Here is a 45,170-nt window from a genome sequence, read left to right as displayed (position 1 = left end):
TCTCAATCGTTCAGGTTTATCATTGGCTGAATTACTTATGTCCCAGCCTCTTGTTTTTTTTATGAACGTAAGCTTGCTTTAAATTGTTCTTCAACAACTTTTAATACATTAGCATGAGCTGCTGATACTTCTTCATCCGTAAGCGTGCGCTCTGGATCTAGATAGCGTAAAGAGAAAGCGACAGACTTTTTGCCTTCTTCCATTCTTTCACCATCATATAAGTCAAACACCGCAACTTCTTTCAATAGTTCTCCACCAGCTTCATAAATCGCTGTTTGAAGTTCTCCTGCTAATACTTCTTTATCCACAACAAGAGCAATATCTCTTGTGATTGATGGGAAGCGAGGAATTGCAGAATAGCGAACTTCTTCTACTTTCGCCGCAAAGATTGCTTTTAAGTTTAGCTCAAATACGTACGTTTCGCGAAGACCATATTGTTTTTGCGTCACTGGATGAAGCTGACCAACATACCCAGCTTCTTGACCATTTAATACAACTGCCGCTGTACGTCCAGGGTGCATGCCTTCTTGATTTGTAGGCTTATATTCAATGTGATTATCAAGACCTAATGCTGATAATAATCCTTCTACAACGCCTTTAGCCACATAGAAATCAGCTGCTTTCTTTTCACCTTGCCAGCTGTGAGAATGCCATAAGCCTGTGATTGCTCCCGCTACTCGCTCTTCTTCTATTGGTAGCTGACCTTCTTCAGTTCCCAAAAACACTGAACCTGTTTCATATAGCGCAATTGAGTCTGTTTGACGAGCGTTATTGTGTTTAACAGCTTCAAGTAAGTGTGGTACTAAGCTTTGACGAAGAACGCTGCGGTCTTCACTCATTGGCATCGCTAAACGAACTGTTGATGCAGTATTTAATGCAAACTGTGTTGCTTTCTCTGCACTTGTTAATGAGTATGTTGTTGTTTGAGCTAATCCAGCGCCTTCTAAGAAACGGCGTACTTTACGACGCTTTAGCTGATAATCAGATAAACGGCCTGGCGTTGCTACAGTCACAGGAAGAGTTGTTGGTAAGTGGTCGTACCCATACATACGAGCTACTTCTTCCACAATATCTTCTTCAATTGTAATATCACCGCGACGCGTTGGAACGGTTACGATAATGGCATCGCCTTCCACTTTGCTTTCGAACTGAAGACGATTCATGATTTCTTGAACTTCAGCCATTTCTAGCTCTGTACCAAGAACATAATTGATGCGCTCAAGCGTTACAGATACAACAGCTGGTTCAATTGTCATTTCATCAAATTCAACTGTTCCTGAAACAATTTCTCCACCCGCATAAGCAGCCATTAGTTCAGCAGCACGATCAGCTGCTATACGTGTGCGGCTTGGGTCGATTCCTTTTTCAAAACGTGCACTTGCTTCACTACGAAGACCGTGCTCTTTCGATGTTTGGCGCACAGATAACCCGCGGAAGTAAGCAGATTCAATTAACACATTTACTGTGTCATCTTGGACTTCAGAATTCGCTCCTCCCATTACACCGGCTAAAGCGATTGGGTCTTTACCATTTGTAATGACAAGCTGGTTCTCTTTTAGTACACGTTTTTGATCATCGAGAGTTACAATTTCTTCGCCTTCTTGTGCATGACGAACAACAACTTCTTTGGAGCCAAGACGATCATAATCAAACGCATGAAGTGGTTGACCGTATTCAAGTAAAATGTAGTTTGTAATATCAACTACGTTATTGTGTGGTCGAATCCCAGCTGCCATCAAGCGCGTTTGCATCCATAGCGGTGACGGCGCAATTTTAACATTTTTCACCATACGTGCTACGTATAAAGGGTTATCTTCTTTTGCTTCTACTGCAACTGAAATGTAATCCGATGCTTTTTCTTCCGTCTCTTGAAACTCAACCTCTGGGTATTTTACTTCACGATTTAAGATTGCTGCTACTTCATGAGCTACCCCTAGCATGCTTAAACAGTCTGAACGATTTGGCGTTAAGCCAAGTTCTAATACTTCATCATGCAAATTCAATGCTTCTAAAGCATCTGCTCCAACTTCAGCATCGCTTGGGAATACAAAGATTCCTTCTTGGTAATCTTTTGCGACAAGCTTGCTTTCAATTCCAAGCTCTTGAAGAGAACAAATCATGCCGTTTGATTCTTCACCGCGAAGCTTAGCACGCTTAATTTTAAAATTGCCTGGTAATACAGCGCCTACTTTAGCTACCGCTACCTTTTGACCTTGTGCTACGTTTGGAGCACCACAAACGATTTGAACCGTTTCATCCCCAAGGTCAACCTGACAACGACTTAACTTATCTGCGTTTGGATGCTGTTCACATTCTACTACGTGACCGATGACAACACCGCTTACGCCTTTATTTAAATTTTCTACACCTTCAACTTCAATTCCACTTTTTGTGACTTTATCAGCAAGTTCTTCAGCTTTTACTCCTGATAAATCTACATATTCTTGCAACCAACGATATGATACAAACATGTTAGTCCCTCCTTTATACTTGTTTGAATTGATTTAAGAAACGAGCATCATTTGTATAGAAATGACGAATATCATCAACGCCGTGCTTTAACATAGCGATACGCTCTACGCCTATTCCAAATGCAAAGCCGCGATATTTTTTAGAGTCATAGCCGGCCATTTCAAGTACATTTGGATGTACCATACCAGCGCCTAAAATTTCAATCCAGCCTGTTTGCTTACAAACATTACAGCCTTTTCCTCCACATTTAGCACATGATACGTCCACTTCAACAGATGGTTCAGTAAACGGGAAAAAGCTTGGACGTAGACGAATTTCACGCTCTGCACCGAACATTTTTTTCACAAATACCTCAAGCGTTCCTTTTAAATCACTCATACGAATATTTTCATCTACAACTAAACCTTCAATTTGCATAAATTGATGTGAATGCGTAGCGTCATCATCATCACGACGATATACTTTACCAGGACAAATGATTTTGATTGGACCTTTCCCTTCATTTCCATTCATTACGCGGGCTTGTACTGTTGATGTATGAGTACGTAATAACGTTTCTTCAGTAATATAGAACGTATCCTGCATATCACGTGCTGGGTGACCCTTTGGTAAATTTAACGCTTCGAAGTTGTAGTAATCTTGCTCCACTTCAGGTCCTTCAGCTACTTCATAGCCCATGCCTAAAAACAAATCTTCAACCTCTTCAATTACGCTTGTTAGCGGATGATGTGTACCGACTTTAACTGGTCGACCAGGAAGTGTCACATCGATTGTTTCTGAAGCTAGTTTACGGTTGATTTCTTCTGCTTCTAGCGCCGCTTGCTTTTCTTCAATCTTTGAAGCGATTGCTTCGCGCACTTCATTTGCAAGTGCTCCCATTACAGGACGCTCTTCAGCAGATAATTTCCCCATTCCGCGAAGTACTTCTGTAATTGGTCCTTTTTTTCCTAAATAAGCTACACGTACATCATTCAATGCTTTTAAATCTTTTGAGTCATCAATTTTAACAATCGCTTCTTGTTGCAGCTCTTGTAAACGCTCTTTCATTGAATAATCCTCCTTTTGTTTTAAAAAATTGCAAATAAAAAAAACCTCTCCCAAAAAGGGACGAGGTTTAATCGCGTTACCACCCTTGTTAACCATGCATCTGCACAGTTCACTTCATTAACGTTAACGGAATATCCGGAACACCTTTACATCAAAAATGATGGTCCAAGTGTCAACTCAAGAGGTGAATTCACTTATTGCGCTTATAAAAATGCTTTCAGTCACGGCATTTTCTCCCTGAATAACGCTACATAAGCTACTGCTCTCTATCACTGCTTTTCGCATATTTAGCTATTGTATTATTATAGTGAAAACGGCTAGCCGTTGCAACTACATTCCACGTAAATAGTACATTAAAATTGCTGATGCAATTGCTACATTTAACGATTCACTCTTTCCAAATATCGGTATATATAGGTTATGGTCCGTTTCATTCAGCACCGCTGAGCTTACACCTTGCCCTTCGTTACCAACAATCAGAGCAAAAGCTTCTGGCTTTTCAACTTCCGTGTACACAGAAGCATTTTGTAATGATGTACCATACACGCTAACTCCACATTCCTTTAGTTCTTTAATCGCACTAATTAAGTCTTTCTTAATAACAGGCAAGTTAAAGATTGCACCTTGAGTCGAACGGATGACTTTACTGTTATAAACATCTACACAACCTGCTCCAATAATGACTGCATCGATTCCAGCAGCTTCTGCTGTACGAATAATGGTTCCTACGTTACCTGGATCTTGGACGGCATCTAACAGCACTAATCGACGCGCTGTCTGTAAGACGGATGATGATTGGTTTTGGTAACAAACGGCTGCAATTCCCTGAGGGGTTTCTGTATCAGCAATTGCTTTAATAACAGCAGGCGTCACCACAATCATCTCAACCGTATCAACATTCCAATGCGATGGAATATCAACATTATCAGCAAGAATGAGATACTTAATCATTTCTCTTTGGTTTAAAGCTTCTTCGACAAGATGAAAGCCTTCCACCAAAAATAAACCTTGATTATCGCGCTCTTTTTTTGTATGTAATTTTTTCCATAGTTTAACCTGTGGGTTCTTCACGGAATCAATTCGCTTCACCAAACATAACTCCTCTATTTATCAATTTCAGTTACGATACATAAATTGAATGTGACATACACAAACTATTTTTGATTTTACTATCTATAGTTGAGGTGATCACGATGAATCTTAATTTACGAAATGCTATTATATCAAATGTTTCAGGTAATTCTCAAGAAGAACTTGAAGCAACGATTATGGATGCTATCAAAAGCGGTGAAGAAAAAATGCTTCCAGGTCTAGGTGTACTTTTCGAAGTACTATGGGAAAACTCGCCTAAAAGTGAAAAAGAAGAAATTTTAACAACACTTGAAAATAGCTTAAAGTAAGTACAAAAGGTGCATTCAAATTGAGTGCACCTTTTGTTTTATTCAAACGTAATTTTATTAACCGTTTCACGATCAAGTTTTTTAATAACTTCTGTAATTAACTTCACCGCATTTTCATAATCATCGCGATGTAACATTGCGGCATGTGAATGAATATAGCGAGTTGCAATTGTAATAGATAGTGCAGGTACGCCGTTAGCTGAAATATGAATAGCTCCTGAATCAGTACCACCGCCTGATAACGCATCAAACTGATATGGGATGTTCATTTCATCTGCTACATCTGTTACAAAGTCACGTAGACCCTTGTGAGAAACCATTGATGCATCATATAAAATGATTTGTGGACCGTCACCCATTTTTGATGCTGCTTCTTTTTCAGACACTCCTGGCGTATCACCAGCAATACCTACATCTACGCCAAATGCAATATCAGGTTGAATAAGATTGGCTGACGTTTTTGCACCGCGTAAACCAACTTCTTCTTGCGCTGTTCCAACGCCGTATACAACGTTTGGATGCTCTTGACCCTTTAAATTCTTGAGCACATCAATAGCAATAGCACAGCCGATACGGTTATCCCATGCTTTAGCTAAAAGCATTTTTTCGTTATTCATAACGGTAAATTCAAAGTACGGAACAATTTGATCGCCAGGCTTTACGCCCCATTCCATTGCTTCTTCACGACTAGATGCACCGATATCAATAAACATATCCTTAATCTCAACCGTCTTCTTACGTACTTCAGCAGGTAAAATATGAGGAGGTTTAGAGCCGATAACTCCTGTAATATCGCCTTTGCGCGTTACAATTGTAACACGTTGCGCTAGCATAACTTGCGACCACCAGCCACCTACAGTTTGAAAACGAATGAAGCCTTTATCATCAATTTGAGTGACCATAAAGCCAACTTCATCTAAATGACCTGCAACCATAATTTTAGGGCCTTTTTCATCACCAACTTTTTTGGCAATAAGGCTTCCAAGTCCGTCTGTTGAAATGCTATCAGCATAAGATTCAATATATTTTTTCATCACTTCTCTTGGTTCGCGTTCGTTTCCAGGAATACCTTTTGCATCAGTTAAGTCTTTTAACATTTGTAATGTTTCATCTAACTTTTTCATTTATCCATACCCCTTTCATATGTATATCTTTTATTATATAAGAAAGTATTTTCAGAGGAAATGTTTTCTTCTTAATACCCTTCGTCTTGACGCTTAAAGTTCACTTCATTTTTCATAATATAAGCCGTTTTCACTTCCTCAGCTGCGAAGCCAAGAATTTCTCCAAGACCCATGTATGAAGAGAATGATTCTATGTACTGTTCTTGATCTACGCTTCCTTTTAATTGTGTGAGCAAAGAGAACACATGTAAAAATTGTTCTGTTGCAGTTTCTTTGTCCGCTTTAACCGGAAGTTCTTCAATTGAATCAAATCCCCATTCAATTCCTAAAGATAATAAGAAGTGAACACCGTCTACGAACTCTTCTAAAATAACCTTTTTATCTGCCGACGGTTTTAGGCTCCAAAATTTGAAACAACGCGTTTCATTAGCCAGCTCGCCTAATTCTACTAATAAAGCAAGAAGTTTGCGGGAAACCAAGTCTTCGTTTTGAAGCTTATGATTTGTTTCAATATGTTGATCTAGCTGGCGCTGCATGTTAAATAAAGACTGTAACTTCATATCTAATCTCTCCTAAAATAAAATAAATATTAATATAAAATTAAAAATAAATGAAACCTTTTTGCCCTTTATACGTACTGTTAGGAAACAACCCTCGGCAAGGAGGCGATATCGCTTTGATTGTGCTCTTAATGCGACTATTAGTAATTGCTTTATTAGTCTATTTCGTTCTTTTTATTATACGATATGTTCGAAATCCAAAACGAAAATTAATGCAAGCCAAAGAGCAAAATGAATTTTACGTGGTGGATGAAGCAGAAAATGTTCGTAAAAATTTGGAGTTAACGTATAAAGGTGTTTTGTTTGAAGGCGAAAAATATATAAATGAACAAATTTTTTCTATTACTATGTTATTAAAAAATCCTGACCAGCTCAATGATTTAACTCATGAGGATATCAGATTGGTGTCTGCTAAGGTATCAACTTTATACCCAAAAGCCATTATTAGCTGGAAAAGTCCCGTACGAGAGTTTTTAAAGAACGAGCCACAAAAGCAATAGCTTTTGGGCTTTTTTATTGAGAAAGCTTTTGATAAACAGTGTGCTTACTTCTTGTTGAAGAAGGCCTCTCTGCTTAGTGTGATTTCCATTCCAGATTGTTCCCTTTCCTCAGGGCGAGCGGCCGACCCTCCTTGTATACTGTGAGGTCTCACCTGACTCGCTAGTCCTGCTGGAGTATCACATCTTTCATTTCAATCACGGGGCTTTTGGATAGGGAAGCCTTTTGATGAAATTACTCTCTTGAAGGAATTTTAAAAACGCTCTCCACTTTGCATATTCAGTTCCATTAACCTCTACGTTTGAAACGTTTTCTTCTAACTCATAGATAAGGAGCCTACTACTACATCTATCTAAAACAATAACCTTAAAAATAAAAGCAAGATATTTGTTCATGGCTTCTCCCATTTCATTTTTCAAATTATTCATCTACATATAGATTAGCAATAATGCCAAATGAACAACCACCAAAGCAGGCAGACCGAAACGAAAGCTTGCGTGCTTTGTTTTGTGACGATAAAGATTCATGCCAATGGTTGCACCTAGAGCTCCTCCGATAATGGCAATCGTCCAAAGTGTTTGCTCTTTGATTCTCCATTCATTTCGCTGAGCTCTTTTTTTGTCTGCATTCATTACATATAAGCCTATAAGGTTGATAAGTATCGCGTATATCATTAAAAACAAAGATAATCCCTCCAATAAACAAAAAAGCCTTGCTACCTAGTGGTAACAAGACTTTTTAGCAGAAATTACTTCTCTAAGCCTTTTTTAGCAGCTGCTGCTAATTCAGCAAATGCTTTTTCGTCAGCTACAGCTAATTCAGCAAGCATTTTACGGTTAACTTCAATACCTGCTAATTTTAATCCGTGCATTAAACGGCTGTAAGAAAGACCATTCATACGAGCTGCTGCATTGATACGTGTAATCCATAATTTACGGAAATCACGTTTTTTCTGACGACGGTCACGATAAGCATACATGTATGATTTCATTACTTGCTGATTAGCAACTTTGTATAATCTATGCTTTGAACCGAAGAAACCTTTGGCTAATTTTAAAACTTTTTTACGACGTTTGCGTGTTACTGTACCGCCTTTTACGCGTGGCATAATTGTTACCTCCTGTTATGTTTCTATCTCAACCCAAATTACTTAATGTTATCTAATAAGTGACGAATACGTTTGAAGTCACCTTTGCTTACTAAAGAACCTTTACGTAATTTACGTTTTTGTTTAGTAGATTTGTTAGCGAATAAGTGACTAGTGTAAGCACGAGCACGCTTTAACTTACCGCTTCCAGTTTTTTTGAAACGCTTTGCAGCGCCACGATGTGTTTTCATTTTTGGCATGGGGTGTTCCTCCTCGTTCTATTACTTTTCGTTTTTAGGTGCAAGCACTAGGAACATGCTGCGTCCTTCCATTTTTGGAGCTGATTCAACTGAACTAACATCAGCGCAAGCCTCTGAAAAACGATCAAGTACTTTTTGTCCAATTCCTTTATGAGTAATAGCACGACCCTTAAAACGAATTGACGCTTTTACTTTATCACCTTTTTCAAGGAACTTACGTGCGTTACGAAGTTTTGTGTTAAAATCATGCTCATCGATTGTTGGGCTTAAACGAACTTCCTTTAAGTTAACAACCTTTTGGTTTTTACGAGCTTCTCTTTCTTTACGCTGTTGCTCGTAGCGGAACTTACCGTAGTCCATAATACGACATACAGGTGGTTTCGCGTTTGCAGCAACCATTACTAAGTCAAGATTTGCTCGTGCAGCAATATCAAGTGCTTCATTTTTTGATTTAATTCCTAATTGCTCACCGTTTTGATCAATTAGACGAACTTCGCGAGCTCGAATGCCCTCGTTTACCATCATGTCCTTGCTAATAAGTAGCCACCTCCAAGGTTTAATGAATGAATACGCTTGTGTAGATATTGGTATACACACAAAAAAGCGTGAGTACACAATGCACCCACACTACTATCGTTAAAAGTAAATACGATGTCAACCTGCTAACTGCTCTATACGCGTCAATCAGGTGAGAAGCGGGTGCTTCTTCTTCTGCACAAACAAGTATTCAATTACTTAAGCTATTATAGTATCAACAAAGACAAAAGTCAATGATTTCGTTCTTTATTTAACAACAAAAATCATTTTACCAAAGGAAAAACATTTATGCAACATTTTTTTTACTTTTTTTAAAAAGGAAAGCAGAGAAGTTGCCCTCTCCGCTTTTTCATTAGCGAGTAATTTCTACTTTTAATCCTGCTAAGAACTGTTCAAAATCAACAGTTTCTGAATTTTGCTCACCGTATTTACGAACATTAACCGCTTTTTCTTCTACTTCTTTATCTCCCACTACTAGCATGTAAGGAATTTTTTGCATTTGAGCTTCACGAATTTTATAGCCAATTTTCTCTTCACGTGAATCTAGTTCCACACGTACGCCAGCTAACTGAAGTTTCTCTTGAACTTCTTTTGCATAGTCTAGGTGAACAGTTGGCGATACTGGAATCACTTGAACTTGAACAGGTGCTAACCATGTTGGGAATGCCCCTTTGTATTCTTCAATTAAGAAAGCAACAAAGCGCTCCATTGTTGATACGACACCTCGGTGAATAACAACCGGACGATGCTGTTTTCCATCTTCACCGATATATGTTAGATCAAAACGCTCTGGCAATAAGAAGTCCAGCTGCACTGTTGAAAGAGTTTCTTCCTTTCCAAGAGCCGTTTTAACTTGAACGTCTAGCTTCGGACCGTAGAATGCTGCTTCACCCTCTGCTTCGTAATAGTCTAAGCCAAGCTCATCCATCGCGTCTTTTAACATGGTTTGTGCTTTTTCCCACATTGCATCATCATCAAAGTATTTCTCTGTATCTTCTGGATCACGATACGATAAGCGGAACGAGTAATTTTCAAAGCCAAAGTCTTTGTATACAGCTTCTACTAAGCGAACCACACGAATTAATTCGTCTTTAATTTGGTCTGGACGAACAAAGATATGTGCATCATTTAGCGTCATACCGCGAACACGCTGAAGACCTGCAAGTGCACCTGACATTTCATAGCGGTGCATCGTACCTAGCTCTGCAATACGAATTGGTAATTCACGATAGCTGTGGATATCATTTTTATATACCATCATATGGTGTGGACAGTTCATTGGACGAAGAACTAAATCTTCATTATCCATTTCCATTGCTGGGAACATACCGTCTTGATAGTGATCCCAGTGACCTGATGTTTTATATAGCTCTACGCTACCTAGGACTGGTGTATACACATGTTGATAACCTAGCGCAACCTCTTTATCCACAATGTAGCGCTCAATAACGCGACGAATTGTTGCACCTTTTGGTAACCATAATGGAAGACCTTGTCCAACTTTTTGTGAGTTTGTGAATAAGTTAAGCTCTTTACCAATTTTACGGTGATCACGCTCTTTCGCTTCTTCTAATAAACGTAAGTGCTCATCTAAATCTGCTTTTTTGAAGAATGCCGTGCCATAAATGCGCTGCAACATTTGATTGTTGCTATCTCCACGCCAGTAAGCACCTGCAATATTTAACAGTTTAAACTCTTTAATTTTTCCTGTTGATGGAACGTGGACACCTCGGCAAAGATCAAAGAATTCTCCTTGGTGATAAATCGTTACAGTCTCACCTGCTGGAATAGCATCGATAAGCTCTAACTTTAATTCATCTCCAACTTCTTTATAAAGCTCAATTGCTTCTTCACGAGACACTTCGCGACGCTCAATATCAATATTGGCGTTTACAATCTTCTTCATTTCTTTTTCAATTTCAATTAGATCGTCAGGTGTAATGGAATGCTCCATATCAATGTCATAATAAAATCCATTCTCAATAACTGGTCCTACACCAAGCTGGACCTTTTGATCTTTAAAAACACGCTTAATTGCTTGAGCCATTAAGTGCGCCGTGCTGTGACGCATAATCTCAAGTGCTTCACCTGAATCTTGTGTGATGATTTCAAGCTGACCGTCTGCATGGATTGGTGTACGCAAATCTAAAAGCTCACCGTTTACTTTACCCGCAATTGATTTTTTCTTTAGCCCTGGGCTAATTGATGATGCAATTTGTTCTGTCGTTGTACCTTTAGGATACTCTTTTACTGCTCCATCTGGAAATGTCATTGAAATAACTTCTGACATGTGATTCAACTCCTTATTTATCTCAATATAATCTTGCATAAACTGGTTATTTACGCAAATAAAAAAACTCATCCCTTAATAAGGGACGAGTTGTGTATACACGTGGTACCACCCTTGTTTCTGTCTTTTTGCTTAACAAGGCACAATGAAAGACAGCTCGAGGTTTGATAACGGAAATTCCGTCAGTAATTACTAAAGTAAAATACTTGTTTACTACTGAAGTTTAGAGGTGGTAAGGATATAAATCGTGTTAAGAATCTTTCAGCCACGGATTCTCTCTCTAATAAACCGTAAATATAAACTCATGTCCTCATCATTACTTATCGCTGATTAAAATTTTTACAATATGAGCCTATTATATTCATTTTTAAAATAGAAATCAACCTCTCAAGTCAGATTCTCTTTTTTTAAAAATGCCGCTTCTTGTTTTGTGCATATGACCACTCGTTCTTGAAAAAGATTTTGAATAGTATAAATGAAATCATGTGTATTCTCACGATCACTATAAATATAAATATGCTGCGGAGATAGTGTAATGAGAGGCGCTATAACGGATGGGTCTATGTATAACGACTCATTCTTTTTCATAAATTCTTCAGCCAGATGTTGACGCTGATTCACTGTTAGCAATCCAAAGTTTTCATCATAGAGTTGAAATTCGTTCTCTTGTGAATGCACAACATGTACAGCTTCGCAACTTGCTTCCTCCGTTAAAATAACTTGTCGCAGCTGTTCAACAAACATTTGATATTCATATTCTAGTTTATATTCATCAATAGCGATTTCTAAATAGTACTGTAAGCGAGAGCGATAGTTCTTTAATCGAAACTGGAGAAAAGACTCAAATGTAAACGTAACGTTGTTAACCAGAAAATCTTGAAGCGCTTCTCTAATTAATAAATCTTTAGGCATCGGAAAGTCACGTTTAGGTACGTCAACTTTCTCACCTTCTACAATATGATAGACCATGTCTATCATAAGCTGTAGCTCTTGTTCATCCGTATAGAAAAATTTCTGTTTCAAAATCTCACTTAAAATCGTCTCTTCTTTCTGCTCTAATATAAAGTCTGTCAATACTGGGATTAGCATATCGTGTACAATTTCGTCTCGATTATATGTCACGTCAATTACTAGAAGCTGACTGTTCACAAGTTTAAAGCATTGCGGAGCATATGATAAAGCGCTTCGTTTCGCGCATAGCGACCTGTAAATACCAATTGCTTCTTTCTCATACTTAAAGAAAATTCTCACTAATGTTAGCCCCCTTTTGGACACGCTTTATTTATATATATGGGGCAACATGAAAAAAAATGAGCAAGTCCTTACATGAAATGTAAAAGAACTGCTCATTTATTACGTTTATTTTCACCTTCTACCTTTACAGGAGTGGCTAACGTCTTAATTCGTTCCATAATGCGGGCAGCTTTCAGCTCTTCTTCCTCGCCTTTTTGCGTATACGTTAAATGGTGCTTCATCTGCTGAAAATTTAGGTTTGACGTAAAGAAAGTAGGTAAATTTTCTAACATTCGAAATTGAAGAATGGTACCCAATACATCGTCGCGCATCCAGCTTGTTACGGATTCTGCTCCCAAATCATCTAACATTAGGACGGGCACTTTTTTTACGTATTCAATCTTCTCGTTAAAGGTTTTATCTTGAAAAGATCCTTTAAGCTCACGTAAGAATTCAGGAACATATACAATCGTTGATTTTACTTTCTTTTCAGCTAAAGCATTAGCAATGGCACCTAAAAAGTATGTTTTTCCAACACCGAACGATCCATGTAGATAAAGAGCTTTCATCTTCTTATTAGGTTCATACTCCCTGACAAAATCTCGTACTAACTTGATTGCTTCAAGCCTTCCTTGCTCAATTTCAATATCTGACATGGAAGCACCTAAAATATCTTTCGGTACATAAAGACACTGGATAAATGATTCTTGCTCTTTGCGTTCATCTTCAGTTACTTTTCGAGGGCAGCGCTCATAGGTCACATCAATGTTTTTACCATCAATTACAAGCTTTGGCTGATAACCTTTAATCATATTAACGCAGCTTTGCAGGGATGGACAGTCTTGACACTCTTTGCTTTGTCCTTTAAATTCATGCATCTTAATGAGACCTCGTTCTACAATACCTTCATCCAATTGATCTCGATTCTTCCTTAAGAAATCTTGGACATTACGATCAGAAAGCACTTCTGATTTTAACGTTTCAAATCGTTCCTTGAAACCTTGATTATTTGCTAGTTTGTTTAGCGAATCATTGATTGACTTCACCCCATCACCTCTCCTTTCCATTCATTAATCTTCACGATTTTTCTTTAAATCTAAATCAAGCTGTTTTAACTCTTCTTCAAGTTTCCGCTTTTCTTCTTCAAAGTCTAAATCTTCTTTTTGACTTTGAGGTTTCTTTTTCTCTTCAGACTCTTCTTTCAACCAATCTGGCACCATCTCTTTACGAACCGTTCTTTGTTTCTTCGTCGCCGTTTGCTTAGATTCAGCCCAGTTTTGGTATTCTTTATGCTCATTTTTCGCAATGACCATCGCTTCTTCCACTGTTTTTACCTTTTTACGAGCCCAGTGTCCTGCAATTTTATCCACATATGCTTTTGATAACTTCATATCCGTTCTTAGCATGACATAATAAATGAGTACATTAGCAACACCTGGAGAAAGGTTTTGATGAAACATAACGTCTTCAACCATTTGTAAATCTGCTTTAGAAGGCGTTGCTCCACCGGACAAGTCCGTCAGTAGCTGTCTTGGAGACGTCACTTCTAACTGCTTAATTAACTTCTCTTCTTGAGAAGTTGGCTCTCTATGTTCCATAGTTCGCAATAACGGCGGCTGAATTTGTTCACTTAAGTTAGGTAGCGCTTCTCCATTTTCAAACTGATAATGGTTTCTAGCAGCTTTTCGAAGCAGCTCAATATCTACTTGATCATTTTCGTTCAACGCGTCCAAGACCACATTCTTCATTTGCAGAGCATCAATTTGATATAAAAATGCTAGCTTTTCAATTGCTAACCTCACCTTGGCTGTAATTGCTTTTTTCGAAATCATAGACTCAGTTAACCCTGTCAAAAATAAATCAAAGTCAAAGCCAGCATCCTTAATTGTTATACTAGCTCTTTGTGAATTATCCACATAGTCCAGATCTCCACTTGGTTTGAAGACATCTTGGTTCTCTCGTTGTAAACTTGACGTGAGCTCTGTCGTTTGTACTGACTTATACACATCATTAAATGAACGAGTAACGTCTTTAAACTCACTGTGGTCCACAGCTGGATCCATAAAATATCGTCTAATTTTTTGAAATACATTTTTACCTAATCGATTGTATAAGTAGACGTTTAAAACACCATCATCAAAAAACTGCTGTGGTGTTAATGGTGGAATTAACTCATAAATATAAACTCTTCCCCCGTCCTCTTCTTTCATATAGGTTTTTAATAAGCCAATACCTTCAAGCTTTAATCGCTCCTGATAAATGGATTTCAAGTTCATTTGCATAACGGCCATTAGGTGATGATGCGTTACTTCTGTTCCCCATAAGCGTCCTTGTTCTAGTTCACTCCATAACGTCATATATAAGCCATAGCACACGGTTCCAATTAACGGTTGATATAGAGTTGTTAACACTTTTCGATCATATTCTTGAATAACGCCGCTCGTTCTCACAACATAACGGTCAACTGGAATGATTTCTTTCCAATGTTGCTCATTCATCATCATTACCTACCCAATTCTAAAATAGCAAAAAAGAGCTAAAAAATCTCTTTAATAGCTCTTTTATAATTTTTCCTTCTTAATTAACTCCTTTAGTTCATCAATAAATACATTAATGTCTTTAAATTGACGATAAACAGAAGCAAAGCGTACATACGATACTTCATCGATAGCAGCTAGTCTTTCCATTACCATTTCCCCAACAACGTCTGACTGCACTTCCGATGCACCTTGACTGCGCAGTTCAGATTCAATATCATGTACAGTATCTTCTAATTGTTTTAAGCTAACTTGCCTTTTCTCACATGCCTTTATTAAACCGCGTAAAATTTTCTCTTTGCTAAACTCTTCACGCGCCCCATCTTTTTTCACTACAATTAAAGGTGGCTCTTCTACTTTTTCAAATGTTGTATAACGATAGTGACAACTTTCGCATTCACGCCGTCTGCGAATTGAACGACCTTCTTCAACAGGCCGTGAGTCTAACACTCTCGTTCCATTATACTGACAGGAAGGACATTTCATCTTCTCAACTCCAATAAATAACCTTTTATATTTGTATAAACTAAGCAGCTTGTACGAACTAACCACTTATGTACGTTAGAAATTCAAAATAAAAATTCACTTTCTTTTCATATTATAGAAAACAAAGCTTGAATACAAGTGAAGGAGAATGAATTCTGAAATTTTATTTCCTAAAACATTTGTTTTCCAATAGATAAAGGCGCTACACAGCTTTATTTGTTTAATACACTTTATTTCCCTTACTTAATAGCAATCAGATGTTGGTCAAAATATTTATAAAAAAAGATGATTAATTCTTTACTATAACCAAAATCGAATGGCATTACTTTTGATTCCGTTGTAACCGAAAAATCGATAGCGGTTTCAAAAGGTCGTAATGAAATAATCGTAATAACAACAAACGCCTTTCTCCCCTTTGACACGTTTAAGCTAATCTCTCCACGCTCTTCATAAGCGGCTAAAATTTCTACTCCATTCATATTCTTCAATAAATTTTGCACCTGAGTAAATGTTTGAGAGGCTGTTGATTTGTAGTAATGTGTTTGTAACTTTGGATTTTCGTGGTGGTCCCTAGTTTCAGAATGATTCGAAAAAACTGACTTTACTTTTTGAATAATCCCCATGTTGTGTAGACTCCTTTTTATCAAAATAATCGCTATAGCTACTAAAGATACCCTAGCTGCTTTCTTTATTATAATGGATAAACGGTATTTTTGTATCTAAAAAGGACTGTCTATAAATGGCGAGTCCAATTTATAGAGCAGTCCCTAATTGTTCTTAGCTTTGTTTTATACTATTAAAGTACACTTGCTTTCGTTTGCTTTACTTGTACAGGACCCATTCCACGCGGTACTTCAATTGTCTCACGTGTTTGAGCATTTAGTTCATCTGCAATATAGTCAGCAGCAATTGTTGGATCTAAGTCTCCACATGTGTATACATCGATGCTTGCATACCCATGCTCTGGAAAGCTGTGGATAGTTAAATGTGATTCTGAAATAATAACAACCCCACTTACGCCCTGAGGTGCAAATTTATGAAACGCAACCTCACGAACTTCCGCTCCAGTTTTTAGTGCTGCATCTACAAACGTTTTTTCAATATAATCCATATCATTCAACTTATCGAAATCACAACCCCATAATTCTGAGATAACGTGACGACCCATTGTTTCCATAATGATATTTCCCCCTTTAACAATTTTTAATCGTTAAATATGAAATTCTTTCGCCATATAGCATGTTAACTACCACGGGGGAAAGTTAGTCCAGAGAGGTCCTAACCCTTTAAGTAGATACATAACCGAAAGGTACACAAGAAGTTCACGAAACATAGTATACTTTGTTTAGACTCATTTTGCAACACGTGATTTTATTTAAATTTGCAATCCGTAGCTAGACTCGATTTATTCTCTGCCCCACCACTTTTTAAGACCCCTCATTTATTAGTTCCCTATCTCAGTTAGAACAAACAATGAATTCAAATACAATAAGCGAGGCATGATTGCCTCGCTTATTTATCCAACCTTTAGCTTTGAATTTTGAATCATCTCTGCTGTAATATATTTTACTAAATCGACTACTCTTTGTGAGTATCCCCATTCGTTATCGTACCACGCTAATACTTTAATTTTATGTTCATCCATGACCATGGTTGATAAGCCGTCAATGATTGCTGAATTGGGGTTTGTATTGAAATCAATTGATACTAACGGTTCTGTTGTAAATGCCAGTATTCCTTGTAGTGGACCTTCTGCGGATTGAATAAACGCTTTATTCACCGCTTCTTTTGTTACCGCTTTCCTAACATCAACAACGAGGTCTACAAGCGATACATTTGGCGTTGGAACTCGCAGCGCCATACCATGTAATTTCCCACTGAGATGAGGAAGCACAAGTGATAATGCTTTGGCAGCCCCAGTTGTTGTAGGAATAATGGACTGACCGCATGCGCGCGCGCGTCGTAAATCTTTATGTGGGTTATCAATATTTTTTTGGTCGTTCGTATATGCGTGAACCGTTGTCATTAAACCGTTCTCAATAGTAAAAGCCTCGTCTAATACCTTGACAACAGGCGCTAGGCAGTTTGTCGTACAAGATGCATTTGAGATAATGTGATGCTTATGCACATCCAGCACCTTTTCATTTACTCCCATTACAATTGTGACATCTTCATCTTTACCAGGTGCCGTTAAGACAACTTTTTGAGCACCAGCCTCAATATGTAACTGCGCTTTTTCTCTAGAATTAAATTTTCCAGTTGCTTCAATTACTAAATCAATTTGTAATTGTTTCCATGGTAATAAGAGTGGGTCTCGCGAGTCAAGTAGCTGAATTCTTTTACCATTTACAATCAACGCATCTGTTTCACAGATAACTTCTCCAGCAAATGGACCATGAATGGAGTCATATTTGATTAAATGCGCTAAAGTTTCTGCAGGATAGCTTGCATTAATTGCAACAATATCTAATTTTTCCTCTTCAATCGCTGTTCGAAAAACCATTCTTCCAATTCTCCCAAAACCATTAATTGCAATTCGTGCTTTCATGGTTATTCCCCCTAACAAATATGTTATACTAATTAACTTTTTATACAAAATAGTATAACATAAATAATTTTAAAATGAAGAATTATTGCACATTATTTTGTTGTCTTATTCTACATATATTAAAAAAAGCTGGAAAGAATGACTTCTCTCCAACTCAATTTGTTAATTTTGATACAAGTTTTATAACTTGCTCTTTTGTTTCATCTATACTTCCATTGTTATCAATAATAAAATCTGCCATCTTTGCCTTTTCAGTTAAAGGCAGTTGAGACTTAATTCTCGCTAATGCATCTTCTTTAGAGAGGTTATTTCTTTTTTGTAGTCTCTCAAGCTGCACAAGTTCATTTACATGGACAACAATAACTTGGTCTACTAGATACGTTAATTTGCTTTCAAACAAAAGTGGAATATCCAACACAACTAGCTGATATTGCTCAGCAATCAATTGTTCTTTTTGCTTTAACATTTCACTTCGAACTTCCGGGTGTACAATTGAATTAAGCTTTTGACGCTCCTGTTCGTTATGAAAGATAATCTGACCAAGAGCAGCACGATTAATTTCTAGATCTTCTTGTAAAATCTCTTTTCCAAATGCCTCAACAATCTTACTATAAGCGACTCTACCGTTCTGAACGACTTCTTTTGCAATCTGATCAGCATCGATTACCGGTATATTCATTTCACGGAATATCGCTGAGACCGTACTTTTTCCACTAGCGATTCCACCCGTTAAACCAACAACAATCGTCATAATGTTCTCCCTTTTACTTCTTATAATCTCAATATTCCCATTAAAATCAATACAACACCTGGTACAAATGAAAACATCCTCATCCAAGCTAGTTTAGAAAACCATTTTCCAATTTGAATTCCTAATGTAAGGAAAATAAAGCTCATTGCCGCTACTGCGATGGCCAATATGACTGGCGAATAACCTAATAAAGCTGCTGCTATTCCAGCTCCAAATGCATCCAATGATAACGCGATACCTAAAATTAACGCTTCAACTCCCGTAATAGAGCCTGATTTATCTAAATCTGCTGTCGTCGGCTTTTTCAAAATATTAATGACCAAGCCAATGGATTTTATTTCTACTTTAAAAATGATTTTTTCTTCCAGCTTTGCTGTTTCCTCTTCTTCAGGACGAAAAAATTGATACAAAATCCACATGCCCAACAATACAAAAATAATGCCACCAATGGTGTCAAGCGCAGCCGGAGAAAATAAATGCGTAATCATTTTGCCGACAAACATCGCAAGCGTTAATGTAAACGCGGAACAACAAGCAATAATTAAAATTGATTTAAACGGAATTTTAAGTTTTCGCAATCCGTATGTTAATCCTACGCTGAAGCTATCTAGGCTTACTGCAAAAGCTACTAGTATTAAAGAAAGTGAAATCATCTTAAAGAGCTCCTTCCATTTCATCTATCTAAAGTATATGAAAGGAGCCCATCCATTGTTATTATTCTTCAAGCTTCTGGCAACTTGGACAAATATGCGTACCTCTTCCCGCTACTACATATTTCTTAATCGGAGTGCCACATACAACACAAGGTTCGTCTTTTTTACCATAAACATAAAGCTGAAGCTGAAACATCCCCATCTCTCCTTGAGTATTTACGTAGGATCGAATGGTACTTCCACCTTTTTCAACCGCTTCCTGTAGAGTTGCTACGATTTCTTTATGCAAACGGTCCAACTCCTCATCGGTGAGCTGGCTTGCTACACGCTCAGGATGTATACGAGCTCGGAAAAGCGCTTCATCCACATAGATATTCCCAAGCCCAACGACCACTTGTTGGTCTAATAAAACCGCCTTAATTTTTCGACTCGTTCGACCGATTCGGTTTTTTAGAACTTCCGCTGTAAACAGTTCTTCAAAAGGCTCCGGACCCAGTGTACTTAGAGGTGGTGAGAGCTCTTCTTCTCCTGGTTGAAATAAATGCATGGTCCCAAATTTTCGTACATCTTTATACCTTAACTGCGTACCATCCTTAAACAGAAAAATAACATGTGTATGCTTATCAATTGGTTCATCCTTCTCAGCAAGAGCATACTTACCTTCCATTCGGAGGTGAGAAACTAATACGTAGTTATCTAAAATGATTTTTAGAAATTTCCCTCGACGGTGTACATCTTGAATCGTCTGTCCCTTTAGTGCATCACAAAACTGTTCAACTTCAACTGGTCGCTTAATGATATTTGGCCATGTTACTTTTACTTCATCAATTGTTTTTCCTTTTACTAAATGAATGAGCGTGCGGCGAACCGTTTCAACTTCTGGTAATTCGGGCACCTTATCCACCTCTCTTTGCTAATTCATTGTTGTTTACTTAGCGTCAAACCAAGTAGCACCATACGAGTAATCTACTTTTAAAGGTACATCTAATTTTAGTGCACTTTCCATCACCTCTGGAACAATACGCTCAAGAATTTCAATTTCATGTTTTGGCGCTTCAAAGATAAGCTCATCATGTACTTGAAGAAGAAGCTTTGTTTCTAATTTCTCTTCTTTTAATCGCTTTGCCATTTCAATCATTGCTTTTTTGATAATATCAGCAGCTGTTCCTTGAATAGGTGTGTTCATAGCCGTTCTCTCAGCAAAGCTTCTCAGATTAAAGTTGCGACTTGTAATCTCTGGCAGATAGCGACGACGATGCAATAAAGTTGTTACGTATCCCGCTTCTTTTGCTTGGCGTACAATATCCGCCATATATTCTTGAACACCAGGAAAGCTTTCCAGGTAGCGCTCAATGAACTTTGCCGCTTCTTTTCGCGTAATCCCGAGGTTCTGTGATAACCCATAGTCACTAATACCATACACGATTCCGAAGTTAACCGCTTTTGCTTGACGCCTCATATTAGACGTCACGTCCTCTTTTGCTACATGGAACACGTCCATAGCCGTTTTTGTATGGATATCGAGATCTTCTGTAAATGCCTCAATTAGTTTTTCATCAGCTGCAATATGCGCTAAAACGCGTAGCTCGATTTGAGAATAGTCAGCAGCAAAGATTACCCAACCTTTCTTTGACGGGACAAAAGCTGAACGTATTTTTTTCCCTTCTTCTAAGCGTATTGGAATATTTTGCAGGTTCGGATCAACTGAGCTTAAGCGCCCTGTTTGCGTTAGAGTTTGATTAAAACGCGTATGAACTTTCTGATCGGAATGGATGACTTTCTTTAGCCCTTCCACATATGTGGACTGGAGCTTGCCAAGCTGACGGTATTCTAAAATTTCTTGGATAATGTCATGCTTATCAGCTAACTGCTCCAACACGTCTGCGGAAGTAGAATAGCCTGTTTTTGTCTTTTTGATAACAGGGAGCTCAAGCTTTTCAAACAAAATAACGCCTAACTGCTTCGTTGAATTAATGTTAAATTCTTCTCCAGCATAACTATAAATAGTAGCTTCTAATTCCTTCAGACGTTCATGAATGGTTTTCCCTAATTCATCTAAGCGGTTATGGTCAATTTTCACTCCTTGATATTCCATATCAGCTAATACAAATGACAGGGGCATTTCGAGCTGTTCATATAAGTCATACTGCTCATTTTCTTTTAGCTCGGCTAGCAGCTTTTCTTTTAAAAATTGAAGAGCCGCTGCTTTTCTAGCAACATGTTCTGCTAATTCTCCTACTTCAGGTACTGATTTTTTTGCCCCTTTTCCGTATACCACTTCATCAGAGCTCACTTGCGTATATCCTTTTAGCTTAGCAATTGTAGCTAGATCATCGTTGGCTTCAGCAGGATTTAAGATGTAAGAAGCAATCATAATGTCCTGTTCAATTCCTTTAATCTCATAGCCTTCCCATCGCATTGAAACGACCATTCTTTTTCCATCAAATACAGTCTTTTTCATTGATTGATCCTGTAACCAGTTCACAAATTCAGAGGACCCTAAAGCTACTGATTTTCCAATGAAAAAATGGCCATTTTCATTGCTAATACCAAAACCTAGCAGCTGATCATGGTGATAGTTTTCTTCATATCCTTCCACAACAAGCGCAGCATCGTTTGTTAATATCTCGTTGTCTACACTGTTCACTATCTTGTATTCAAGCTCTTCAAAAGAGCTACTTTCCTCTGAATCGCCACCAAATTTATCTAAAAGAGAATTAAAGCCAAGTTCTTTAAATAGTGCTACAAGCTTTTCACTGTTTTCACCTTGATACGCAACAGCTTCCAAGCTCACTTCAATAGGTGCGTTTGTGTCGATTGTAGCAAGCTCTTTACTCATGAGTGCCTGCTCTTTGTTATCTGATAGCTTTTCTTTTAATTTTTTACCACTCACTTGATCGATTGATTCTAAGACGTTTTCAACTGTTCCAAACTCTTTTAATAATTTCAGAGCCGTCTTTTCTCCAACTCCAGGAACACCTGGAATATTATCAGAAGAGTCACCCATAAGTCCCTTCATATCAATAATTTGCATAGCTTTAATGCCATACTTCTCATCGATTAAAGCTGGCGTATAGGCATCAACATCTGTAATACCTTTTCGCGTGATACCTACTGTTATGTGTTCTGAAACAAGCTGAAGTAAATCTTTGTCACCTGAAATTACTTTCACCTCAAAGTTCTCTTTTTCAGCTTGCTTTGCTAATGTACCAATAATGTCATCGGCTTCGTAATTCTCTAGCTCATAGCGCTTTATTCCATAGGCATCTAGCAGGTCTCGAATAAATGGAAATTGCTCTGATAGCTCAGGAGGCGTTTTTTGCCTTCCACCTTTATACTCTGTAAATGTTTTATGACGAAAAGTTGTTTTACCAGCATCAAATGCTACAAGAAGATGTGTTGGTTTCTCTTCTTCTAAAATGCGCATTAACATCGTTGTAAATCCGTAAATTGCGTTTGTATGTATACCTTTATCGTTATTCAGTAAAGGCAGAGCAAAAAATGCACGATATGCGATACTATTGCCGTCTATTAATACTAATTTCTTGGACATGAATAATCCTCCATTTCAAAAAAAGAACGTTTATTCTATTTTATCAAAAGTTTCCTCTCAACAACAAAAACTAATCTATCTAATTACAGTTAGTTTTTTACCAGAAACTAGTTTCATGCATAATTCGAACTAAGAATGCGCCCTAATTATAAATGATATAAACAAAAAAGGCATTATCCTTTATAGAATAATACCTTTGTCTTATGTTATAAAAAAAATGGACGAAAGGAGTATGAAGACTCCTCTCGTCTTCCAAAATTGGCTCCTTGGATGAAGGGGTTTCCATAGAAAAGTATAACAAGCTTATATTAAGCTTCCTTAAATGCTTTGTAAAAGGAACGTAAACATTTGCTTAGTTTTCTAAGTATTTATTTAACGTGACAGAAAAAGTTGTCCCTTCATTCACTTTACTCTGTACGTCAATATGCCCTTTATGTGCTTCTACAAGATGTTTGACAATTGCTAGTCCAAGACCTGTACCACCGGAATTTCTACTTCTTGCTTTATCTACGCGATAAAAGCGTTCAAAAATTCGAGGAATTTCTTCTTGTGCGATGCCAATCCCTGTATCGGTGATATGAACAAGGACTTTGTCTAATTTTTCTTCAATTCGAATATGAACTTTACCGCTTGGCATCGTATAATTCAATGCGTTGCTAATTAAGTTCATAAAGATTTGGGTTAACCTCTGGATATCTGCTTCAATTAAACATTCTTCTTCAAGTGTCTCAATTTGAAGATCAATTCCTCGCTCTTTTGCTCGATTAGAAAGAACCATAACGATTTCATAAAGAAGCGTATTAATATTAATGGCTTGAACGTTTAGCTGAAAACCTTGCTGTTCCACTTTTGATAAATCTAACAAATCTTGTATTAACGTTTCCATCCGTTGACTTTCATTCATGATAATCGATAGAAACTGCTTTCTTAGCTCTGGTTCCTCCATAGCACCATCTAAAAGCGTTTCACTAAAGCCTTTAATTGATGTGATGGGTGTCTTTAACTCATGAGATACGTTAGCAACAAAGTCTCGGCGAACCTGCTCTAGTTTCTTAAGTTCTGTTATGTCATGAAAAACCAGAACAATCCCCTTCCATTCATCATTTAATCCGATAATTGGCGCTCCGTATACATCATAATGTCGACGTTCGATATTTCGAGAGAGTACAACATGTTTGCGAACCTTCACTTCTGTCATAAAAATCTCTTCTACTAGGGAAACGACTTCTTTATGTTCAAACACTTCATAATATAGGTGATATAAGAAATCATTCATCTTTATTTGAAATTGTTCTTTATAAGCTCGATTTACTAGGTTAATATAGCCGCGACTATCAATTAAAATCATCCCGCTACCCATATTTTCAATGAGCGTCCGCAGGCGATCTTGTTGCATCTCTTGGCTACGAATTAACTCTTGTAAATTACGGGCTAATGCATTAATGGATTGACTTAGCATTCCTGTTTCATCCATATAATCTTCATAAGTACGAGCTTTATAATTGCCTTTTGCTAGCTCCATGGCTACCTGAGTAGCCGATTCAATTGGTCTGGTATAGCGATTCATAATCTTTATTCCTAGTAATAAAATGACGATTAACGCAACGCCAAGACTTCCAATTAACAGCCCCCATATTTGTTGATTGACTTGATTTAATGACGCAAAAGAAGTACTTAAAACAACAAACCCTTCTTTCTGACCGTCAATGACAAGTGGCACACCATAATAGTAGAGGTCATGATTTTCTTCGATGCGGCTGAATGCTTCCTGATTCACGCTTTGCTTCTTTATTACCTCTTGGAGTATACGAGTGTTTTCCAAAGAGCCATTGTGACTACTTGCATTTGAATCTACAAGAATTGTACCGTCATTGTTAATAATAGTTGCTCGAACACTTAATGACTCACTAATCGAATCTACATTTTCTTGAAGAGTTGGATTTGTCAGGCCTTCTTTCCCAATAAAAAGTTCGACAAGCTCAGCTTCTTTTTCCATCCGTTCTTGAAAGGTTTGAAAATAGAAATTTTTGAAAAGCTGAGCTAATAATAAGCCTAAACAAACCAGTACCACAATAATTAACGTTAGCAGTGCAAAAAGTAAGCGCGAGCGGAACTTATTCATCTACCTTTGGTTCCTCTAATTTATATCCTAAACCACGAATGGTTTTAATATAAATTGGTTTTCTTGTATTGCTTTCAATCTTTTCACGCAAATGACTAATATGGACATCTACAATCCTTGTATCACCCGCAAAGTCATAATTCCAAACGGCACTTAATAACTGATCACGCGTCAGCACTCGCCCTTTATGTTTTGATAAATATAATAATAGTTCAAACTCTTTTGGCGTTAATTCTAGCTGCTCTTGCTGAAAATAAGCTTCGTAATGCTCGGGAAGAATTTTTAAATCTCCAATAAAGATTCTTTCTCCATCCTCTTCTTCCTGATTGGCTTGATTACTAAATTGAGAACGACGAAGTATGGCCTTTACCCGAGCAACAACTTCTCGTGGACTAAACGGTTTTGTCATATAGTCATCTGCTCCAAGTTCTAAACCTAACACTTTATCAAACTCATCATCCTTAGCCGTTAACATTAATATAGGCGTCATAACTTTCTGCTGTCTAAGCTTTTTGCACACTTCAATTCCATCCATTTTGGGAAGCATTAAGTCTAACACGATTAAATCTGGGTTTTCTTCCAGTGCTTTATTGTACCCTTCTTCTCCATCCATTGCCGTGCTGACCTCAAAACCAGCTTGCTGCAGGTTATACTGTAATAATGTTGAGATTGACTGTTCATCGTCTACTACTAATAATCTCTTATTCATGTTCGTAACATAAGCCTCCATCAATTCATTTTAAACGCCACTTCACCCAATATTTTGTCTATATGTATGTCATTATCATACACTGATTCCTTAAAGTTCTCAAAGGCATTTCATAATATTATGCCAATAAACAAGCCCCCTAATTAAAAAGGAGGCCCGTTTGTCACTGCATTAAAAGTTCTCAAACTCATGTGTTTCGGCAATCGATAGTTCTTGAGGAGGACATACAATAAATTGAGCTTGTACAACGCTCTCTTCATTCTCATCTGTTGCCTGTACATCAATTGTAATTGTCTTTTCGTCCATATTTTTATTAACTACTTCAAATAAAAACTCGACTGTACTGTAATGGTAAATACGCTTAGGAAATGCAACGGTTTGCTTTAGAATATGACTTCCTGGACCCGGCAAATATTTGGAGATAGCCGCTGTCATCATTCCATTGATCATAATTGCTGGAACAATCGGCTTTTTAAACGCCGTTTGCGCAGCATAATCATGCTGAATATAAAGGGGATTGGCGTCATTTGTTAAGCCTAGATATAGAAGAATATCCTTGTCCTCTATGCGTTCAGTAAGTGAAAGCTTTTCGCCAACTTGGATTTGTTTTATGGTTCTTCCAATCTTTTGTTTTTTCCCTAGCACCATTGCTACTTCATCCTTTCTCTTTGTAGCTTTCATGAACGATCGCTAATCATGCGAACAGCTCTTGTCTAAAGCAGTGAAACTTCTACAACAAAAAAATTCGAGGTTTCCCTCGAATTTTCCTGTTTTTCTTTTATAAATGATGCTTTTTACCACACCGTTTACCAAGTGCTTGTCTATTTTTAAACAAGAACGCTCATCACATTTTTAACTGAATCAGCAGATTGATCTAAAGCTGCTTTTTCTTGTTCAGTTAGTTCTAATTCAATCACTTGCTCAATACCATTGGCACCTAGAACTGTTGGTACACCAAGGTAAATACCACTGTAGCCATATTCACCTTCTAAGTACGCAATTGCAGGTAAGATACGACGCTGATCTTTTAGGATAGCTTCTGTCATTTCTAAGAGAGATGCAGCAGGTGCATAATAAGCACTACCATTTCCTAAAAGGTTTACAATCTCGCCGCCACCTTTACGCGTACGCTCCACAATAGCATTTAAGCGATCTTGTGGAATTAACGTTTGAAGCGGAATTCCACCTGCGTATGAGTAGCGCACAAGAGGAACCATATCGTCACCGTGTCCTCCTAGTACAAAGCCAGTAACGTCCTTAACTGATACATTCAGTTCCTGTGCTACAAATGTACGGAAACGAGCCGAATCTAGTACACCAGACTGACCAATTACACGATTTTTTGGAAATCCTGATTCTTTAAATACTGTATACGTCATCGCATCAACTGGATTGGTTAACACGATAATATAACAATTTGGTGAGTATTTAACAATTTCTTGCGTTACAGATTTCATTACCTTTTGGTTTGTCGTAACTAAATCGTCACGGCTCATACCAGGTTTACGTGCAATACCAGCCGTAATAATGACGACATCAGAGTCAGCTGTATCTTCATAGTTAGCTGTTCCTGTAATATTAGCGTCAAAACCTTGTACTGGGCTTGCTTCTAACATATCCAACGCTTTACCTTTAGCTGGGTTTTCTGCCTGTGGAATATCCACCAATACAACGTCAGCTAATTCTTTTTGTCCGATCAAAAACGCAGTTGTTGCACCTGTAAAGCCAGCACCAATAACTGAGACTTTTTTTCGTTTGTTTGACATGTTAATTCCCCCAAATCGTTCTCGTTTACTATTATACTGTTACTTGATTTCCTAAGTTTTTAATTAACTCATCTGCAAACTCAGAGCATTTTACTTCTTTCGCTCCATCCATTAAGCGAGCAAAATCATATGTTACTACTTGAGAAGCGATTGTTTTTTCCATTGATTCCATTACAAGCGCAGCTGCTTCAGTCCAGCCTAAATGTTCTAGCATTAACACACCTGATAATAATACAGATGAAGGGTTTACTTTGTCTAGACCTGCATATTTAGGAGCAGTACCATGTGTTGCTTCAAAGATTGCATGTCCAGTTTCATAGTTAATGTTAGCACCCGGTGCAATACCAATTCCACCTACTTGCGCAGCTAAAGCATCAGAAATATAGTCACCATTTAAGTTCATTGTTGCAACTACGTCAAACTCACGAGGACGAGTTAAGATTTGCTGTAAGAAGATATCTGCAATTGAATCTTTTACGATAATTTTTCCAGCAGCTTCTGCTTCTGCTTGTGCTTTATTTGCAGCATCTTTTCCTTCTTTTTCAACGATGCGGTCATATTGAGCCCAAGTAAATACTTTATCGCCGAATTCTTTTTCAGCTAATTCATAACCCCAGTTTTTGAAGGCACCTTCAGTAAACTTCATGATGTTTCCTTTATGAACAAGCGTTACAGACTTACGACCGTGTTCGATTGCATAGTTAATTGCTCCGCGAACTAAGCGCTCTGTACCCTCAGATGATACTGGCTTAATTCCAATACCTGATGTTTCAGGGAAACGGATTTTATTAACACCCATTTCAGTTTGTAAGAAGTTGATTAACTTTTGAACTTCTTCAGAACCTTTTGCATACTCGATACCAGCATAGATATCCTCTGTATTTTCACGGAAGATAACCATGTCCGTATCTTCTGGACGTTTAATTGGTGATGGAACACCTTCGAAATAACGTACTGGACGTAAGCAAGTAAACAAATCTAACTCTTGACGTAAAGCAACGTTTAGTGAACGGATTCCTCCACCTACTGGCGTTGTTAATGGTCCCTTAATCGCGATTATGTACTCACGAATAACATCTAATGTTTCAGCTGGTAGCCACTCGCCAGTTTCGTTGAATGCTTTTTCCCCTGCTAATACTTCTTTCCAAACAATCTCTTTTTCGCCATCATATGCTTTTTCAACAGCTGCTTCTAATACACGAGATGCTGCTGCCCAAATATCCGGACCAATTCCGTCTCCTTCGATATATGGAATTACTGGATTGTTAGGTACATTTAATACTCCGTTTGTTACCGTAATTTTTTGTCCGTTTGTCATAAAAATAACCCCCTTGAAGTTTTAAAGCTTAATAGCTTAATAGATTAATAGCTTATTATAAAGTGCTCAACTTACGCTGAGCACTTTCTTACATAAAAGTTAATCTCTTTGCTCAATCGGAATATACGCTTGCTTTCCTTCGCCGATATAATCGGCACGTGGACGAATTAATCGATTGTTTGAATACTGTTCTAAAATATGTGCTACCCAACCTGATACGCGGCTTACAGCAAAGATTGGTGTAAACAAATCATGATCAATTCCTAGACTGTGATAGACAGAAGCGGAATAGAAGTCTACGTTTGGTGGAAGCCTCTTCTCACTTGTAACAATCTCTTCAATCTTTACAGACATTTCATAAAGAGTAGAGTCTCCAGCTTGTTTTGTAAGCTTCTCAGACATCTCTCTCAAATGTTTAGCACGTGGATCCCCTTGCTGATACACTCGGTGACCAAAGCCCATAATCTTCTCTTTATTTGCTAACTTACTACGAATATACGGCTCTGCATTTTCTACCGTTTCAATATCAGATAGCATTTTCATAACGGCTTCATTTGCACCACCATGAAGAGGTCCTTTTAAGGCTCCGATTGCTGCTGTAATACCAGAATAAATATCTGAGAGAGTTGCCACACAGACGCGAGCGGTAAATGTAGATGCATTTAGCTCATGGTCAGCGTGTAAGACAAGTGCTTTATTAAATGCTTCAACTTCGATGTCAGTCGGTTCATTCCCCGTTAACATGTACAAGAAGTTGGCTGCAACGCTATAGTTTTCATTTGGTTCAATTGGATCCATCCCTTTGCGAATGCGTGAAAAGGCTGTTACAATTGTCGGTAATTTGGCTTGTAGGCGAACTGCCTTACGATAATTAGCTTCTTCATCCATTAGGTCTGCTTCTGGATCGTACAAGCCAATTAGTGATACAGCTGTTCTTAAAGCTGCCATTGGATGAACGTCTTTAATTGGATATGTTTTGAAATGATTTAATACTTCATGAGGTAATTTAGCATTCTCTGCTAGTAACCTAGAAAAAATAGATAATTCTTCTTTATTTGGTAATTTTCCATGCCAAAGCAAATAAACTACTTCTTCAAATGTAGCATAGTCTGCTAAATCATCAATATTGTAACCACGATAAGTTAGCGTGTCGTCAATAATGGAGCTTACCGCTGAAGTTGTCGCAACAACTCCCTCTAAACCTCGAGTCGCAGTCATATTCCCATCTCCTTTACAGAAAAGATTTCCCCATACACCCTATTGTACATACAAAAATAAATTATATTGAGCGTTGGCTCAATTCCACATCACATAAGACATTTCTATAGAAGCACAGCATTCCTCATAGGGTTTTCTTAAGACCCCGACAAAAAAGAAAATGCTTACATTTTCGTATTGCTAAATAACATAAAGAAATTATGCTATCTAGCATGCTTTTTAGTTGTTTGATCGTATACGTTATATCATACAATTGTATGTAATGAGATGCGGCTTCAAACTATATTATAAACAATTATCTGACTTTTGTGAATGAAAAGAGTAAATAAATTTTAAAAAAATTGTTATTATAAAAAAATTTCCACTAAAATAACTCTGTAATTTTAATAAATAAATAGGCAATTCCTGCACCAATCAGAGGACCTACAGCAACCCCTTGAAATAGCGTCACAGCTAGGATTGTACCAAATACAAGAGCCGTTGTAATATGGGGATCTTCCGACAATAAAGTCAGTCCATATTTAGCAATAATTGCCACTAAAATTCCTGCAGCTAATGCTACCCAAGCATATGACGACTTAATAGCTTCTCCCAATTGTTTAAAACCAATATCACCTGTTGCAATCGGCACTAATACCGCAACTGTAATAACGGTCACACCTAGATTAATTCCTTTAGACTGTAGATAGGGAAATACCTTACTGTCTAGACCTATTAATTTAATAACTAATAGAAAACCTACAGCGATAATTAACGACTGATTTTTTGCAATCAATCCTATAACCAATAAAATAGCTAAAAACATAACTGGTTGTGAAAACATTCGTTCATCCTTCCTTTCATTACTTTCATGCTTATTTTGATCTTATTTTCTAGTGAAAAACCCACTTTTTTCTTTTCACTCTTTCATAAAAGTTGTAAAATACTAACAAAACTATTTTTAAAGGAGGTTGTTAACTGCTTGCCTAAAATCTATTGGGTTCGTTTTTTACGAATCGTCATCTTATTGACTGGTTTAAGCGCCACACTTATAGTCATTTATTACCTTTCAACGCTGCTTTATCCATTCATCATTGCCTTTACTATTGCACTCTTCATGAATCCAATCGTAAACTTTTTTGAACGTACGTTAAAGTGTAAACGCTACATTGCTGTTCTTATTTCCATCATGCTTATTTTTTCCATTCTAGCAGGCTCGATTACGCTATTAGTGACTGAAATAATAGCCGGTACAACCTATCTAGCAAAAGTCGTTCCAACTAATTTTGAAGCCGTCATCGTATACATCGAAAACTTTATTGCCAGCAAACTGATTCCTCTTTATAACCAAATTGCTTCAATGTTTAACAGCTTAAACCATAACCAACAGGAAACTATTTTAACAAATATTCAAAACGTTGGCAGTAGTATTACAACAACTGTCGGAGACTTTTTACAGCGACTTTTACAAGCGATCCCAACTTTTCTCGGATGGCTCCCTAACATCGCAACTGTTGTTATTTTTTCCTTACTTGCTACCTTCTTTATCAGCAAGGACTGGAATCGTTTCCTTGCATTTAGCAAAAGCTTTTTACCACCAAAGGTGAAACAGAGTAGTGAAGCTGTAATCGGAGAGCTAAAAAAAGCACTTTTTGGATTTATTCAAGCTCAACTTACGCTTATTTCCATCACAACGATTATTGTTCTTACTGGTCTACTCATTTTACGAGTTGATTATTCAATTACTATCGCTTTACTTATCGGCTTTGTAGACTTATTACCTTATTTAGGAACCGGACTCATCTTCGTGCCTTGGATTATTTATACATTTACAACTGGAAATATCTCCTTTGCCGTTGGTTTATCTGTTTTATACTTAGTGGTTATCGTACAGCGCCAAATTATGGAACCTAAAATCCTATCATCGAGTATTGGATTAGATCCTTTAGCTACTTTGATTGCTTTGTTTGTCGGCTTTAAATTAATTGGTTTTCTCGGATTAATTGTTGGGCCCATTTTATTGGTTATCATTCGTACGCTACACTCAGCTGGTGTATTTACAGATATTAAAAATTTTATTATTGCAAAATAAAAGTGTGCTTCATGAGAGAGTTTTTCCCATTAATAGCACACTCTTTTTTTAGTCGGTATCCTGATTTTCATTCTTAGCGAATAATCGTAAACCTTCCGCGATTTTGAAACAGTCGCTGGAATAACTTCATAACAGTTGGTTTGATAAACTTTCTTGTTGCAGGAATAAGTAGTAAAAAACCCGTTGTATCGGTAAAGAAGCCCGGTGTCAATAGTAAAAGACCGCCGATTAAGATACAGAGCCCATCAACAATTGCTCCACCGGGAACTTGGCCAGAATTCATTTGCTGTCGTGCTTTGTGTAAGGTCTTCATACCTTGCTTCTTTGCTAAATAAGCTCCTAATATTCCCGTTGCTAAAATCAAGAAAAATGTTGGTAAAATACCAATTTTCGAACTTACTGTAAGCAATAATGTGATTTCAATAGCAGGGATAATAATTAAAATTGGAACGAGAAATTTCACCGTCAACTCTCCTTAATATCTGACTATAGAAAAAGAGAAGGTAAAGACCTTCTCTTTTTCTTAATTATACCTTACAGAATGCTTGCATGGCCATTGTATACAACGCCACGAGCTGAATCTACTGTAATGTCTTGTCCATCTTTAAACGTAACTGTTGCGCCTTCTACGCCTACAATGACAGGAATGCTTAAGTTTAGCCCTACAACAGCTGCATGGCTTGTTAAGCCACCTTCTTCTGTAATTAATGCACTTGCTTTTTCAACTGCACTAATCATGTCGCGGTCTGTGCTATTTGTAACTAAAATTGCGCCTTCTGTCATTTTTTCGTTTGCTTCAGCTGCGCTTTTCGCAATAACTACTTGCCCAACCGCTGATTTACGACCGATGCCTTGACCCTTTGCTAATACATCACCTACAACTTGTACTTTCATTAGGTTTGTAGCACCAGATTCTCCAACAGGTACACCTGCTGTAATAATAACTAGATCTCCTTGAGATACAATGCCCGTTTTTACTGCGTCGTTTACAGCATGCTCTAACATGTCATCAATATTTGTGCAACGCTCACCTACAACTGGTGTTACTCCCCATACTAACGCTAAACGACGAGCTACTGAATCATTTGCTGCTACCGCTACGATTGGAGATTGTGGACGGTATTTTGAAACGATTTTTGCCGTATATCCGCTTTCAGTTGGAGCAACAATTGCACTTGCATTTAAGTTAAGTGCCGTATGTCCTACAGATTGACCGATTGAATCTGTAATAGATGTACCTACTCGCTTGCTGCGTTGTTGTAAGATTTCACGATAGTTTAGAGCTTGTTCTGCACGTGATGCAATCGAATGCATTGTTTGAACAGCTTCGATTGGATAAGAACCAGCAGCAGTCTCACCGGATAACATAATTGCATCTGTACCATCAAAGATTGCGTTCGCTACGTCACTTGCCTCTGCGCGAGTTGGGCGTGGGTTACGTTGCATAGAATCCAGCATTTGTGTTGCTGTGATAACAGGTTTACCAAGCTCGTTACATTTTCTGATTAAATCTTTTTGTACTAACGGTACTTCTTCAGCAGGAATTTCTACTCCTAAGTCACCACGAGCAACCATTAAGCCATCAGACACTTCAAGAATTTCATCGATATTATCGACACCTTCTTGGTTTTCAATTTTTGAAATGATTTGAATGTGTGGAGCATTGTTCTTTTCTAATAGTTCACGAATTTCTAATACGTCAGACGCACGGCGAACGAAAGATGCAGCGATGAAATCAATACCCTGCTCGATTCCAAACACGATGTCGTTTGCATCTTTTTCTGTAATACCTGGTAAGTTTACACTTACGTTTGGTACGTTAACACCTTTTTTATTTTTCAAAGTACCTGGGTTTAGTACTTTTGTTTTGATTTCACCAGCAGCTTTATTAACTTCTAATACTTCCAGTCCAATTAAGCCATCGTCTAACAGGATTTTAGAACCTGGGTGTACATCTTCTACTAGACCAGGGTATGTAATTGAGAACTTTTCAGTTGTTCCTACTACTTCTTGCATAGAAACGATGATTTCAGAACCTTCTTCTAAATCAATTGCACCGTTCTCCATTGTATTTGTACGAATTTCCGGACCTTTTGTATCAAGTAAAATTCCGATTGTTTTCCCTGTTTTTTTAGCAGCTTCACGAATGTTAACAATACGTGCACCATGCTCTTCGAAATCACCGTGTGAAAAGTTTAAACGACAAACATTTAAACCAGAGTTAAATAGTTCAACTAACTTTTCTACACTTTCACTTGCTGGACCAATAGTACCTACAATTTTTGTTTTACGCATTCTATCTTCCTCCTATATAGTGGTATAACCAAACTTTTCAAGTAATTGTACAAACCTAGCACTCAAAGTTACTGGACTAATCACCTTTTACTTTACATGTTAACAGCAATATGTAGCTTAGTCAGGCGATGATATGCTCTCTTTAAACCAAAGAAAGAACTATTATGTAAGCAGTAAATAGACTATCACAACACATGATGTATTGTACACTCATAGCATAATTTTACCCTTAACTAGTTGTTTTTTTACTACAATTCACTTGGTTTATCTAATGATTTTACTATTCCCGTCTATCTGACAAGCATGCCTATAAAAATTGGTTTTAGACATTACAATAAAAGAAGCGGGTTGCTTTTCCTACAACAATGTATTTTAAATCCATTAGAGGAAAATGCAGGCTTCTTCTTAAGAATCCTATAGGGTTTTGCTGTCTATAAAATACCATGAAGAACTATGAAACACAATAGAGAAGCGCTATTGTAGAAACGAGAAAATGCACCCCCTATCTAAGTAGAGGATGCTTCGTTGTTTATTTCACACCGATGGCATCGGTTTCAGCTGAAAACTGTCCGATTTTTTTGTATTTTTCATAGCGTTCTTCAACTAATTGCTCTTTTGTTAATTTTGTTAATTCTTGTAAAGAGCTACGAATCGCTACTTCCATATAAGCTGCTTGTTCATCAATATTACGATGAGCTCCACCTTTGACTTCTTCCACAACCTCATCCACAATGCCTAGTTCTTTTAAATCTGGTGCCGTAATTTTCATTGTTTCTGCTGCTTGCTTAGCAAGCGTTGCATCTTTCCACAGTAAGGCAGCAGCACCTTCTGGAGAGATAACAGAGTACGTGGAGTTTTCAAGCATATGAAGATGGTTCCCTACACCAAGTCCTAATGCTCCTCCACTTCCTCCTTCTCCAATAACAATACAAACGATAGGTACAGTTAAGCCAGCCATTTCAAAAAGGTTTTTTGCGATGGCTTCACTTTGTCCTCTTTCTTCCGCTGCTTTTCCTGGGTAAGCGCCTTTTGTATCAATAAAGCAAATAATTGGTCTGTTAAACTTTTCAGCCTGCTTCATTAAACGTAATGCTTTACGATATCCCTCAGGATGTGGCATTCCAAAATTGCGACGAATATTCTCTTTCGTATCTTTACCACGCTGATGACCAATAACCGTGACAGGTACACCTTGGAACTTAGCAATTCCTCCTACGATGGCTTCATCATCACCGTAATAACGGTCACCATGACACTCTAAAAAATTAGTAAACAACCTTGAAATATAATCAAGCGTAGTTGGTCGTTCAGGATGACGCGCAATCTGCACACGATTCCATGGGCTTAAGTGGTTATAAATATCTTTTTCTACTTTTTCCAAGCGCTTTTCTAGCTTTTCAATCTCTGTTGATAAATCAACATCGGTGTTTGTTGCAAATTCCTTTAACTCTGCAATTTTATTACGCAATTCCACGATTGGACGTTCGAATTCTAATTCACTTACCACTGTACGTCACCTCCTACATGAATGTCTAAAATATTCGTGAGCGTTTCTTTTAAATTGTGACGCGCCACAACCGCATCTAATTGACCGTGCTTTAATAAAAATTCTGCAGTTTGGAAATCCTCCGGTAGCTCTTCTCGAATAGTTTGCTCAATAATTCTTCGACCTGCAAAACCAATTAAAGCACCCGGCTCTGCTAGATTATAATCTCCTAACGAAGCAAAACTAGCGGATACGCCTCCCGTTGTAGGGTGCGTCATGATGGAAATAATGAGTCCACCTTTATCACTATACATTTTTAACGCTGAGCTTGTCTTAGCCATTTGCATTAAACTTAAGATACCTTCTTGCATCCTAGCTCCACCTGATGCTGTAAAAATAAGAAACGGTACGCCTAAATCCTTTGCTTTTTCGATAGCTCTTGTAATTTTTTCACCTACAACAGAGCCCATGCTTCCCATTCTAAAATGTGAATCCATAACGGCAACGACTACTTTTAAACCATCAATGTCTCCTTCACCCGTTACAATAGCTTCACTAAGGCCCGTTTTTTCACGGTCTTTCTCCAACTTTTCAACATAATCGGGAAATTCTAAAGGGTTTTGAGAGCGCATTGTACGATCATATTCAATAAACGTACCTTCATCAATTAAGCTACTAATTCTTTCTTTAGCAGTCATTTGGTGATGATGTCCGCAGTTTAAGCACACTTTTAGATTTTTATTAAGCTCTTTGGTGTACATAATTTTTTTACATTTTTTACACTTCGTCATAATTCCTTCCGGTACATCTTGTTTTAGGTGTTCTGATGGAACTGAAGCATACTTTTTCTTCTTTGTATTCTTTGCATTTTTTGTATTTTTAGTAAATAAATCTCTTAACAAAGTGTAACCTCCTTTTGATCCTTTTATCTAAAAGAACCTGTCTTCGTATCCTTTGCTTATCATGCAATAAGCATCAGTCTGAAACCAATAGAGCGTCTATCACCTATTATTTCAAAATAGGTTACACAATCGGTGCAAACAGACCATGAGACCATGAAGTATGAATCCACTCATAATTCCTTCATTTTGTGTACTAATTGATATTTACTTTACAAGAAAAGTTGTACATTTTGTGTAGAAACATGCAACGTGCTATTCGACATTTTGTGAAGCATCACAAGGATGATACCATCCTTTATGAATCGCAAAAACGTCATGCTCGTTTCCTTGTTTAATAGCATGAATTAATAACGCAATTTGGGCTTGATTTTGCGTCATTGTTGACTGTTGAAATGTATAGTAAAAGTTACTAACAATTAGCCAAATGCGATGTAACAATCGATTATGCTGAAGGCGAAATAACTGCTCAAATAGCTGTTTAATTGTTAAGGTTTGATGATCTAGCTGATCAACAAGGCTTTCATTATTCTGTAGTATAGATTCTAAGCATGCTCTTTCTAACATATATTTCGTTTCAATTAAGTCTTCTTTTGGTTTGCTATCATGCAAGAGAAACGTTGCTAAAATCTCGATAAGCTGATGATCGCCTACTTCTTTAATAAACGTGCCTTCCCCCCGCCGTGTTTCAATAAGGCCTAGCAACTCCAATGCTCGAAGCGCTTCACGCACAGAAGAGCGACCCGCATTTAGTCGCTCTGCCAACTCTCGCTCTGACGGAATTTTATCTCCTGTTTGCAGCTGATTAGACTGCATCAATTGCCGAATTTGCTTTAAGATTTCTACATAAACTTTTGACCGTTCATTCATCAACCTATTTTTTCACTCACCTTATCCACTTAGTATCCAAACAGAATTTTTCGCTGTATCACTTTATTCAATGATAGCCAAACGCTGCGTTTTTAATGCAATTTCATTTGGATCAACCTGTAACCTCGCAACACCTGTTTCCATCGCTGCTTTCGCCACAGCAGCTGCTACTGCTGGTGCAACTCTAGTATCGAATGGTGCGGGAATAACATAATCTTCATGTAAATCGTCTGATGAAATAAGGCTTGCAATTGCTTCTACCGCAGCAATTTTCATCTGTTCATTGATATGAGTAGCCCGTACATCTAGGGCACCACGGAATATACCAGGAAACGCCAGCACGTTATTCACTTGGTTAGGAAAATCCGATCTCCCTGTCCCAATTACCCTTACACCCGCACTCTTTGCTTCGTCGGGCATAATTTCAGGCATTGGATTAGCCATTGCAAAAACAATTGGATCCTCATTCATCTTTTGAATCATCTCTTTTGTCAGAGCCCCTTCGACAGATACACCAATAAAAACATCCGCTCCAGAAAGCGCATCTTCTAAGGTCCCAGTTACTTTTTGACGATTGGTATAAGCAGCTACCTCGTCTTTTACCTGATTCATCCCAAACGATCTACCTTCATAAACTGGACCTTTTGAGTCACACATAATAATGTCGCGCACGCCATAGCGATGCAATAATTTAATGATGGCAATCCCTGCGGCTCCAGCACCGTTGGCTACTACCTTCACTTCTGACATTTTTTTATTTGCTAGTTTTAATGCATTTACCAAGCCAGCTACCGTTACAATTGCAGTTCCGTGCTGATCATCATGAAAAATAGGAATATTGGTTTCTTTCTTTAAGCGTTCCTCAATTTCAAAACAATTTGGTGCCGCAATATCCTCTAGGTTTACTCCACCGAATGTTGGTTCTAATAGCTTTACTGTCTCTACGATTTGGTCAATATCTGTGGTCTTTAAACAGATAGGAAACGCATCTACTCCGGCAAAGCTTTTAAATAATACTGCTTTACCTTCCATTACAGGTAAAGCTGCTTCTGGACCGATATTTCCTAACCCTAAAACCGCAGTTCCATCAGATACCACTGCAACCATATTTCCTTTCATTGTATACTCATACACATTATTCACATCATCGTAAATTTCTTTACAAGGCTCAGCTACCCCCGGTGAATAAGCTAGGCTTAAATCCTGAGCATTTCGAACAGGGATTTTTGACTTAGATTCTAACTTCCCTTTATTAATACGGTGCATATGCAGTGCTTCTTCACGTAAAGACATGAGCTCACTCCTCATTCGATATAAGTATACATATAGCTATTAATTAGAAACGATGCAGTTAAGCAATAAGCGCTCATTTTCATTGCATCTGAGTAAATGTAAAATTAAGTAACAGTGGTCAGACCACTTTTTTTTTTAACTTCTTTACAATATAACATCATCTACAATCTGTAAAGACTATAGCGTTTTTACAGCCACATTTTCATCTCCAAGTAACGCTTTAAATTGTGTAATAACATCCCCCTCTAGTGAGATAAAGTAGTCGGACGTTAAGCGTAATAATCGCTTCTCTGACTCATAGTACACCAGAACTGGTACATTTCCTTTAGCGCTATGAATTTTTTTATAAATATCACGAATGACTTCATCACTTTGGGCTGATGGCTTTACACGTAAATATACTTCTTGCTTCGGCAGCTCTTCTTCAGCTTCCTTCGCTAAATAAATTTCTTGTGCAACAATTTGTCGCTTATTGGTTCGAATATCGACTTTACCTTTAATCAATACGACTTCTCCAACGTTTAACAACTGCTTGTATTTCTCGTAGCTTCGTGGAAACACTACTGCATCGGCATCGTCTGTTTCATCACTAATTGCAAGGAAGGCCATTTGCTCACCTTGTTTGGTACGAATGATGCGCTCATTTGAGATAAGTCCAATAATTGAAACTTGTGCTCCATTTTTACACTTCGCAATATCGCAAAGAGGGATTGTAAAATGAGCTTCCATTAACCTTTCATATTGAGAAGCCGGATGATTAGATAAATAAAAGCCTACTGCTTCTTTTTCACGTTCCAAAATTTCTTGCTCGCTGAATTCGTCTACTATTATGTACTTTGGCTTTAGCGAAAAACCCATGCCAAAATCATCTTGTGGATCAACCAGCTGGGCATGTTCGAAAGCTACGTCTATCGTTTCAATAAGCGTGGCACGATTTTCACCAAACTCATCGAAACAACCGGCATTAATCAGCGTTTCAAGGATTTTTTTATTAACAATTTTTGTCGATACGCGCATACAAAAATCAAATAGGTCTTCAAACGGCTTATTCTTTCTCTCATTGAGAATTTCTTGAACCACTGTTCCGCCAACATATTTAATTGCTCCTAAACTAAAACGAATCTGTTGCTTTTCTACATTGAAAGCATACGCACTTTGATTGATAGATGGAGGCAAAAGAGCAATCTTTCTTTTCCTCATTTCTTGAATGTATTGCTCACTTTTTGATTGATTTCCAATCGCACTGGTTAATAAAACCGCAAAGAACTGAAGGGGATAATGTGCTTTTAAATAGGCTAAATAGTAAGTAATAAAGCTATATGCAACGGCATGGCTCCTGTTAAATCCGTAGTTAGCAAACTTAACAATTAAGTCGTAGACTTGTTCTGAGACTTCTTCACCATATCCCTGTCGTTTACTACCTTCGATAAAATGCTTTCGCTCTTTTTGGAGCGTCGCACTCTCTTTTTTACTGACCGCTCGCCTTAAAAGGTCAGCTTCCCCTAATGAAAATCCGGCCATTTTCGAAGCGATTTGCATAATTTGCTCTTGATAAACAATGACTCCATACGTGGTTTGTAAAATTGGTTTTAGAACATCATGAACATACGTAACTTTTTCTAAACCATGCTTTCTTTTAATATAGGTTGGAATATGCTCCATCGGTCCAGGACGATACAAAGCATTGACCGCCACTATATCTTCTAGTTCTGTTGGTTGTAACTCTTTTAATACTTTGCGCATGCCGTCTGATTCTAACTGAAATATTCCAGTTGTATCACCACTTGCTAAAAGCTGAAACGTCTTAGCATCTTGCATAGGAATATCTGGTAGCTTTTGCCTTTCTCCTGTATCTCGCTCCACTTTTGCAAGAATATAATCAATTAACGTTAAATTACGGAGACCTAGAAAATCCATTTTAAGTAAGCCTATATCCTGCAGTGCTTCCATTGGGTACTGAGTGAGGTACACATTATGCTGACCCTCTTGAATAGGCGTATACGATGTAAGCGGCTCGCCACTAATAACAACGCCTGCAGCGTGAGTTGACGTATGTCTTGGAAGCCCTTCTACTTGCATTGCTAATTGCAAAAGTTTTTGTCTAATAGGCATAGCTTGAATATACTCACGTAAAGGCTTAGACTGTGCAACTGCTTGTTGTAACGTGACCCCAGGTTTAGATGGTAGTAATTTAGAAACAACAGAAAGATCTTCCTTATCCATTCCTATAACTTTTCCCACATCGCGAATGGCCGCCTTAGTCGCTAGAGTGCCGAAAGTAATAATTTGAGCAACATGAATCTGACCGTATTTTCCAGCTACATATTGAATGACTTGGTCACGTTTATTATCTGGAAAATCAATATCAATATCAGGCATTGAAATGCGTTCAGGGTTTAGGAACCGTTCGAACAACAAGTCATGCTTAATTGGATCAACATTGGTAATTTCTAAAACATAAGCAACTAAAGAACCTGCTGCTGAACCACGCCCCGGCCCTGTAATAATTCCATTTTTGTGCGCATACTGCATAAAATCCCATACAATTAGAAAGTAGTTGCTAAACTTCATCTGTTGAATGACACTAAGTTCATAGTCTAATCGTGCTGCATATTCAGGGGTGACTGTACTTAAACGCTTTTTCAAGCCTTCTTCGCACAGTTTTTGTAAATAGCTATCCGCCGTATCCTGACTGTTGGGGATTGGATAGGATGGAATCATCATTTTACCGAGTGAGAGCTCAAGGTTGCACCGGTCAGCTATACGATTTGTTTCGTATAAAGTGGAAAGAACGTCTGTATAGAGGCTTTCCATTTGAGACTGTGATTTAAAATAATATTCTTTGCTGTTCCTATCTTCCTCTATCATATCTTGAAGCATATCACCTTCACCTATAGCCTTTAGGCATTCATAGGCTTCATAATCTTCTTGAACCAGGTATTTTACGTCATTGGAAGCCAGTAACTTCACATTCAATTCTTCTGCTAATTTACAAAGTTCCTCATTCAAAACTTGCTCGTGATCTCCGTGTCGCTGAAGAGACAAATAAAAATTTTCTTCTCCATATACATGTTTAAAAAATGCAATAGTTTGTTTTGCTTCATCCAGCTTATTATCCAAAATAAGCGATTCAATTTCTCCAGATAGCCCAGGCGTAAAAGCGATTACGCCTTCTTTATAATGCGGTAACCACTTTTTTTTCACGCCGTTCTTTTCTTTTGTTTGAACAAGGCTGCTCAACTTTACTAAATTTTCATATCCCTTCTCATTCTGAGCGAGTAAAACAAGCGGATAAGAAAACGCTTCATCTTCTTGCTTTAGCACATATAAAGTCAAACCGATGATTGGCTTAATGCCAGCTTTTTTGCACTCTTTATAAAAAGGGATAGCTCCGTACATCACATTTTCATCCGTCAGAGCAACAGCTTTATAATCCAATGCTTTTGCACGTTCGACCAGCTGCTTAATTCGAATCGTGCTATTTAAAATGCTATATGCACTTTTTAGTTGTAGATGAACAAAAGGCACGAGTCTTCCCACCTTCTTTTTATGTATTTATGTCCATTATAAATTTTGTTGTTCTTCCATACAAATTACATAACTTGTTTTGTTTGTCCATATATATGAATTACAGCAGAAAAGATAGAAAATGTGCAAAAGGAGGGAGAAGATGAAAGAGCCCTTTATGTCATTGTTTATTTGGAGCTACTTCACTTCATTAGGTATTATTCTTGGCGGTGCTTTAATTGGTTCGTTTGCAGGGTTTTTAATTGGTAAATCTCCATTTCACATCATGTATACATTAAGTAACAGCTTAAAAATTTGGGCGATTGTAGGAGCTATTGGAGGCACGTTTGATACATTCTATAGTTTTGAACGTGGCTTGTTTGAAGGTGCTACTAAAGATGTCGTAAAACAAATCTTGCTAATACTCTCAGCAATGGGTGGGGCTCAAACAGGGGCACTAATTATTAAATGGTTGACACAAGAGAGCTTAGGTTTATGAGGGTCCCAAACAAGCGTCTATATAAGCGGTCAGACTTAGAACGCTTTTTCGCTGGATTAGTTATCGGTGCCATTATTAGCTGGGGCGTTTTTTTAATTATTTATGGTGAACTACAGCATGAACAAACAAAGTCATTAGTGCAGCTGGAACAGAAGCTAGAAAGAGCAGAAAAAAACAGTTTAATTTGGCAAGAAGATGTACGAGAATTAAATAAAAAGATGAAAAAAAACATTTTGATTCAAGAGGTGAAAGTAAACTTAACAAATACGAAGCAATATAAATTAGGTTCCCTCACTTCTTACCACCTTCAAGCTAGCGTTGAAGAAGAAGCACTACATTTAATTGCTCAAGACATTGAGAGTGCGTATGACGCACGAAACGTATTAAAAAAAGCGATTGAAAATAAAAAATATGAATTCGATAAAATGATTTACGAAGTCGAAGTGCACCAAATTTATTTCTACACCACTTTATCAATTGAAATTCGGATAAAGAAAGTAGAGAAAGTCATGTAAAACAGGCGTACTAGGAGAATGTACGCCTGTTTTAACATTTACTGAAATAGCGCTTCTAAATCTTGAAGCAGTGGCTCAACCTCATCCCAAGAATAAATGGAAGCACCAGCTGCAAGTGGATGACCTCCTCCTTTATACTTACGGGCAATCGTGTTGATAACCGGACCTTTTGATCTTAATCTTACTCGAATTTGATCTTCTTCTTCCACAAAGAATACCCATACCTTCATGCCTTCAATATGCCCTAATGAACTAACTAACTGCGATGCATCTGCTGGCGTTACGCTGTATTTCTCAAGAATTTCTTTTGGTATTTTCATATACCCAACCCCTGAGTCTGATAGAGAGAAATTTTGAAGCACATACCCATGTAAATGCGCCACGTTTGCTTTCGTTTTATACATCTCATCATAAACATCCTTAAATTCAAAATCATATTGAATTAAGTCGCTTGCGTAGCGGAACGTCTTCGGCTTTGTGCTTGGAAATAAAAAGCGACCTGTATCTCCCACAATTCCGCTAAAAATTAACTCAGCACCGCGGTCATTTAATGTAAGCCCGTCTTCTTTACCATGAAGGAAAAATTCATAGATCATTTCGCTTGTTGAACACGCTTCTGTATCCACCCATAGTAAATCTCCATACTGGTCTTCATTCGGATGATGATCAATTTTAATTAGCATTTTCCCTTTTGCATATCGCTGATCACAGACTCGTTCCTGATTGGCTGTATCACATACAATAACAAGTGCATCTTCATACACTTCATCAGCAACATCATCCATTCGATATAAAAACTTAAGAGATTCCGCTTCTTTTCCTGTTACGTAAATCTTCTTTTCAGGAAAAGATGTTTTTAACAGCTCCGCTAACCCACATTGAGAACCATACGCGTCAGGATCTGGCCTTACATGACGGTGAATAATAATTGTATCGAAACCTTTAATTGCATCTAAAATTTGTGTTTTCATCTAGCAGCACTCCTATCGGTAAATTAGCAAACTATTTATGTACCAAGCCTAATAGCTAGTTCTATTAAATCATAGATAGCTAGAAGTTTAAAAGCAGAATTAATTAATACTAGAATTTTCTGGCGTCTATCGATAGAATAGGAATAAGTAGTCTGTTACATACAGCTTAAAGAAAACGCATTCAGTACTATGAAGGTGAAATTGTTTAGATATCTTACAACCAATAAATAATTATTTTCAAAAGGAGCTGAATGAATTAATGCCTATTCTCGCCATTTTAATCGTCATTTCATTTGTCTTTTATTTCTATTTAAAAGTCAAATATGTCCGCTCCAAACGTCCTATTGAACGCAAATGGATCTCTGCAAAATCCAGTATTTCACTTGGAGCTTTTGTACTTTTCTTTGGAATTAATCAATGGTTTATTTATGCAACTACAACATCCCTCATTATCGGTATCATCTTTGCTTTATTTGGTCTCGGAAGTATTATTACAGGTATTCGCGCATACAGATATTACCTTCCTCTTGCTACGAAAGAAGCTCAAACGTCTTTATAAAAAGAGTTTGGGACATAACAAAATGATTGCTTCTAA

43 protein-coding genes and 2 other annotated features are annotated in these 45,170 nt (G+C 37.6%); of the genes, 6 read left to right on the top strand and 37 right to left on the bottom strand.

What is annotated here, in order from left to right; genetic code table 11:
* Positions 1-59 precede the first annotated feature (59 nt).
* From pheT to AS180_RS12160, 3 genes are all read right to left on the bottom strand, one after another.
* Positions 60-2,471 (bottom strand): phenylalanine--tRNA ligase subunit beta, encoded by a 2,412-nt coding sequence (gene pheT / locus AS180_RS12170; protein ID WP_062686868.1) that lies wholly within the window; start codon positions 2,469-2,471, stop codon positions 60-62.
* Between the two features lie 13 nt (positions 2,472-2,484).
* Entirely contained in the window at positions 2,485-3,519 is a 1,035-nt protein-coding gene (gene pheS / locus AS180_RS12165) for a phenylalanine--tRNA ligase subunit alpha (protein WP_025907194.1), read from the bottom strand.
* A gap of 53 nt (positions 3,520-3,572) precedes the next feature.
* Positions 3,573-3,801 (bottom strand) — a binding site (T-box leader).
* A gap of 48 nt (positions 3,802-3,849) precedes the next feature.
* Positions 3,850-4,608, bottom strand: coding sequence for a TrmH family RNA methyltransferase (locus AS180_RS12160; protein ID WP_025907196.1), 759 nt, complete (start codon positions 4,606-4,608; stop codon positions 3,850-3,852).
* Between the two features lie 104 nt (positions 4,609-4,712).
* On the opposite strand from AS180_RS12160, the gene sspI reads away from it, so the two are divergent.
* The gene (sspI, locus tag AS180_RS12155; protein WP_025907199.1) at positions 4,713-4,919 is read left to right on the top strand and encodes a small acid-soluble spore protein SspI; all 207 of its coding nucleotides are present in this window, start codon (positions 4,713-4,715) and stop codon (positions 4,917-4,919) included.
* Between the two features lie 38 nt (positions 4,920-4,957).
* Here sspI and AS180_RS12150 read toward each other — a convergent pair whose 3' ends face one another.
* Both AS180_RS12150 and AS180_RS12145 read right to left on the bottom strand, forming a co-directional pair.
* Positions 4,958-6,043 (bottom strand): M42 family metallopeptidase, encoded by a 1,086-nt coding sequence (locus AS180_RS12150; protein ID WP_025907201.1) that lies wholly within the window; start codon positions 6,041-6,043, stop codon positions 4,958-4,960.
* Positions 6,044-6,114: 71 nt separating this feature from the next.
* Entirely contained in the window at positions 6,115-6,603 is a 489-nt protein-coding gene (locus AS180_RS12145; RefSeq protein ID WP_025907203.1) for a dUTP diphosphatase, read from the bottom strand.
* Positions 6,604-6,725: 122 nt separating this feature from the next.
* Here AS180_RS12145 and AS180_RS12140 point away from each other — a divergent pair, with 122 nt between their 5' ends.
* Positions 6,726-7,103: a hypothetical protein gene (locus tag AS180_RS12140; protein WP_225001589.1), complete on the top strand. Its 378-nt coding sequence runs from the start codon at positions 6,726-6,728 to the stop codon at positions 7,101-7,103.
* A gap of 195 nt (positions 7,104-7,298) precedes the next feature.
* Here the strand turns inward: AS180_RS12140 and AS180_RS12135 are convergent, their stop codons facing one another.
* The 24 genes from AS180_RS12135 to AS180_RS12020 form a co-directional block, all read right to left on the bottom strand.
* Positions 7,299-7,529, bottom strand: a complete 231-nt coding sequence (locus tag AS180_RS12135) for a hypothetical protein (protein WP_035319771.1) — start codon at positions 7,527-7,529, stop codon at positions 7,299-7,301.
* Complete coding sequence (locus tag AS180_RS12130; RefSeq protein ID WP_025907207.1) at positions 7,530-7,784, bottom strand: DUF1294 domain-containing protein; 255 nt, start codon at positions 7,782-7,784, stop codon at positions 7,530-7,532.
* Between the two features lie 65 nt (positions 7,785-7,849).
* The gene (gene rplT, locus AS180_RS12125) at positions 7,850-8,209 is read right to left on the bottom strand and encodes a 50S ribosomal protein L20 (protein ID WP_025907209.1); all 360 of its coding nucleotides are present in this window, start codon (positions 8,207-8,209) and stop codon (positions 7,850-7,852) included.
* 38 nt (positions 8,210-8,247) lie between these two features.
* A complete protein-coding gene (rpmI, locus tag AS180_RS12120; protein WP_013059426.1) occupies positions 8,248-8,448 on the bottom strand; it encodes a 50S ribosomal protein L35 in 201 nt (66 codons plus the stop codon).
* A 21-nt stretch (positions 8,449-8,469) separates the two neighbouring features.
* Entirely contained in the window at positions 8,470-8,973 is a 504-nt protein-coding gene (gene infC, locus AS180_RS12115) for a translation initiation factor IF-3 (RefSeq protein ID WP_025907220.1), read from the bottom strand.
* A 66-nt stretch (positions 8,974-9,039) separates the two neighbouring features.
* Positions 9,040-9,165 (bottom strand) — a sequence feature (ribosomal protein L20 leader region).
* A 172-nt stretch (positions 9,166-9,337) separates the two neighbouring features.
* Positions 9,338-11,275 (bottom strand): threonine--tRNA ligase, encoded by a 1,938-nt coding sequence (gene thrS, locus AS180_RS12110; protein WP_025907221.1) that lies wholly within the window; start codon positions 11,273-11,275, stop codon positions 9,338-9,340.
* A gap of 387 nt (positions 11,276-11,662) precedes the next feature.
* Entirely contained in the window at positions 11,663-12,526 is an 864-nt protein-coding gene (gene ytxC / locus AS180_RS12105) for a sporulation protein YtxC (protein WP_025907222.1), read from the bottom strand.
* A 95-nt stretch (positions 12,527-12,621) separates the two neighbouring features.
* Positions 12,622-13,554 carry a primosomal protein DnaI gene (gene dnaI, locus AS180_RS12100; RefSeq protein WP_025907224.1) on the bottom strand — a complete coding sequence of 311 codons (933 nt, stop codon included), beginning with the start codon at positions 13,552-13,554 and terminating at the stop codon, positions 12,622-12,624.
* 24 nt (positions 13,555-13,578) lie between these two features.
* Positions 13,579-15,006, bottom strand: coding sequence for a replication initiation and membrane attachment family protein (locus tag AS180_RS12095; RefSeq protein WP_025907226.1), 1,428 nt, complete (start codon positions 15,004-15,006; stop codon positions 13,579-13,581).
* Between the two features lie 63 nt (positions 15,007-15,069).
* Entirely contained in the window at positions 15,070-15,531 is a 462-nt protein-coding gene (gene nrdR, locus AS180_RS12090; protein ID WP_025907227.1) for a transcriptional regulator NrdR, read from the bottom strand.
* 239 nt (positions 15,532-15,770) lie between these two features.
* A complete protein-coding gene (locus AS180_RS12085) occupies positions 15,771-16,154 on the bottom strand; it encodes a hypothetical protein (RefSeq protein WP_025907228.1) in 384 nt (127 codons plus the stop codon).
* Between the two features lie 173 nt (positions 16,155-16,327).
* Positions 16,328-16,708: an adenosylmethionine decarboxylase gene (speD, locus tag AS180_RS12080; protein ID WP_062686867.1), complete on the bottom strand. Its 381-nt coding sequence runs from the start codon at positions 16,706-16,708 to the stop codon at positions 16,328-16,330.
* 339 nt (positions 16,709-17,047) lie between these two features.
* Positions 17,048-18,079, bottom strand: a complete 1,032-nt coding sequence (locus AS180_RS12075) for a glyceraldehyde-3-phosphate dehydrogenase (protein WP_025907232.1) — start codon at positions 18,077-18,079, stop codon at positions 17,048-17,050.
* Between the two features lie 154 nt (positions 18,080-18,233).
* Positions 18,234-18,830: a dephospho-CoA kinase gene (gene coaE / locus AS180_RS12070; RefSeq protein WP_025907234.1), complete on the bottom strand. Its 597-nt coding sequence runs from the start codon at positions 18,828-18,830 to the stop codon at positions 18,234-18,236.
* Positions 18,831-18,850: 20 nt separating this feature from the next.
* A complete protein-coding gene (ytaF, locus tag AS180_RS12065; protein WP_025907237.1) occupies positions 18,851-19,483 on the bottom strand; it encodes a sporulation membrane protein YtaF in 633 nt (210 codons plus the stop codon).
* 61 nt (positions 19,484-19,544) lie between these two features.
* A complete protein-coding gene (gene mutM / locus AS180_RS12060; RefSeq protein WP_025907239.1) occupies positions 19,545-20,378 on the bottom strand; it encodes a DNA-formamidopyrimidine glycosylase in 834 nt (277 codons plus the stop codon).
* Positions 20,379-20,411: 33 nt separating this feature from the next.
* On the bottom strand, positions 20,412-23,036 hold the full coding sequence (gene polA, locus AS180_RS12055; protein ID WP_025907241.1) for a DNA polymerase I: 2,625 nt from the start codon (positions 23,034-23,036) through the stop codon (positions 20,412-20,414).
* A 352-nt stretch (positions 23,037-23,388) separates the two neighbouring features.
* Positions 23,389-25,158 (bottom strand): two-component system histidine kinase PnpS, encoded by a 1,770-nt coding sequence (gene pnpS, locus AS180_RS12050; protein WP_061784960.1) that lies wholly within the window; start codon positions 25,156-25,158, stop codon positions 23,389-23,391.
* Positions 25,151-25,867 carry a response regulator transcription factor gene (locus AS180_RS12045; RefSeq protein WP_062686866.1) on the bottom strand — a complete coding sequence of 239 codons (717 nt, stop codon included), beginning with the start codon at positions 25,865-25,867 and terminating at the stop codon, positions 25,151-25,153. Before AS180_RS12045 ends, pnpS begins: the two co-directional genes overlap by 8 nt.
* A gap of 171 nt (positions 25,868-26,038) precedes the next feature.
* Entirely contained in the window at positions 26,039-26,515 is a 477-nt protein-coding gene (locus tag AS180_RS12040) for a MaoC/PaaZ C-terminal domain-containing protein (protein WP_062686869.1), read from the bottom strand.
* A 179-nt stretch (positions 26,516-26,694) separates the two neighbouring features.
* Entirely contained in the window at positions 26,695-27,633 is a 939-nt protein-coding gene (gene mdh, locus AS180_RS12035; RefSeq protein WP_062686865.1) for a malate dehydrogenase, read from the bottom strand.
* Positions 27,634-27,664: 31 nt separating this feature from the next.
* Positions 27,665-28,951 (bottom strand): NADP-dependent isocitrate dehydrogenase, encoded by a 1,287-nt coding sequence (icd, locus tag AS180_RS12030; protein WP_025907251.1) that lies wholly within the window; start codon positions 28,949-28,951, stop codon positions 27,665-27,667.
* A 99-nt stretch (positions 28,952-29,050) separates the two neighbouring features.
* Entirely contained in the window at positions 29,051-30,169 is a 1,119-nt protein-coding gene (gene citZ, locus AS180_RS12025; RefSeq protein WP_062686864.1) for a citrate synthase, read from the bottom strand.
* 364 nt (positions 30,170-30,533) lie between these two features.
* Positions 30,534-30,992: a DUF441 domain-containing protein gene (locus AS180_RS12020; RefSeq protein ID WP_025907255.1), complete on the bottom strand. Its 459-nt coding sequence runs from the start codon at positions 30,990-30,992 to the stop codon at positions 30,534-30,536.
* A 138-nt stretch (positions 30,993-31,130) separates the two neighbouring features.
* Between AS180_RS12020 and ytvI the strand changes: the two genes are divergently transcribed.
* Positions 31,131-32,240: a sporulation integral membrane protein YtvI gene (ytvI, locus tag AS180_RS12015; protein WP_062686863.1), complete on the top strand. Its 1,110-nt coding sequence runs from the start codon at positions 31,131-31,133 to the stop codon at positions 32,238-32,240.
* Positions 32,241-32,313: 73 nt separating this feature from the next.
* Here the strand turns inward: ytvI and AS180_RS12010 are convergent, their stop codons facing one another.
* From AS180_RS12010 to dnaE, 7 genes are all read right to left on the bottom strand, one after another.
* Positions 32,314-32,703, bottom strand: coding sequence for an FxsA family protein (locus AS180_RS12010; RefSeq protein ID WP_062686862.1), 390 nt, complete (start codon positions 32,701-32,703; stop codon positions 32,314-32,316).
* A 71-nt stretch (positions 32,704-32,774) separates the two neighbouring features.
* Positions 32,775-34,535: a pyruvate kinase gene (pyk, locus tag AS180_RS12005; protein ID WP_025907261.1), complete on the bottom strand. Its 1,761-nt coding sequence runs from the start codon at positions 34,533-34,535 to the stop codon at positions 32,775-32,777.
* A 529-nt stretch (positions 34,536-35,064) separates the two neighbouring features.
* Positions 35,065-36,042, bottom strand: coding sequence for an acetyl-CoA carboxylase carboxyl transferase subunit alpha (accA, locus tag AS180_RS12000; protein ID WP_025907263.1), 978 nt, complete (start codon positions 36,040-36,042; stop codon positions 35,065-35,067).
* Entirely contained in the window at positions 36,036-36,923 is an 888-nt protein-coding gene (gene accD, locus AS180_RS11995; RefSeq protein ID WP_025907266.1) for an acetyl-CoA carboxylase, carboxyltransferase subunit beta, read from the bottom strand. The genes accA and accD overlap by 7 nt, the downstream gene beginning before the upstream one ends.
* 252 nt (positions 36,924-37,175) lie before the next feature.
* Positions 37,176-37,790 (bottom strand): FadR/GntR family transcriptional regulator, encoded by a 615-nt coding sequence (locus AS180_RS11990; protein WP_025907268.1) that lies wholly within the window; start codon positions 37,788-37,790, stop codon positions 37,176-37,178.
* A gap of 63 nt (positions 37,791-37,853) precedes the next feature.
* The gene (locus AS180_RS11985; protein WP_061784955.1) at positions 37,854-39,083 is read right to left on the bottom strand and encodes an NADP-dependent malic enzyme; all 1,230 of its coding nucleotides are present in this window, start codon (positions 39,081-39,083) and stop codon (positions 37,854-37,856) included.
* Positions 39,084-39,260: 177 nt separating this feature from the next.
* Positions 39,261-42,611: a DNA polymerase III subunit alpha gene (dnaE, locus tag AS180_RS11980; RefSeq protein ID WP_025907272.1), complete on the bottom strand. Its 3,351-nt coding sequence runs from the start codon at positions 42,609-42,611 to the stop codon at positions 39,261-39,263.
* Between the two features lie 142 nt (positions 42,612-42,753).
* Between dnaE and AS180_RS11975 the strand changes: the two genes are divergently transcribed.
* Both AS180_RS11975 and ytrI read left to right on the top strand, forming a co-directional pair.
* Positions 42,754-43,089 (top strand): sporulation membrane protein YtrH, encoded by a 336-nt coding sequence (locus AS180_RS11975; protein ID WP_025907274.1) that lies wholly within the window; start codon positions 42,754-42,756, stop codon positions 43,087-43,089.
* Positions 43,086-43,604 carry a sporulation membrane protein YtrI gene (gene ytrI / locus AS180_RS11970; RefSeq protein ID WP_061784953.1) on the top strand — a complete coding sequence of 173 codons (519 nt, stop codon included), beginning with the start codon at positions 43,086-43,088 and terminating at the stop codon, positions 43,602-43,604. Before AS180_RS11975 ends, ytrI begins: the two co-directional genes overlap by 4 nt.
* Before the next feature lie 38 nt (positions 43,605-43,642).
* On the opposite strand, the gene AS180_RS11965 is transcribed toward ytrI, so the two are convergent.
* Positions 43,643-44,575, bottom strand: coding sequence for a DHH family phosphoesterase (locus AS180_RS11965; protein ID WP_061784952.1), 933 nt, complete (start codon positions 44,573-44,575; stop codon positions 43,643-43,645).
* Between the two features lie 259 nt (positions 44,576-44,834).
* Between AS180_RS11965 and AS180_RS11960 the strand changes: the two genes are divergently transcribed.
* Complete coding sequence (locus AS180_RS11960; protein WP_025907280.1) at positions 44,835-45,134, top strand: YtpI family protein; 300 nt, start codon at positions 44,835-44,837, stop codon at positions 45,132-45,134.
* Positions 45,135-45,170: the final 36 nt, after the last annotated feature.

The organism is Priestia veravalensis (assembly GCF_001457055.1).
Lineage (GTDB): Bacteria > Bacillota > Bacilli > Bacillales > Bacillaceae_H > Priestia > Priestia flexa.
This window is presented reverse-complemented; position numbering and strand designations above follow the sequence as displayed.

Excerpts from the sequence above, each read along its gene's own strand:
- pheT (WP_062686868.1), bottom strand. The coding sequence starts at position 2,471 with ATGTTTGTATCATATCGTTGGTTGCAAGAATATGTAGATTTATCAGGA.
- pheS (WP_025907194.1), bottom strand. The coding sequence starts at position 3,519 with ATGAAAGAGCGTTTACAAGAGCTGCAACAAGAAGCGATTGTTAAAATT.
- sspI (WP_025907199.1), top strand. The coding sequence starts at position 4,713 with ATGAATCTTAATTTACGAAATGCTATTATATCAAATGTTTCAGGTAAT.
- AS180_RS12150 (WP_025907201.1), bottom strand. The coding sequence starts at position 6,043 with ATGAAAAAGTTAGATGAAACATTACAAATGTTAAAAGACTTAACTGAT.
- AS180_RS12145 (WP_025907203.1), bottom strand. The coding sequence starts at position 6,603 with ATGAAGTTACAGTCTTTATTTAACATGCAGCGCCAGCTAGATCAACAT.
- AS180_RS12135 (WP_035319771.1), bottom strand. The coding sequence starts at position 7,529 with ATGAATAATTTGAAAAATGAAATGGGAGAAGCCATGAACAAATATCTT.
- rplT (WP_025907209.1), bottom strand. The coding sequence starts at position 8,209 with ATGCCACGCGTAAAAGGCGGTACAGTAACACGCAAACGTCGTAAAAAA.
- rpmI (WP_013059426.1), bottom strand. The coding sequence starts at position 8,448 with ATGCCAAAAATGAAAACACATCGTGGCGCTGCAAAGCGTTTCAAAAAA.
- infC (WP_025907220.1), bottom strand. The coding sequence starts at position 8,973 with ATGATGGTAAACGAGGGCATTCGAGCTCGCGAAGTTCGTCTAATTGAT.
- thrS (WP_025907221.1), bottom strand. The coding sequence starts at position 11,275 with ATGTCAGAAGTTATTTCAATGACATTTCCAGATGGAGCAGTAAAAGAG.
- AS180_RS12095 (WP_025907226.1), bottom strand. The coding sequence starts at position 15,006 with ATGAATGAGCAACATTGGAAAGAAATCATTCCAGTTGACCGTTATGTT.
- nrdR (WP_025907227.1), bottom strand. The coding sequence starts at position 15,531 with ATGAAATGTCCTTCCTGTCAGTATAATGGAACGAGAGTGTTAGACTCA.
- AS180_RS12085 (WP_025907228.1), bottom strand. The coding sequence starts at position 16,154 with ATGGGGATTATTCAAAAAGTAAAGTCAGTTTTTTCGAATCATTCTGAA.
- speD (WP_062686867.1), bottom strand. The coding sequence starts at position 16,708 with ATGGAAACAATGGGTCGTCACGTTATCTCAGAATTATGGGGTTGTGAT.
- AS180_RS12075 (WP_025907232.1), bottom strand. The coding sequence starts at position 18,079 with ATGAAAGCACGAATTGCAATTAATGGTTTTGGGAGAATTGGAAGAATG.
- coaE (WP_025907234.1), bottom strand. The coding sequence starts at position 18,830 with ATGACGATTGTTGTTGGTTTAACGGGTGGAATCGCTAGTGGAAAAAGT.
- ytaF (WP_025907237.1), bottom strand. The coding sequence starts at position 19,483 with ATGATTTCACTTTCTTTAATACTAGTAGCTTTTGCAGTAAGCCTAGAT.
- polA (WP_025907241.1), bottom strand. The coding sequence starts at position 23,036 with ATGTCCAAGAAATTAGTATTAATAGACGGCAATAGTATCGCATATCGT.
- pnpS (WP_061784960.1), bottom strand. The coding sequence starts at position 25,158 with ATGAATAAGTTCCGCTCGCGCTTACTTTTTGCACTGCTAACGTTAATT.
- AS180_RS12045 (WP_062686866.1), bottom strand. The coding sequence starts at position 25,867 with ATGAATAAGAGATTATTAGTAGTAGACGATGAACAGTCAATCTCAACA.
- AS180_RS12040 (WP_062686869.1), bottom strand. The coding sequence starts at position 26,515 with ATGGTGCTAGGGAAAAAACAAAAGATTGGAAGAACCATAAAACAAATC.
- mdh (WP_062686865.1), bottom strand. The coding sequence starts at position 27,633 with ATGTCAAACAAACGAAAAAAAGTCTCAGTTATTGGTGCTGGCTTTACA.
- icd (WP_025907251.1), bottom strand. The coding sequence starts at position 28,951 with ATGACAAACGGACAAAAAATTACGGTAACAAACGGAGTATTAAATGTA.
- citZ (WP_062686864.1), bottom strand. The coding sequence starts at position 30,169 with ATGACTGCGACTCGAGGTTTAGAGGGAGTTGTTGCGACAACTTCAGCG.
- AS180_RS12020 (WP_025907255.1), bottom strand. The coding sequence starts at position 30,992 with ATGTTTTCACAACCAGTTATGTTTTTAGCTATTTTATTGGTTATAGGA.
- pyk (WP_025907261.1), bottom strand. The coding sequence starts at position 34,535 with ATGCGTAAAACAAAAATTGTAGGTACTATTGGTCCAGCAAGTGAAAGT.
- AS180_RS11990 (WP_025907268.1), bottom strand. The coding sequence starts at position 37,790 with ATGAATGAACGGTCAAAAGTTTATGTAGAAATCTTAAAGCAAATTCGG.
- AS180_RS11985 (WP_061784955.1), bottom strand. The coding sequence starts at position 39,083 with ATGTCTTTACGTGAAGAAGCACTGCATATGCACCGTATTAATAAAGGG.
- AS180_RS11975 (WP_025907274.1), top strand. The coding sequence starts at position 42,754 with ATGAAAGAGCCCTTTATGTCATTGTTTATTTGGAGCTACTTCACTTCA.
- ytrI (WP_061784953.1), top strand. The coding sequence starts at position 43,086 with ATGAGGGTCCCAAACAAGCGTCTATATAAGCGGTCAGACTTAGAACGC.
- AS180_RS11965 (WP_061784952.1), bottom strand. The coding sequence starts at position 44,575 with ATGAAAACACAAATTTTAGATGCAATTAAAGGTTTCGATACAATTATT.
- AS180_RS11960 (WP_025907280.1), top strand. The coding sequence starts at position 44,835 with ATGCCTATTCTCGCCATTTTAATCGTCATTTCATTTGTCTTTTATTTC.